Consider the following 57,671-nt stretch of genomic DNA (forward strand, 5'->3'; position numbering starts at 1 on the left):
TCTGGGTGTTTGGCAAGTGTCTCATCTGATCGCGGTCTCCTGATTGTAGATGGCACAAAGCCGCCGATTTTCCGGCGATTTTGCGGTGTCTAACTATTATCGACCTATGATGCAGATACTTTAATTATTTTTTCGTGTTTAATGGGGGGGCAGGAAAAACAGGCAGAGAAAAAAAGGCGGGGCTGAAAGCGGTATGAATCGCTTACGGCCCCTGTTTTTTTTGTCGTCTTTCTTCCAGGTACATGTCGACTGCCAGAAGAAATACTCCGACGCAGATGGCCGAGTCGGCCACGTTGAAGGCGGGCCAGTGGTGGCGGTACCAGTGGACGTCGAGGAAGTCGATTACCTCTCCCAGCCTGACCCGGTCGATCAGGTTGCCCAGTGCTCCGGCAAAAATCAGTGCCAGCGACACGACAGCGAATTTCTGGTCCTGACGCAGCCGGTAGACGACGCTGAGAATGACCAGAATGGCCACTACCGAGACAAGGATGAAAAAGGGGATGCGGTAGCTGAAGTTTGAGAGAAAGCTGAAGGCAGCTCCTTTGTTGCGCATGTAGGTGATGTTGAAAAAGTTTTCGATAACGGTGATGGAACTGTGAAGGTCCATCACCCTGTCGATATAGAGCTTGGTCAACTGATCGATGATGATCACCAGCACCGCAATGGCTGAGAAAACGATGTACTTGAAGCTCATGGTTACCTGACCTTTTGCTTTTATTTGACTGCTGAGAGGCACTTGGGACAGATGCCCGGGTGCTCGCTGTCCTTCCCGAGTTCTTCGTCGTAACACCAGCAACGCTCGCATTTTTCTCCCGGTGCGGCAGATACCTTGATCTGCAGATCGGCTATCCCCTCGGCAGAATAAAAATCCCCCCCGAGAGTGTCGACCAGTTCCGCCTTGGAAACGATGAAGATACTCTTAAGTTCGGCAGCGTAAGGCTCGATCAATGAGCGAAGCTGGGCCGGGGCACTAAGGGCAATGGCAGCATCCAGTGAATGACCGATTACCTTCTGCACCCGGGCCTGTTCCAGCGCCTTTGAGACCTCGGCCCGCACTTTGATGATGGTCTCCCATCTTTCAACCAAGGCATTATCCCTGTATTCAGGCTTCAGCTGGGGAAACTGGGACAGATGGACGCTCTCTTCGGCAGGGGCGGGCATATAGCGCCATACCTCGTCGGTGGTGAAGGAAAGCACCGGGGCGGTCAGCTTGACCAGGGCATCGAGGATCTGGTACATGGCGGTCTGGGCGCTGCGGCGCTCGACGGAGTCTTTTCTGCTGGTGTAGACGCGGTCCTTGAGGATGTCCAGGTAGAAGGCGCTCATCTCTACTGTGCAGAAGCTGTTCACAGCGTGATAGAGAACGTGAAACTCGCAGTTCTCGTAAGCCTTGAGCACCTTCTCCTTCAGAAGCTCAAGCTGGTGCAATGCCCAGCGATCTATCTCGGGCATGTCGCCGTAGTCCACGCTGTCCCGTTTCGGATCGAAATCGGCAATATTGCCGAGGATGTAGCGGCAGGTGTTGCGGATGCGGCGATAGGCCTCGGAGAGGCGAGTAAGGATCTCCTGGGAGATGCGCAGGTCGTCCCGGTAATCCTGGGCGGCGACCCACAGCCTGAGCACTTCGGCGCCATATTTCTTGATCACGTCTTCGGGCGCGACCACATTGCCTACGGACTTGCTCATCTTGCGGCCGCTGCCGTCGACGACGAAGCCATGGGTGAGAACTGCTTTATAGGGGGCAACGCCGCGGGTGCCGACACTGGCCAGGAGCGAGGAGTGGAACCAGCCGCGATGTTGATCGCTTCCCTCCAGGTACATGTCGGCCGGGGATGACAGATTGTCGCGGTGTTCGAGCACGGCGGCATGGGAGACGCCCGAATCGAACCAGACGTCGAGAATATCCATTTCCTTGTCAAATTCGGTTTTGCCACAGGCGGGGCAGGTGGTGCCGGTGGGGAGCAATTCTTTCGCCTCCCGCTCATACCAGATGTCGGAGCTTTCCTTCTCGAAGAGGTCGGCCACGTGGTGCATGATTTTACCGTCGGCCAGGGCTTCGCCGCAGGCCTTGCAGTAAAAGACGGTGATCGGCACTCCCCAGTTACGCTGGCGGGAGACACACCAGTCGGGGCGGTTTTCGATCATGCCAAAGATCCGTTCCTTGCCCCATTTGGGAATCCAGCTGACGGTGTTGATCTCGGTCAGGGCCTTCCGGCGCAGGTCGTTGCTTTCCATGGAGATGAACCACTGCTCGGTGGCGCGGAAGATGATCGGTTTCTTACAGCGCCAGCAGTGGGGATAGGAGTGGCTGATTTCACCTTTGCCCACCAGCGCCCCCACTTCCTCCAGCTTGGCGATGACGTTGGGGTTGGCATCGAATACATACTGGCCACCGAAAAATGGAATCGTCTCCAGAAAGCGCCCCCGGTTGTCCACCGGGTTGTAGATGTCCAGGCCGAACTTCAGCCCCAGCTCATAGTCCTCCTGGCCGTGGCCGGGAGCGGTGTGGACGCAGCCGGTGCCTGCTTCCAGGGTGACATGGTCGCCAAGAAGAATGATGGAGTCCCGGTCGTAGAAGGGGTGGCGACAGAGTTTCTTTTCCAGAGCCGCGGCTTTGAAGGTGGCGATGACTACGCCGTTGACGCCGGTGGCCTTGAAGAAGGCCTCCTTGAGACCCTCGGCAACGATCAGCACTTCAGCTCCGGTATCCACGGCAACGTAATCGAATTCGGGATGCATGGCGATGGCCAGGTTGGCGGGGATGGTCCAGGGAGTGGTGGTCCAGATAACAGGGGAGACTTTCTTTCCGGAAAGGGCAGGCAGTTCTTTGGAGATATCGTCTTTTAGCTGGAACTTGACGAAGACGGACGGCGATTTATGGTCGGCATATTCAACCTCGGCTTCGGCCAGGGCTGTGCCGCAGGATGAACACCAGTGAACCGGCTTTTTACCCTTGTATAGGCCGCCGTTTTCGGCAAATCTGGCCAGCTCATGGGCGGTGATCCCTTCATAGCTGTAGTTCATGGTCAGGTAAGGATTATCCCACTCACCCAGGACTCCCAGCCGTTCGAATTCCTGCTTCTGGATATCGACGAACTTCTTTGCATATTCCCGGCACTGCTTGCGCATCTCCAGCTTGGTGATCTCATGCTTTTTCGAGCCGAGATTTTTCTCCACCTGCAGTTCGATGGGGAGGCCATGGCAGTCCCAGCCGGGGATGTATGGGGCGTCGAAGCCGCTCATCCGCTTGCTTTTTAGAACAATGTCCTTAAGGATTTTATTTAAAGCATGGCCGATATGGATGTGCCCGTTGGCGTATGGAGGACCGTCGTGGAGGATATATTTGGGTTTGCCCTTGCCTGTATCTTCCATCTTTTTGTAAAGCCGGTTTTTCTCCCATGTTTCGAGCATTTCCGGCTCCCTCTGGGCCAGGTTGGCCTTCATGGGGAAGTCGGTGACGGGCAGATTGAGGGTATCTTTGTAGTCCATTTAAATCTCCTCCGGAATAGATCCGCTGACTCGCGGACAAGCGTCATAAAATACAAGGAACATATTGAAATGTCAAGGGTAAAGGGGGAATTTAGTTGTATTCGACAGGGTGAAGTGGTATAAGTCTGGCAGTTTGCGGAAGGGATATTTTTTAATGAGAGATGATCACAGCGAATCCTTCTGGGGTGGAATAGTCAAAGCCATGGGGCTCGTCTTCGGCGATGTCGGCACCAGCCCCATTTATACCCTGACCGTTGTCTTTGCCTTGACCCCTGCTACCCGCAGCAACGTCTTCGGCATACTTTCACTGGTTTTCTGGACGATGACCATCCTTGTAACCGTTGAATACGCCTGGCTGGCCATGGGACTGGGAAGGAAGGGGCAGGGGGGGGAAATAGTCCTGCGGGAGATCATTCTCAAGCTGGTCAAATCAAGCCGGTTGGTGGCGTTTGCCGGATTCCTCTCTTTTCTTGGTGTTTCCCTGCTTCTGGGTGACGGTGTCATTACCCCGGCCATCAGTATCCTGTCCGCCGTGGAAGGGCTTCTGCTCATCCCATCGTTCAGCGGGCTTTCCCAAAGCATACTTGTCGCCATTGCCGCGGCAATTGCCATCGGTCTGTTCCTGATCCAGCACAAGGGAACAGACAAGGTAGCCGGGGCCTTCGGTCCGATCATGGTCGTCTGGTTCGGCTCCCTTGCTTTGTCCGGACTTATTTCCATCTCGGCAATGCCGGAGATCGTCTCGGCGGTCAGTCCTCACCATGCGTTCCTGTTTTTCCGCGAAAACGGCTTTTCAGGGTTTTTCGTCCTTTCGGAAGTCATCCTCTGCTCCACCGGTGGCGAGGCACTCTATGCCGACATGGGGCATCTTGGGCGCCGGCCCATTGTCCGCGCCTGGTATTTTGTCTTTGTCGCCCTTTTCCTCAACTATCTGGGGCAGGGGGTATTCGCCCTGCACCATCCCGGGGCCAAAAACCTCCTCTTTTCCATGGTACAGGACCAGGCGCCGATACTCTACGTCCCGTTCCTGCTCCTGACGATCATGGCAACCATCATTGCTTCCCAGGCGATTATCAGCGGCGTCTTCTCCATTGTCTACCAGGGGATAACCACGCGTCTCATGCCGCTGATGAAGGTCGATTACACCTCCAGCCATCTTAAATCCCAGATTTATATCGGGGCAGTCAATTGGGGGCTGATGGTGGCCGTCATCATCGTCATGATGGTCTTCAAGGCGTCCAGCAATCTGGCAGCCGCCTATGGCATGGCAGTAACCGGTTCAATGACCATCACCGGCATCATGATGATCATTGTTTTCTCCCATACACTCAAGAAGTGGAAGGTGCCCATTGCCGTTCTGGTGACCCTGCTCGATGTGATCTACCTTAGTTCGACCTTTTCCAAGATTCCACATGGCGCCTACTGGTCGATAATACTGGCCTCTGTTCCGTTCATCACCATCATGATCTGGACCAAGGGGCAGCGGGCGCTGTACCGGGCCTTGAAACCCCTCGATATCGATACCTTTCTCGTCTCATTCGAACAGATCTACGCCAAGGGGAAAAACATTCCCGGTACGGGCCTCTTCTTCACCAAGGACTGGCAGACCATCCCGCCGTATGTGGTGCACTGCATGATCCGCAGCAACATCATCTATGAGCGGAACGTGATGATCTCCATCGTCCGCACCGATGAACCCTTCGGTCTGGCCATCAACCACAAGACCGACATTACTGCAGGGTTTGAGGGATTCGAGGTCGTCCTCGGCTACATGGAGATTATCGATATCGAATCCATTCTCAAGGAGCACGGCATCAGGGAGAAGGTAATTTTCTACGGCATTGAGGACATTGCCACGGCAAACCCGGTGTGGAGACTTTTTGCCCTGCTGAAAAAGCTGACACCCACCTTTGTCCAGTTCAACAAGCTGCCGGCAAGTCGGTTGCAAGGGGTGGTGACGAGAGTGGAGATGTAACCGTTTGCGCTGAAAAATACCCATCTGCGGCGTTGCTCTCGTCCTTCATCGCTCGACGTACTGGTGTACGCCTCCCTCTTCAGTCTTTCGAGCGCCTTGCACCTGGGCATTTTTGAGCGCAAACGTGGTGGATCCGCTGAAAAATACCCATCCTGCGCGGGCAAAGTTTCGGGACTAATCGCTGGTGAGGGTGGTCTCCTTGGCAGGTTCAGGGCTGTTGCGGGAGAACCTTCTTGCCAGGTCGGTGTCGATTACGTAGAGACAAACCTCCCTAGCGCCGTTTTTCGTATAGCGGAACTTGCTGCAGAGATTGTTGATGAGAAAGGTGACGTCGTTGCGGATCTTCTTGTCGTAGGTTTTGAATTCAGGCCGGCCATAATCCTTGATAGCCCGCCGGAAGTTGGCGTTTTCCAGGAAGGGATCCAGTGCCTTCTCCTTCAGGTTGAAAATGTAACGCTCCCGCAGCTCCTGAAAAAGACTGGTCCTGGTTACGTCCTTACCTTCGGCCAATATCTCCTGGGTCAGGGTTCTCGCCGTATATTCTTTCTGGGTTTGGCCGCGGAACGTCAGTCGCGTTTCCCGCTCCACCTTCGGCCCCAAAAGCCGGTTCTCGATCCCTTCAAAGAAACTCTCGCTGATCTCCAGCCTGTCGCCGGTGAAGCGGCAGGTCTCGGTTCTTCCCGGCTCAAAGTTGATGGAAAAGAGGTAATTGCGAATTTCCCGTGAAATCTGCTCCTCGTTGTAGTAGTAGAGGGATTCCTTCACCTCCTGGAGAACGGTATAGGCATAAAGGCGCAGCAGAGAGTCGATGAAGCCCTCGGGCACCAGGTGCCCCAGGTCGGGACGAACCTTGGTGAAATAGTTGCTCAGTACCGACATGTTGATCAGTGCGTCCTTGCGGGCATAGGTGGAATAGAAGTCATTGAAGATATTTATGGCATCCCGGCCTGAAAAGCCACTCTCCCCTTCGATCTCCGACTCGGCGATGATCTTGCGCCGCCGTTTTGCCATCAGCCTTTTCCGGTCTTCTTCATCCAGCCACGGCGGGATGTAGCCTGTATAGATTTCCATCTTCAGCAGTTGCAGGTTCTCATCGCAGAACATGGCATATTTTGCCGGATCGGGGATCCACTCCTGCATTGCATCCGAATGCCGCTGCATGCGGGTGGAGATGATGATCCGGGCAAAGTTGTGCAGGACACGGGGGAGGAAGCTGTCGTCGATCTGCTTGCCGAAGATGTTGCGGTAGATTTCCACCTCCGTGTTCAGATCCAGCACATAGGGTATCTTTATGTACTGGATGCGGTCCGAGAAGGAGGGGAAATTTTCAATGTTCTTCTTGTCCTCCGGATTCATCAGGGCGATGAAGAGGGAGTTGACGTTTTCCTCCAGGTCCTCGACCTTGTGCACCCCCTCACTGATGATGTTGTGCAGTTCAATGAGCCGGTCGGTGTTGTGGGACTTGATGTCCATGAGGGCATAGATGCCATTGTTGGTCTTGGCATATTGGGAGAAGATGTAGTTGACCTGATTGCTGTCGCGCAGCAGGCTGTTGAGGCGATTCTGTAGCATGTCATTGGTGAAGACCATATGTTTCATCGGCTTGTCGCCGGGACTGAAGACGCTGATTCCCTCTCCAAGCCGCCGGTTGAAGCGGTATGGATATGCATAGACCATCTTCAGCACCTCGGCAGGGTCCTTGAGCTTTCTCAGGAGTGCCAGATACAATGAGCTGCAGATGGTGCAGGGCTGGTTTCGAAATACCCATTCATAGGCCTTCTCATCGAGAAGGTGCAGCTTGGACTCGTCATTACCGAACAGGTTCTGGAAAAACTGCCTGCGGAAATCCTTGGGAATCATCAGGATCGGACTGTCGTGGCTGGGGCAGACCACCTCAACAAAGTCATCCCTTTCCTGCATGGAAGACTGGGCTTCGATGATCTGGTTCTGATCGAACTCATACTCGTCGATGAGCTTTGACAGCCTGTCGAGAAAATGCGACGTCTCATGGCGGGGAATGCCGCCGAATTTTTGCCGATCCAGTCGCCACACGGTCTCGAAACGTAGCCCCTCGTCACTATTGGCGTACTCCTCGAACTTTATCAAGAGCCTGTTGAGAAAGGTGCTCTTGCCGCTCCCCGGCGGGCCTTCAAAGATGTAGATCTTGTTCTGCTGGGCGCCGCGTCGCCAGGCCTCCACCAGATTGATCAGCCGATTGGCAAAGAGCCGGTCGGCGAAAAACGGGTGGTCGGCATTTTCCACGAAGAGCTTGGAGCAGTCGTAGGAGACATAGTGGATGGATTCGGGATCTTCAGGATATTCGTCTGCTTTTTCAGTCACCTGGCTGACGACCATGTCGTGAAAGACCTGAAAGACATTGCGCACCAATTGCTCGGGGCGGGCGGCCAGTAGCTGCAGGAATTCCTCGAAGGGCAGCGGTTCCCGCTGCTCCCAACCGCTGACGCTTCCCTTTATATGCTGTAACGCCTGATGTAGGTCAGTCATGGCCGCTTTCCGTACCGATAGTGGTTTTCGTCAGTTTCTTTTTTTCCATCCTATAGAGTACCCGTTGCCAGTTGATCCGGTGAGCTTCCCCGGGGGCGTGTAATTGCCGCTCCATTTCAGGCGGAGAGGGCATTACTTCGCTTGTTTCAAGCTGCACCGGCCCGCCCCACAGGTACTCGATGCCCATCATGGTGTTGCCGATGAATTCCCTGACCAGCGGTTTTTCCTCGAAGCGATGGGTCAGGTACAGACTGCCATCACTTGTATCTTTGCCTATTTCCATGTGTGGCGGATGGTAGAGGGTGTCGAGAATCATCCGGCGGTAGTCCTCAGCTTTTCGACTTTTCACGTAATACTGCCAGACCATCTTCTGGTGGTCGAGCCTTCTGTCCACCACAAACAGCTTATGCCTGTTGAGGAAGTCCTGATCGATAAAGGTGTTGATGAAGGTGAAGTCGCAGAAATCCTCCCGCACCTTGAATATATAGTCCACTCCCTCGCCGGTCCGCTTGTCATATTTTTCCCTGGTGTGGATATCCCGCAGCATCTGAAATTCGAGACTTCTTTTGCCTTTGTCAGCCATTTCGTCGATGGTTGCAAAGACTCGCATGCCCAGGGCATAGGGGTTGAGCCCGACCCTTGGCAGCGAGGTCACCCCGGCGTGGACCCGGGCAAAATCCACCTCATGCTCGCGGATCCGGTCGTCCAGGAGGAAGAGCTTTTCATGCCAGTAGCTGGCCCACCCCTCGTTCATGATCTTGGTGCGGATCTGGGGCTGAAAATAGACTGAGGTATTGCGCACGATCTCAAGCACCGACTTCATCCATTTGTTCTCATCCCGGTTGAGGAATGGCGAGTATTCCATCAGGTGCTGGAGCAGGTCAAGCCGAGGCTTGCCTTTTTCGGGCGCCTGTCTGGAGAACACCGCCTCCAGTTCCGGATGCTTCTTCAGCGTGTCGGCAAAGAAGGTCTTCTCCCCCAGTTCCCCGTATTGGGCCATGGCCTGGTTATAGCGTTCCACTTCTTTAACATATTCCTGGATCCGCACCTTTTTCACCGACTGAAGAAAGGTGTCGAAGTAATAGTCCACGTTGCTGGAAAGGGACGGGACCAGGGCGCGGCTGGCCCGCGACAACTCGTCGAAATATCCTACCAGGTTGTCGACGGCACGACCGAACTCGATGACATAATCCACCCAGCGCCCCTTTTCAGACCGCAGGCGGGCAATCAGCCTCTTGTCTGCCAGCGCCTGGCCGTTCAGGTCGTAATCCCAGGTGAGACGGTAGAAGAGGTTGTTCTGGAAAAAATCGATGTGGGCCAGCACATGGTAGAAGATCATCACATTGAGCCAGTCCGGATTGTTATCGTTATAAAAAGAGATGGGGGGGCGGGTGTTGATCACCGTTTCGTAGGGATTGTAGGGGTAAAGCTCGTATTTCCGCAGCCCTTTCAATACCTCCACGTCATGGACCCAGTAATCATACAGGGTTGGAATCATTGCCTTGGGGGAGAGTTCCAGCATGTCCCGGTTGGTAACGATATACTCCAGGGTTTCGTCCTGAAAGCGCAGGCCGGCATCCTTCGCCCGCTCCTTGCAACCTTCCATGATCTGTTTTGCATGCTGGCTGATCAGTTCCATAGGTTTCCCAGTTTCCGCTTCAGGAGATGAGCTTCTTGATTCCCTCGATGAGACGGGGTTCCTCCGCCTCCTCGTCGAGGACATCCAGGCGCAGCACGTCTGCCCGCTCCTTGAGCAGGCCGGAAGTGGTGAGGTATTGTTCCACCTCTGAATGCCTGCCTGCAGCGTAGGCGTGTTCGGCAATGGTTATGCCCATCCTGTTGGTGTAGGTGAGCATCTGCTTGATTTCCGGGATCGCCTCCACCCCTTCCGTGTCCCAATCGTCGCCGTCGGTGCCATGGAAAATATAAATATTGTAGTCCTTTGCCAGGCTTTCCTTCTCGACGATCTCATTTACCAGTCGATAGGCTGAAGCAACCTTGGTGCCGCCGGCAACCCGGAGGCGATAGTAGCTTTCGAAATCCGGCACTTCTCGCGCTTCGTTGTCGTGGAGTATGAAACGGGACTCCACCTGGCGGGCAAACTGGTAAAGTAACCAGCAGTAGATCATCACGTGCTGGGACACTACCAGCTCCGTTGCTTTACCCTCCATGGAACCGGAATAATCACGGATAAAGAAGACCAGGGCCTGGGATTCGTAGTCGATGTCCCGGGACAGGATGCGATAGATCTTGTCCTTGGGGGAGATGAGAAAACGGGTCGTGTCGATATCGGTGACATTGGGGACATTACCCAGGCTGATATTGGTTTCCAGGATCTTACGCATGGTCGCTTTCTTGTCCAGAAGCTGGCCAAAGCCGCGGTTCCTGTCCGTAAGGTCATAGGTATAGCGGGTGAGGGAGCTTTTTTTCCCTTTTTCTTTCAGATTGGGGAGTTCGAAGGTTTCAGTGAGGATCTTTCCCAGGTCGTAAGCGGTTGATTCCAGTTCGTGGCTCTCTCCCTCCCCCTGGCCCGCTTCCCCTTCTCCCGCTCCTTCTTCGGGACGGACCGGCCGCTCTCCCAGGATGTCTCCTTCCTCTTCCTTGCCGGTGCCGCCGGTTGCATTCTCCTCATCTGTCGGAGACGGAACCCGGTCGTGATAGAATTTTTCTTCGACGGTGGTGGGGATGACGACGAATTTTTCCTTGCCGCCACGCGTGGGCTTGACCAGCTTGCCGATGCGGATTTTGCGCGGAAATCCGTCCTTTTCCCGCATCTTGTCCCTCTCCAGCAATTCATGGATGGAGCGAATCCGCGTCGTGTAGGTCCCTTCCGCCGTTGGCAGCTCCAGGGACGCAAAGGGATTTTTGTCTGGGGCGAAGTCAGGCACTAGATCTCATCCTCTTGGCTGCAGAAGTACTCGATGGTCTTCTGGGCGCAGGTTCTGCAGTAATGGAGCTTGTCCAGCATGGTAGTGATCATCCTGTCATACAGTTTCTGGTTTTCCTCGTTGGTACGATTGGCCAAAGCGCCGATCAGGCTGCCGGCGCCGGCGATATCCGACTTCAGCCGTACATCGGTCACCGCCTTGACCAGCTCCAGGTTGTCCATGAAGTCATAGTTGGGCTCGACGGAGATTTTCTGGCCGTAGATCTTGCGGATGGAGGTGCGGAAAGATTCACGCTGTTCCTCTGTCTTCAGGCCGATGCGCTCCTCGATATTGCGCACGTAGCGTTCGTCGATCCTGACGGCCTTAAGTTGGCCTGTTTGCGGGTCCTTGTATTTCCACATCTTGTCCGGCCCAAGGTTCTCCGCATCGATGCCTATGATCATGTTGACGTAGTTGAGCACGTCCTTGCGGATGGCGAAGGGCTCATCCATGTAGGCATTGAACATCTCGGTCATGATCCGCTCCCGGTAGAGGGACTTGGCGATCTTCAGATCTTCCAGGTATTTGGCCCGGTCGTTGGCATCGGAAACATAGTCCAGCACCACCCTTTCCAGGGTCTTGAAGATATCTACGGCGATCATGCAGCGCCCTTCATTGGTTTCCGAACTTTCCACCATCAGCTGCACCGCCCTTCCCAGGTTCCTCTGACCAAGTCCTTTCTGGCCGAAACGCTTGGTGATATCCGGCTCCTGGCTGAGCATATCGACTACTTCGGCAAGGGTTTTCAGGCTCTTCTCGCCTGCCACTTCGCCGGCCGCAAGTTTCAGGGTTTCAATGGGTGTCAGTTTTTCCGAGCGGGGAAGTCTAGTCATTACCGTGGCCACCGATGCTGAATAATTCAGGTTCGGGTCCTGGTGCAATTCCTCCTTGGTCAGTGTCGTCTTTGTTTCAGTGCCTATGGCATAGGTGGTCAGAGCCTCTTGCATGCGGTAGTTGGTGTTGTGGGAGACATAGCAGACCCGGCAGCGGTCGATGATGGGCGCCTCCTCGCGCTCGGCGAGGAAGTGATTGAACTCGGAGTTGTTGCTGGTGGCAATGATCAGAGTGTCGATGGGCCAGCGATAGCCATCGATCTCAATGAGCCGGTTCTGAATCACCCCCAGGTAGACCTGGACCAGGTCCTTCTTGTTCTTGTAAATTTCGTCGCTGAAATGGATACCGCCGCCGGCAACCCTTGCCAGGGCACCGCGGCGGAGATCAAAGCGGTAAGGATTATTGACGTCGGTGATGTGCAAAAGCCGCTGGATCGACTCGTCACCCAGGAGATCCACCGCCGAAGAGGTGATCTTGTCCTTGGCAGCATATTTGCCGGTAATGGTGCCGAGAGTTTCGGTCAATGGAACCGGCACTACCTCTACAAATTTGAGCATCTCTTCCAAATTGCCACCGGTATATTTGCGCAGGTCGTTCCAGATGTAGCCGCTGTCGGCGCCCAGGGGGCGGTAGTTCTCGAAGAGTTTAGCGATCTCCTTATCACTGAAACCGACTGTCCTGGCGAGAAATTCCCTGCTTTCATCCAGGTTGTCGAAGAGGTTCATGGCCAGGATCATGGGGTCTTCGTAAGTCTGTGATTCGATGGTGGCAATGCGGCCGTAACTGCCCAGCTTGTCCATGTTCACCAATTGAAAGGTGTAGCGGCGGTTTTCCGGGCGGCTGAGAAATTCCCGGTACTTGGCGCAGAGGTATTCGACAAAAAAGGTCTTGCCGTTGCCCGGTTCGCCGACGAGGACGAAGGCCATCTCCTTGGAGGACCCTCCTTCTGCCGCATCCTTGACAAAGGAGACGAAGCTGTTGATCTCATCGTACATTCCCACGGGGTGCTTTTTCCCGGTGCGGAAGATCATGAAGTCATAGGTGGTCTTGCCGTTGACGACGATTTTTTCGATCTTCCCCTCGAGAATCATCCTCGCTACGCCCTGGAAGGCATTTTCAAAGCATCGCTTCCCTTCCTTGACCTCAGTAAGGTGCTGATCGAGAGTGCAGGTATGGCTGCTGTTCATGGGTCCCTCCAGAGCGTGTGTAATATCAACTTGATTATCCCACAGAATTTTCATTCTCCAAGCTCATGAAGGAAATTTTCCCGGCGGAAAGATGCTTTGGAGGGGCTGACGACATGTAAAGGAAAGGAGAAGTGCAGACAAAAAAAGGGAGCGGACCATTGTCCACTCCCTTTTTTCCTTTAGTCGATGAGGATTTTTCGACCTGGCAAGGAAGTCAAGCGATGGGGCGGAGGCGTAGCCCAGCTACGCCGCACAACTCATCGTGATGACTGACACCGCCAGGGCGGAAAAGCATCGTCGATGATTACATCATGCCGCCCATGCCGCCCATGCCGCCCATGCCACCCATTCCGCCAGGCATTGCAGGCATTGCACCTTCTTCCTTGGGTTTGTCGGCAATCATCGCTTCGGTGGTCAGCATCAGACCGGCGATGGAGGATGCGTTCTGCAGTGCGCTACGGGAAACCTTGGTCGGATCGATGATGCCGGCCTGGATCATGTCCACGTACTCGTCATCTGCAGCGTTATAGCCGAATGCATCCTTGCCGTTCTTAACCTTGTCGACAACTATGGAGCCGTCAACACCGGCATTCTGGGCGATCTGACGGATCGGCTCTTCCAGGGCACGTTTGATGACGTTAACGCCGAACTGCTGCTCTGTAGGGAGATTAAGGGCATCCAGGGTAGACATGGCGCGCAGGTAAGCCACGCCGCCTCCGGGGACGATGCCTTCGTCAACTGCAGCGCGGGTTGCGTGCAGTGCATCTTCAACGCGGGCTTTCTTCTCTTTCATCTCAACTTCGGTGGCAGCACCGACCTTGATCACTGCAACGCCGCCAACAAGCTTGGCCAGACGCTCCTGAAGTTTTTCACGGTCGTAATCGCTGCTGGTTTCTTCGATCTGGGCACGGATCATCTTCACCCGTCCGGCAATATCACCTTCTGCACCGGCACCGTCAATGATGGTGGTGTTGTCCTTGTCGATGGTGATCTTTTTTGCCTGACCAAGCATGTCCATGGTGGTGTTTTCCAGCTTGAAGCCGACCTCTTCGGAGATTACCTTGCCACCGGTAAGGACGGCGATATCTTCCAGCATGGCTTTGCGACGGTCACCGAAGCCGGGTGCCTTGACGGCGCAGATGTTGAGCACGCCGCGCAGTTTGTTGACAACGAGAGTGGCGAGAGCTTCGCCTTCGATGTCTTCGGCAATGATAACCAGCGGACGACCGGACTTGGCGGTCTGCTCCAGAACCGGCAGAAGATCTTTCATGTTGGAGATCTTCTTGTCGTGGATAAGAATGTTGGCGTTTTCCAGGTTCGCTTCCATGCGCTCGGGATCGGTGACGAAGTAAGGGGAGAGGTAGCCTCGGTCAAACTGCATCCCTTCCACGGTTTCAAGGGAAGTTTCCATTGCCTTTGCTTCCTCGACGGTGATGACCCCTTCCTTGCCTACTTTTTCCATGGCCTCGGCAATGATGTCACCGATGGTCTTGTCATTGTTGGCGGAAATGGTGCCGACCTGGGCAATTTCCTTGTGGTCCTTGATTGGCTTCGAGATGCTTTTCAGCTCGGCGACCAAGGTCTCGACAGCCTTGTCGATACCGCGCTTGATTTCCATGGGATTGTGGCCTGCGGCAACCAGCTTGGCGCCCTGACGGTAGATCGCCTGGGCAAGCACAGTAGCAGTGGTGGTGCCGTCACCGGCTACGTCGGAGGTCTTGGAGGCAACCTCTTTCACCAATTGTGCTCCCATGTTTTCGAATTTGTCTTCCAGTTCGATCTCTTTTGCTACAGTAACGCCGTCCTTAGTGATGAGAGGAGCGCCGAAAGATTTTTCGATAACTACATTGCGGCCTTTGGGGCCGAGTGTGACCTTAACTGCGTCTGCAAGAGTATTTACACCTTTCAGGAATGCATTTCTGCCTTCCTGGTCAAATTTTATAACTTTTGCCATGTTGAATTATCCTCCTTGGATTAGTCAGTTATTTAAATGTTGTTCTTTATTTCTCGATAACACCCAGAATGTCGTCTTCTCTCATGATCAGGTAATCCTGGCCTTCAACTTTAACTTCGGTACCGGAATATTTGCCAAAGAGTACCTTGTCGCCGACCTTGACATCAAGTGGGAGGATCTTGCCGTCTTCAGTCCTCTTGCCGTTGCCCACTGCCACGACTTCACCTTCCTGCGGCTTTTCCTTGGCCGTCTCGGGGATGTAGATCCCGCCTGCGGTCTTGGTCTCTTCCTCAACCCTTTTCACAATGATACGGTCCTGCATTGGTCTCAGCTTCATGCGTTACTTCTCCTTTCCTTGGGAATAAACAAAAATTTACGATTGGAAAAAATATTAGCACTCCTTGTAGCTGAGTGCTAATCATGGGGTAAATATAAACACGGTATGGGCAAAAATCAAGTCATTAATGGAAAAAAAATTAACGGGCGATAGGGCTGTCGCTGGCGGGGTGGAAAATCAATGGGACTGGTGCGATTTGCGGCGGGCAAAAATATCGGTTATGGCGTCAGCCATCTCGGTGGCCAACCGCTTTGCCATCCGCTGCCGCTCATTGGACAAGGTTGAACGGTCATGCTCAAAGAAGGCTTCCACGGGGAACTGCATTTCCAGTGTTGCATCCCGCTGTTCCATTTCGAAAAGGTTCAGACGGGCTTTTGCTCTGAGTTCGGTGGAGCAGCATCCGGCATTCTCGACATAGCCCCACAACTCACCACTGATGTAGACCTGCCTGGTCAACCACGCCGGATCGATGTCCTTCAGGTCTTCCTTGAGAATATAGTACCACTGCACATCGGTGCGGGAGCGGTTTTTGTTCAGGTTGTCTACGAACTCGTTGAAAACGGTGTCGCTGAAGTCATTCGGGACAAGGCTTTGGCTGAACGGCACCAGGTAGACGATATTGTCTTCCGGGGCCGGGTTGAAGGCTGGAGACATGGTAACCCGAGGCCCCGATGCACAGCCGAAAAGGAGCAGCATGGCAATAAGCAGCAACAGGTACGATGCTTTGACTGTCGCAGAAGTATTGCCCATCACCATTTCCTTTTCGCCAGCTCTTCGGCGTAATGCTTCTGGTAGAGTACTTCCCATTCCCTGCTGCCCGGCACCTTCGCCTGGGAATATGAAGCGAGTTTCTTTCTCACAGCCTGGTCGATGTCTTCTGCAACGGAAAAGAAAGCGGCGATGGAGTCCTTAATGGCGTTCAAGGAACGTGCTTCATCGGGAAAATCGGCCAAGTCGTCCCGCCAGAGTTTGTCGTAAATCTTGTGGGCAATATGTGAAATTCTATCTTCTGAAATCTGCATGGGCACCCCCCAGTGACAAAATGTTTATTGCTGAGACTAAAGAACGATTTTCCGTTCCTTCGCCAGCTTTTCCTTGATCATGCGCAGCATCTTGTGCTGATCGATGCCGGTCGCTCCGCTTCCCATGCCGCGCAGGGTCTGGTCCAGAAGCTGTGCGGCATCCTTTTCCAAAGCTTCTTCTGCCTTGATGTCAGCAGTGATGGCGCTTTTGATGGCATTGAGGGCGGCAACACGATCCTGCTTGAGCTCTATAAGCCCAGCTGCCGAGAGATCGCCAAGTACTTTCTCCGCCATCCTGCCGATCTGGTCTTCCTTGAGTCGCATCAGTACCTCTCTTTTGTTCTTCCTTGTCCACAGTAAGGGCTTATTTTACGATATCCTAATAAAAAAGCAACACATTACATCCGCACAAATCAGGTGCGAGCTTGATTCATCGTTGACCTGGCAGTTGCGGCCTGTTATCTTAGACGGAATTAACGTCATGCGGACAGGAGGAGCCAGGGCCATGCTGATAGTAATGAGTTATACTGCCGGGCAGGCTGAGATCGATGCCGTTGTCAATGCAGTTGAAGGAATGGGATACAAGGCGAGACCGATCCCGGGCAGCGAGAGAACAGCCATCGGCGTTCTCGGTAACACCGGCTATGTGGACGATGTGGTTATTCGCGATCTTCCCGGCGTTCAGGAAGTAATACACGTTTCCAAGCCGTACAAGCTGGTTTCTCGTGCCTTTCACCCCCAGAGCAGCATCATCGAAGTCTGCGGGGTCCGGATAGGTGAGGGCTGTCCTCCGGTAGTCGCCGCCGGCCCGTGTGCTGTAGAAGGGAAAGAGCAGATAATAAAGACGGCTCTGGCGGTCAAGGCTGCAGGCGCAGTAATGCTGCGGGGAGGTGCCTTCAAACCCAGGACCGGCCCCCATACTTTTCAGGGGCTCAGGGAAGAGGGGCTTAAATTGCTTGCGGCTGCCGGAAAAGAAAGTGGATTGCCCATCGTCACCGAGGTGATGAGTCCGGAAAATGTCAGCGTGGTGGCCGAATATGCCGACTTGCTCCAGGTAGGGGCGCGCAATATGCAGAATTTTGATCTGCTGCGGGAATTGGGGCGGATCAGAAAGCCGGTGCTGCTCAAGCGGGGCATGAGTGCCACCATTGAAGAATTCCTTGCCGCGGCAGAATATATCCTGGCGGAAGGAAATCCCAACGTCATCCTCTGCGAGCGGGGCATCCGCACCTTCGAGACCGCCACCCGAAATACCTTGGATCTGTCGGTGGTACCTCTGATCAAGGAGATGTCCCACCTGCCCATAATGGTCGATCCTTCCCATGCCACCGGCAAGCGCACCCTGGTTTCTCCCATGGCAAAGGCTGCACTGGTCGCAGGTGCCCACGGCGTATTGGTGGAGGTACACCCCGAGCCGGAGAAGGCATTATCGGACGGGCCCCAGTCCCTGACCTTTCAGGGCTTCGATAAATTAATGGAAGAGATCGTCAAGCTCAGGCAGTTTCTCGGTTTTGCCGGTTAAAAACACCCTTGATTTATTCCCTGGGGCGGGATAAGATTGCTCAACGATAAAATTTCTCTCTGCCCTGTTCGTGAGGTATTAAAGCCCCTGCGGAATAATCATTGAACGGGCGCCTTTTTAAGCTGTGGTGTGCTGCCCCTTTGCGGGAATTGCCTGAAGCAGCATTAAAGGAGCCCACCTGTTAGGGAACTCGCTGTGAGGCCCCGACCAACGGCATGGTGGAGAGATAGTAAACGGGAAGTTCCGTCAGACGGAGCTTCCCGTTTTTTTGTTCCTTAGGCAGGTCATCGATTGCCGGATGGCTTTTTCATGGTAAACATGATACGTTTCCTTCTCACTCAACTTGAGGCTGGTGCCCATCGTGAACGATCACGCCTTTAACCGCAATTACTCCCGTTACGCCCTCTCGCTTCTGCTGGCGGTCAACCTGCTCAATTACATCGACCGTCAGGTGCTCTATGCCGTCTTCCCCCTGATAAAAGCAGACATGAACCTCTCCGACACGGAGTTGGGTTTCCTCGGCAGTTCCTTCATGATCTGTTACATGATTTCGGCTCCTTTTTTCGGCAGGATCGGCGACCGTGGCAACAGGATCAACCTTGCCTCATTCGGTCTGATTACCTGGAGTCTTGCAACCGGCCTTGCCGGTTTCGCTCCCGGCTATCGCGCGCTCCTTGCGGCCAGGACCGTGGTCGGGGTGGGCGAAGCCAGTTTCGGTACGGTCTCTCCCGGACTTTTGTCGGATTTTTTCCCCAAAGAAAAACGGGGACGGGTGCTTTCCTACTTCTATCTGGCCATTCCGGTTGGCAGCGCCCTGGGTTACCTGCTTGGAGGGGTGATAGGCCAGCGCCTGGGCTGGCACGCGGCCTTTTTGCTTGTCGGTTTGCCGGGGCTGCTCCTTGCTGTGCCGGTCTACTTTCTGCGTGACCCGCGGCGCGAGCATGGCCGAACAGAGGTGGAGACTGGTCGGACAGGAGAGAACGCCTTTGTCGCCCTGCTGCGGAACCGCTCTTTCGTCATTGCCACCATGGCCATGGCAGCCATGACCTTTGCCCTTGGCGGGCTTTCCCAATGGATGCCCTCCTTCTTCAATCGGGTGCACGGTCTGGATGTGGAGCGGGGCAACACCCTGTTCGGCGCCATCACTGTGGTGGCAGGAATAACAGGCACACTGGCCGGGGGCTGGCTGGGGGACCGGTTGCAGCAAAAGAGCAGCAAAGGCTACCTGTTAGTCTCGGGCTGGGGCTTCGTCATCGGCGCACCGGTGGCAGCAGTGGCTATCCTGGCTCCATCCCTCACCACCTCCCTGGCGGCGATTTTTATTGCCGAGTTTTTCCTTTTCTTCAATACCGGTCCGCTCAACACCGTTCTTGTCAATGTGACGGCGCCGTCTCTGCGGGCTACTGCCTTTGCCGTCAATATCTTTTTCATCCACGCCCTGGGAGATGCCTTTTCTCCTACCATTCTCGGTTTCTGTTCCGATCTGTGGGGCATCCGTTCGGCACTGCTCATAGCGCCTACGGCCATTGTCGTTGCAGCCGTTTTCTGCTTTTTCTGCACCCCCTATATCGAAGCCGATATGCAGAAGGCAGGTGACTGAAGTTGGTTTATCGCCTGCTCCGACTGGTATTTTCCCTCTACCTGCGCTCCTTTCACCTGCTACGTATCAAGGGAATGCACCAAATACCGCTTAACGGGCCGCTGATCCTGTGCGCCAACCATAGCAGCTACTTCGATTCCATGCTGCTGGCTCTCTGCACCACCCGTCAAATACATTTCCTGATCTATCGATCTTTTTACCACCATCCTCTGCTGGGCTGGTTTGTCAGGAAATGCGGGGCCATTGCCGTGACCCAGAACGGCAATGACAAGGAAGCCCTGGACAGGTCGCTGGCAATACTCAGGCAGGGGGGTGTAATTGGGGTTTTTCCTGAAGGGAGATTGAGTGTGACCGGCATTCCCGACGAAGCAAAATCAGGTGCTGCACTCCTTGCAGTGGCAAGCGGCGCACCGATCATTCCCGTTACCATTTCGGGTGCCCATGCAGTGTTTGCCAAGGGGCGAAAAAGACCATCTCCGGGAACAATCATTGTAGAGGTCCATGCGCCAGTGCATCCGGACCGGTCGAAAAGAAAAGACAAGGCATATCTGAGAGCCCTTACTGACTGGGTAATGGGCCGGATTGAAAGAAGATTGGCTGCCCATCGGCGTAGAAAGGCCTATTTTGCAAAGAAGAGGCTTAGTGAAAGAAAAGGATAAATCAGTTATGGAAGCTAATCCGCAACAAACCCTGCTCAAGGTCTTTGGTTACAAATCTTTTCGTCAGCCGCAGCAGGAGATAGTAGAGGGACTGATCCGCGGCGAGGATGCCTTTGTCATCATGCCCACCGGCGGCGGCAAGTCGCTCTGCTACCAGATTCCTGCCCTGCACAGGCCGGGTGTGGCGATTGTGGTGTCACCGCTCATTTCCCTGATGAAGGACCAGGTAGATGCCCTGCAGGCCAACGGTGTGAAGGCGGCCTTCTACAACTCTTCCCTGTCCGAGGCTAAGGCCAGGCAGGTGCTGGCGCAGATGCATGATGATGCTCTCGACCTGCTTTACGTGGCACCGGAACGGCTGATGTCCGAGCCGTTTCTGGAGCGGCTTGAGGATGTAAAAGTTGCCCTTTTTGCCATTGATGAAGCCCACTGTGTTTCCCAATGGGGGCATGACTTTCGCCCGGAATATGTGCAGTTGGGGCGATTGCGCCAGCTTTTTCCGCAGGTTCCCCTGATTGCCCTTACTGCAACTGCCGATCCCCAGACGAGAAACGACATCATCGAACGACTCGGCCTGGGGACGGCGGCTTGCTATGTTGCGGGATTCGACAGGCCGAACATCCGCTATCTGGTGACGGAAAAGCACAAACCATTTGATCAGCTGCGCTCGTTCCTCTCCAGCCGCCAACCGGGGGAACCGGGTATCGTCTATGCCCTGAGCAGGAAGCGGGTTGAAGAGGTGGCGGCGCGCCTCGTCCAGTCCGGAGTGGCCGCAGCTCCCTATCATGCCGGGCTTCCCGAACGTGAACGGTCGCGGGTGCAGGAGGCTTTCCAGCGAGACGAACTGCAGGTGGTGGTGGCAACGGTCGCCTTCGGTATGGGAATCGATAAGTCCAATATCCGCTTCGTTGTCCATTACGATTTGCCTAAAAATATCGAAAGTTACTATCAGGAGACTGGCCGCGCCGGGCGTGATGGGCTTCCGGCGGAGGCGCTGCTCCTTTTCGGCTACGGCGACATCGCTGTTGCCCGTGGTCTGATCGAAAATGGCACCAATGCTGAACAGAAAAGAATCGAGCTGCACAAGCTGAATGCCATGGTCGGTTTTGCCGAGGCAGTGACGTGCCGGCGCAGGGTTCTTCTCGGCTATTTCGGGGCGGCATTAAACCACGATTGCGGCAACTGCGATGTCTGCATCGATCCGCCACAGCGCTACGACGCAACGGTGGAGGCGCAAAAGGCGCTCTCTTGCGTTTTTCGCGTTGGGCAGCGTTTCGGCATGGGTCACGTGATAGATGTGTTGCGCGGCGCCGGGAACCAGCGCATCCAGTCACTGGGCCATGACCGGCTGTCGACCTACGGCATCGGCAAGGATATATCTGTGGACATGTGGGGGAGTATTATTCGCCAACTGGTACACCTGGGTTACCTGGAGCAGGATCTGGCTTCCTATTCTGTATTGAAACTGACGCCAGCCGCACGCGTCCTGTTGCGCGGCGAAGAGCGGCTGGTTCTGGCGCGACCGCGCCATAAAACGGCCAGTGCCCAAAAGGCACCGCGCAACAAAGGCGAAGTGCCCTGCGATGATGCTCTCTTTCAGACGTTGCGCGCTTTGCGCAAGCGTTTGGCCGACGAGGCAGGGGTACCCCCATTCGTTGTCTTCAGCGATGCCACCCTCACGGAAATGGCTGCAATGAGACCGGTGGATGCGGAGGGCCTGCTTTCGGTGAGCGGCGTGGGGATACACAAGCTGGGGCGGTACGGAGAGGAATTCCTTACGGTGCTGCGCGAATACACAGCCAACAACGCTCCTGCCTCAACCTAAGGGAGAGGGGCAGGCTGCCGTGACTTCGTCCGTTCGTTCCGTCGCCACATCTGCGGACCATGCACTGTCTCCGTCCTGTCCGGCGGAAGAAACAAAAAGCCCCCTCTCCCTGACGGGAATGGGGGCTTTTTGTTTTCAGTATCAATGACTGATGGCCCGCTAATCGACACGGAAGGCGACAAAGAGGGACATGTCGCCTCTGCGCAGCAGCATGCGCATGACTGTACCCTTCTTGTGCCCGTTAACCGCCTTTTCGTAGTCGCCGACGCTGTTGATCTTGCTGCCGTTTATTTCGCGGATGATGTCACCCTTGGCAATGCCGGTCTGTTCCGCGCTGCTCTCAGGCTTGACGTCTGTTATGACGACTCCCTTTTGTTCCTTGATGCCAAGTTTGGCGGCCAGATCCTTGCTGAGTTCCCTGACAGTTATGCCAAGCTTTTCCTGGCTGACTCCGGCCTGGTCCCCATCTTCTCCGTCTTTCAGCCGCTCCACATTAATCGATAGATCCACAGGCTTGCCTTCCCGCAGTATCTTGACATTGACCTGCTTGTCAACCGGAGTGGCAGCGACCATGCGGGGAAGTTCATTCATCTCGTGAATGGCCCGGCCATTGAATTCCAGGATGATGTCTCCCGACTTCAGGCCCGCTTTTTCAGCTGGGCCGTCCTTTACCACCTCGGCGATAAGGGCTCCCTTCTCTCCCTTCAGTTCGAAAGACTGCGCCAGTTCAGGGGTGATGGGCTGAATGGAGACGCCGATCCAGCCCCGTGTCACTTTTCCCTTTTCCTTGAGCATGGGGATGATGTTCTTGGCCATATTTACCGGGATAGCAAAGCCGATTCCCTGTCCGCCGGCAACAATGGCGGTATTGATGCCGATCACTTCTCCCTGGGCGTTGAACAACGGGCCGCCGGAGTTGCCTGGGTTGATGGAGGCATCGGTCTGAATGAAGTCGTCATAGGGACCGCTGCCGATAACCCTCCCCTGGGCACTGATAATTCCAGCGGTTACAGTTTGTGACAAGCCGAACGGGTTGCCGATGGCCATTACCCATTCGCCGATCTCGATCTTGTCGCTATCACCAAGGGCAGCAACCGGCAGATGGTCCTTGGTAGAAATCTTCAGCAGCGCCAGATCGAGTTTTTCATCTGTCCCCTTGATTTCCCCCTTGAACTCTCGTCCGTCGGAGAGCTTGACCTTGATTTCATCGGCTTCGGCAACCACATGGTTGTTGGTAATGATATAGCCTTCATCGCTGATGATGAAACCTGAACCGAGGCTTTTCTGCTTGTACGGATGCTGCTGCGACTCATCGAAGAAACGGTCGAAGAAATCCTGAAATGGGTCATTGCCGAAAGGGCTGTTGAATGGACGCTGAAAGCGGCGCTGGGGTTTTATTGTTTTGGCGGTACTGATATTGACGACGGTAGGTTTCAGCTTTTTTGCCAGTTCGACAAAATCGGGGAGAACCGGTTTTGCCATGGCCACACCGCAGAGCATGACCGACAAGGCAAGGGAACAGGTGAAAAGTGCGAATAGTCTCGATGGTCGACAGTACATGGATTCCTCCTGAAGAATATTCAAACCCTGCTAAAGATAGTGAGCCCCAAGGCTGTTGTCAACCTCGGGATGTCTTTTTAGGAAGTGGTCAAAGGTTCGTTCAGTGATGGGAGAGGGGAAGGAAGACGGTGAAGGTGCAGCCGCTGCCAGGGAGGGAAAAAATCTCAACTCTGCCGCCATGGGCTTCGCTGAAGGCGCGTACCATGGATAGGCCAAGTCCGCTGCCGCCGTCATTGCGGTTTCTTGCCTTGTCTACGCGGTAGAACTGTTCAAAAATATGGGGAAGATCTGCTTCCGGAATGCCCGGTCCCGTGTCGGTGACTGAGACCTTTGCCCAACCCGGTTCGGAATCGACGGCAAGGGAAACCTTGCCATCGCAGGGGGTGTACTTTATGGCGTTGTCAATGAGGTTGAGAAAGATCTGCTGCAACCGCGCCGGGTCCCCGGCTACATGAAGAGACGCGGCATTGGGCAGGTCAAGGATGATCCGCTTTTCTCTTGCGTCAGGGGCGGCTTTGGTACAGATATCCTGCAGCAGTTCGTGCAGTTCCACCGGTACCGGGTCAAGGACCAGTTTTCCTTCTTCTGCACGGGACAGTTCCAGGAGATCGCCGATGATATCAGACATCCTGTTAATTTCTTCCATGTTGCTTCTGAGAATTTTCTTCAACTCATCCGCATCTCCCCCCCAGCGAAGTCCCACCTCGGTTTCTCCTCGCAGGATGGTCAGCGGGGTGCGTAATTCGTGTGAGACATCCATGGAAAACTGCCTGGTGCGGTTGAAGGCGTTTTCCAGGCGGTCGAGGGTTATATTGAAGGTCTTTGCCAACCGGCCAATCTCGTCACTGGGATTTATAATCTCCAGCCGGTGCCCAAGGTTTTCTGCGCTTATTTTGCGGGCGCTGGTGGTGATAAGCTCTACCGGCTTCAGGGCACGACCGGCCAGAAACCAGCCTGCATACCAGAGCATGATGAGGGCGAGGGGAATGGAAACGGCAAAAATAACAAGCAGCTTTTCCAGAATGTCGCTGGTGTAGTCGAGAAGCATCCCCACCTGGACAACCTGGACCATGCGCCCGTTTTCCATTATCGGCATGGTTATGGAGCGAATCGGGTAGCGCAACGAATTGCTGTGGGTATGGTAAGTGCTGTTGCCTATGCCTGATATAATGAGGGAGGTCTTGTCCAGGGGAAGGGAGATATTCTGTAGATTGGTGGAACTGGAAAAAACCTTTCCGCTAGCGTCGGCGATCTGCACGAATTTGTTGGCAACGCTTGGGCCGATGAAATCTTCCAGAATTTGATCGAGAACCGTCGGTGCGGATCTGCGGAACGGTTCCAGAGTGGGGCTGGCCACTGCTTCCGCAATGGCCAGCAGCTCCCGGTCGACTTCTGCATAGAGCCTTTTACTGATGGTCAGATAAATGAACGTGCTGAACAGGAGGAGGATTAACGCTAATGTTACCAGATACCACAGTGTCAGTCTGAAGCGGATTGATCTGAAAAAAAACAACTGATCAATCCTCCTCTTTAAGGATATATCCGACGCCTCTTACAGTATGAATAAGTTTTTTGTCGGCATCTCTGTCGATCTTTTTGCGCAGGTAGTTGACATAAACATCGATGATGTTGGTAAAGCTGTCGAAGGTGTAATCCCAGACATGCTCGGCAATCATGGTTCGGGTCAGCACTTCGTGGGGGTTGCGCATGAAGTACTCGAGGAGACCATACTCCTTGGCTGTCAGGTCGATCTCCTTGTCCTTGCGCCAGACCTTGTGGGTCACCGGGTCAAGACGCAGGTCGCTGAATCGAATCTCTGCACCACGGTCCTGCTCGCTTCGGCGCAGCAGTGCTCTGACCCTGGCCAGGAGTTCGGCAAAGGCAAAAGGCTTGGTCAGATAATCGTCCGATCCCGAATCGAGGCCGGCAACGATGTCTTCTACCGAGTCTTTGGCGGTAAGCATGAGGACCGGAGTGGTATTTTTCTGGCTCTTCAGCTCCTTGAGTACACTGAGCCCATCCATCTTGGGGAGCATCCAGTCGAGGATTAGCAGGTCGAAGTTCTTTTCCATGGCCATTTTCAGCCCTTCCTCGCCGTCTCCTGCAGTCACAACCTCATACTGCTCCTCTTCCAGCCCCCGCTTAATGAAGCTAAGTACTTTTTTTTCATCTTCCACTACCAGAATTCTCATGATTGCTCCCTCTCTATGATGTTTTTTTTTGCGTTCACTGCAATTCTGCAAAAAAGCCTAGTCTTTGATACCGGTCTCAAACCTTCTCAGGATCTCTGCGGCGGACTCCTCCACCGATTTATTTGTCACGTCGATAACCTGCCACTGGGGATGCTTGCGGTAAATCCTGCGGCAGAAATCCAGTTCTTCTTCAACCCTCTGGTAATCTGCATAGCTGCCGCGTGGATTTTGCCTCATATTGCGCAGCCGGGCGGTGCGTATATCGACAAGCCTTTGTGCATCGATCATCAGCCCGACTACTCGGCTGTTGTCGACCTGATAAAGTTCCGACGGAGGCTCTATTCCCATTACCAGCGGGACATTTGCCACCTTGTAGCCTTTATGGGCAAGGTACATGGAAAGTGGGGTCTTGGATGTCCTTGAAACTCCCACGAGTACAATGTCCGCCTTGTGAAGGTTCCTCGGCTCCTGACCGTCGTCCTGTTTGACGGTAAAATCCACCGCCTCCATCCTCTTGTAATATTCGCTGTTTAGCTGGTAGAGCAGCCCCGGTTCCTTCTGGGGCTGGATGCCCAGCAGGCTTGCCAGTCTATACAAAAGCGGCGTGATCAGGTCGATTGCTTCCAGCTGTCGGAGGTTTGCCTCATTGTAAAGGTATTGTGCAAGTTCGTTATCCACCAGGGTATAGAAGATGACCCCCGGTTGCTTAGCCGCTTCATCAAGAGAGATGCTGATATCTTCACGGGTGCGCAGCCGGCTCATGCGGTGGAGTTTTACGTCCACGTTCCTGAACTGGGTCAGTGCCGCTCTAACGACCCGTTCTACGGTTTCCCCTGTTGCATCGGAAAAGAGATAAATTCTCTGCATGTGATTGTTCCGCCGAGCCTTTTTATTATCTATCGGCACGGTTTTGAAATTCATTAGATATATACCATGATTTTAACGATAATCAAAAAAATAATTAAAGGGACCTAAATTCATTCTTGATTTTTTCTTGTATCTCCGGTGAGAGTGCCAGTTCGGCAGCGGTCATAGCCAGTGTTTTAGCCCCTTCAATAACGGCTTCCTTTCCTTTTTGGGAAACAGTTGCCCTGGCAAACTCATCACTGTGGATATGCAAGCCGTTGCCAATGGGCACGTGAGGATGGATAGTCGGCACCACCTGGGACACATTGCCGATATCAGAGGAGCCCTTGTTCTTGTCTGCAGGAGCGTTGGCTTCCTCAAGGCCCAGGTAGGCCAACTGGGAGGAGTAAAGAGCCGAGAAAGCCCGGTTGATTTTCATTGGTGCCAGGACCCGCTCATCGGCATCGATTTCCAAGCTGCAGCCTGTGGCTTCTGCAGCTCCATGGGCACACCACTTGACTCGCTCCAGACAACGGCTTAATTCTTCGCCATCGTCGGCCCTCACATAAAAATAACAGGCAGCCCTTTCGGGAATTATATTGGGGGCGGTTCCCCCATCGGTGATGATACCGTGAACCCTTACGTCCTGACGCAGTTGCTGGCGCAGTGCATTGATGCCGTTGAAAGTCAGGATTACAGCATCAAGGGCATTTATCCCTTCTTCGGGATAAGCAGCTGCGTGGGCAGAGCGGCCGAAGAAGGTGAAGCGGATTCTGGCGAGGCCCAGAAACATTTTGATCACCTGGCGCCTGGAGGATGGGTGGACCATCATGGCGAAGTCGATGTGGTCGAATGCTCCATGCTTAACCAGTTCAAATTTGCCGATGCCCAGTTCTTCGGCGGGTGTTCCGAGTACAACAATTCGGGCCAATTTCTCCGGCAGGGATTGGCGAAGGGCAAGGGCCGCGCCGATGGCGGCTGCGGCAATTATGTTGTGACCGCAGGCATGCCCCATGGCAGGGAGGGCGTCCATTTCGGCCAGAATAGCAATGGAGGGGCCACTGGTCCCCCAGGTGGCACGGAAGGCTGTTTCCAGACCGGCAATGCCACGCTCGATCTTGAAGCCGTTTTCTGCCAGTTTTTCAATGAGCAGAGCCGAAGTCCTGAATTCCCTGAGGCCGGTTTCCGGATCATGGTAGAGCTGATCGGCGATTGCCGTCAATTCTTGGCGACGGTCATCGACAGCATCAACTATAGATTTTTTGACGGCGGTCATGGAGGAACTCCAAGTTTATTCTAATGAAAGCTACACCTTTGCCTCTTTGTTTGTCAAGGTTTTTATTGCTATTGGTTCTGCTATTCTGCTAGGTTAGCTTTTTTGTTGTAACTGGTTGCGGTATATGGCGCCAGAGTAAAGTTAAAGGGAGTAAAGACAGTGAACATGGTCTGGACAGAAATTTCATGCGAGGTGCCTGCAGCAATGGTCGACCTCCTTGCCGACTTCCTGGTGGAACTTTCCGGGAACGGCGTCAGTATAGAGAATCTCTCACTCGATACGTTTTCCCTGGACACAATCGAAGATTCGCCGTTGAAGACAGTGAAGGCGTACTTTGCTGTCGACAATGCCCTGGAGGCGCACCTGGATGCTGTCGGGGCCTTTTTATCGGCCAATGGTCCCGATTTTGCCGGCTTTGTGTTTAAAAATCCGGCGGTCAACGCAATTGATGCCGAAGATTGGGCAAACAACTGGAAAAAGTATTTCAAGCCGGTGCGGATCGGCTCCCGGCTGGTGATTAAACCTACCTGGGAGGAATATTCCGCAAGCCCAGGCGATCTGATCCTGAAGCTCGATCCTGGTATGGCATTCGGCACCGGCGGTCATCCGACGACAAAGATGTGCCTGGAGGCGCTGGAACATATCTTCCTGGCAGAGGGGGCGTTTAAGGGAGTGGCGCCTGTAGCTCCTGTCACTGTCCTCGATGTGGGTACAGGTTCCGGAGTTTTGAGTATTGGCGCGGCCAAGCTGGGGGCGGAGCGCATAACTGCCATTGATATTGATGCCGATGCGGTCGTCGTCGCCGGGGAAAATGTGGCACTCAATGAGTGTTCCGATGTTGTTGAGTTATCTACTACGCCCCTTCAGGAACTGACCGGTAACTTCGATCTGGTATTGGCCAACATTCTGGCTGAAGAACTGGTGCGCCTTGCTGCGGAACTGGCGGTCAAAGTGGCGCCGGCAGGATTTCTCGTTCTTTCCGGCATTCTCAGCGAAAAGGAAAACTTTGTCCTCGACGGCTTTTCACCCTATGGCCTGAAGTTGATCGAAATCCGTCGTGAAGGGGAATGGAGCTGCATTTCACTTTACCTGGAGCCGCGTTAATGCGCAGGTTCATTGTGGATAAAAGGGATATTGACGACGCTGAAGCCGTCATTACCGGATATCTTTACAGACATATGGCAAAAGTACTGCGTCTGAAGCAAGGGACAGCGGTAATGCTGACCGATGGAGAGGGAGGGGAGTACGAAGGAGTCATTGAATCCATCGATTCAACCAGCCTGCGTGTAAGGGTTGTCAGGCGGGAAACACTGATGGTGGATGATGGCGGGCCTCAAATTACCATTTACCAGGGACTGCCCAAAGGGGACAAACTGGAATATATCCTGCAAAAGTGCACCGAGCTAGGCGCCGCAGGGATAGTCCCCTTTGCCGCAAGCCGTTCCATTGCCAGGATCAGCCCACAACGGAGTGCCGGGCGTGTCGACCGCTGGCAAAAGATAGCTGCCGAGGCAGCCAGGCAGTCCCGGCGGGCGACTGTGCCCCGAGTTTCCTTGGCTGATGATCTTTCGCAGGTATTGCAGCTTGCCCAACATTCTGTTAAGCTGCTGCTCTGGGAGGAAGAGAAGGCAAACCTTCTCAGGGAGACACTGTCGGGACTGTCTGCCCCGAATGATATAGGTGTCCTCATCGGCCCTGAAGGAGGATTTTCCCCTGAGGAAGCTGCAGCAGCATCCTCTGCCGGATTCATTCCCATTTCCATGGGTAGGCGTATCGTCAGAACGGAGACCGCCAGCCTGATAATCCTTTCAATTCTCCAGTACCATTGGGGCGATCTTGGCTGAATGAAGAAGACATGAGATTGAGAATCCACGTCCCTTTCCGGGGCTTATTAGAGGAGTATAAAAGTAATGAAGTGTCCCAAATGCGGCTACAACAGCTTCGAGTTTCTGGATCAGTGCAAAAAGTGCAGTAATGATCTGGTTCTTTTCAAGAAGAGTAATGGCATTCGCTCGGTGCTCATGCCTATCATGGAAAGAGGGGATGGGGTACCTGCAGCAGGGATTGCTTCTTCTGGCTTGCAGCCGGACCAGGCTGTAGGACAGCATGACGATGAGACCTTCAGCTGGGATGAGCCAGTTGCTGAAATTACTCCGGCGCCTGCAGGGGACAAGGCAGGGATGGCAGATTTCCCATTCGGTGAAACTGCCACAGGCAATGAGGCAAGCCTTGATGATCTGCTTGAAACGAGCGCTACACTGGAAAGAGCAACGGTTGCCGATGGGGCTGATAAGAACAAGGCTCCAGCCAATGGCCCAGCCGCCGGATTTGAAACCTCATCCGGTGAATTCGAGATGGCAGACTTCTTCAGCGAGGACAAACAGGAGAAAAAGGCCGAGACCATTCCCCAGCAGGGTAAGCCGGCACAGGACGGGCTGGATGGAGATTTTGATTTTCTTTTCAGCAGTGACGAGAACGAGAAGAAATAGTTAACAGCGCTGCCTCTACTGGATAATATCCAGCAGTTCTGCGGCAAATTCCTTCCTTTGCCAACATTTTATAAATGGTATTTCCGCCAACGCCTCCGGGCTGCTGGGAGCTGTATCAGCGAGAGCTTCCAGCAGGCTGTTGTTGGCGATGATGCCCACACCAAGTCCCAGCTCCACTGCCTTTGCTTCTCGCCACTCCTTCAGCCGTTTCAGGCGCGCTTCCTGGTCGCGATCCCTTATCATGCGCGCTGTTGAAGGGAAATGCGGCAGTCTGGCCACCGGGATTGCCGCTCCCTTTGCCACCACCTTGAGAATTTCCCTTCCGAATGTTTCGATCAGTTTTTGCGTCAGCCCCGGTATGCCATTCAGATCCGCCAGAGTCCGCGGCTGCAGTTCGGCCAGCTCCCGTAATGGCTCGTTGCCGAGGATGCGAAAAGGGGGGACATCCTTTTTTCGTGCCTTTTCGTCCCGCATCCGCAGTAGTTCCTCCAGCACCGCCAAGGCGCGTGGTTTCAGCTTTGCCGCCCCCTTGAAGCGGATAAAGAGCGGCTCATGATCCCTTGAAGCCGCTCTAACGCAGGAAACCAGCTCTGACTCTTCCTCGACCCATTCCAGGCGCCCCTTGGCGCGCAACTCTTCTTCAAGTTGCAGATAAAGCCTGATGAGAAGTGCCGTGTCCATTTTCGCATATTCGATCATTTCCGCGGAAAAGGGGCGTTTGCTCCAATCCGCCTTCTGATACTTCTTGTTCAACTCCACGCCGAATCTCTTCTTCAATGCAGCCGCCAGGCCGACCTCTTTCTCTCCCAGGAACTGGCAGGCGATCATGGTGTCGAACATGTTGCACACTTCCAACCCGAAGTCGCGATAAAGGGAACGCATGTCGTAGTCGGCGCCGTGAAAGACTTTGCGTATGCCACGGTCGGCGAGCACCGGGGCCAGAGGCGAGAGGTCAACCGGGGCTAATGGATCGATGAGAGCAGTCTGTGAAAGGTTTGATACCTGGATCAGGCATACCTTTTCCGTGTAGTGATGGAGCGAATCTGCTTCCAGGTCGAAGGCCAGGATATTTTCCCTGCTAAGTTGTTCCACCAGCAGGTTCAAGTCCTTCTGGGTTTCGATAATGCCTTTTGCAGGAGAATTGGTGCTATCTGATTGCTTTTGCAAGAAAGTCCGCCGTTTCTGCATCTAAAAAATGCTGCTGAGTTTGAAAGTGTTGTTTTATCAGCCGATCTCCACCAGTGCCACAATTGTTTTTTCCATTTCTGCCTGGGTGCCGATGGAAATACGCAGCCCGTGAGCCAGGTTCGGGTCGGAAAAATGTCGCACCAGGATTTTCCTGTCGAAAAGCCCCTGGTAGATCCGTTCGCCGTTCCGGTCAGGTGGAGTGGCAAAAACGTAATTGCCATGGGATGGGATAACGGTGTACCCCAGCTTGCCCAGCTGATCGCAGAACCACTGCCGGGTCTCCTGAATCTTGCCCACCGTTTCGCGGAGATACTCCTGGTCGTGCAAGGCCGCCACCGCCGCAGCCTGGGCGAGCCGGTCAAGGTTGTAGTGATCCCTGATCTTGTCCAGGGCCGAGATTACCTCCGGCCTCGCCACCGCCAGCCCCAGGCGCATGCCGGCCAAGGAGTAGCTCTTGGAAAAGGTGCGCGTTACTACCACATTATCATATTTGCGTACCAGCTCCAGAGAAGTAACTTCGGCAAAATCGGCATAAGTCTCATCGATTACCAGCGTTCCCGAAACACGCCCGGCCAGTTCTTCTATGTAGGTCTGACTGAAGGTGAAGCCTAACGGCGCATTAGGATTGGTAAGAAAAAAGATCCGGCCCTCGTATATCTTGGGGAAATCCTTCAGCTTCCAGTCCTCGGTCAGGCCGAAGGTCTTCACCCGGGCGCCCTGAACCTCTGCCAGTGTTGCGTAGTAGGAATAGGACGGGTAGACAAAGGCGATCTCATCCCCTTCGTCGGCAAAGGCTCGGATCAGGTTGTTGAGCACTTCGTCGGAACCGTTGGCCATGATGACCCATTCGGGTGGGAAGCCGTAAAGTTCCGCCGCCGCTTCACGTGCCGCACGGCTGGCAGCATCGGGGTAGCGCTTTAATCCTTCACCCACCTCGGCAATGATTGCCTCTATCACCTTCGGCGATGGCGGGTAGGAATTTTCGTTGGTATTGAGCTTGATGTAGGCTGCCGGGTCCTCGGGCTGGTAGCCGGGTACATAGCCGGCCATGTTGGCAATATTCTTACGCAGCTTGATCATGTGAACTCCAGTCTTCCTATCGATCAATATTCGTCAAGGATTTCATAAGTGGTGGTGCGCCGGGCCGGGATGAAGCCCGCGCCACGGATGAGGTCGATCATTTCCTCACGGGACATGCGGAAGCTGCAACCGGCTGCAGCAACGACATTCTCTTCCAGCATTGTTCCCCCCAGGTCATTGGCGCCGAAATACAGTGCGATCTGGGCGATTTTTGCCCCTTGGGTGACCCAGCTGCCCTGAATGTTGGCGATGTTGTCGAGGACAATCCGTGACAGGGAAAGAACCTTCAGATACTCCACACCGGTTGCTGTCGTTCCACCCAGTTCCGTGTTTCCCGGCTGGTAGGTCCAGGGAATGAAAGCGGTGAATGTGCCGCCGCTGGCCTGGAGCTCGCGAACCCGGAACAGGTGCTCGACGATATCTTCGGCCTGTTCACAGCTGCCGAACATCATCGTTGCCGTGGTCGGCATTCCGAGCAGGGCCGCTTCCCTCATTACCGCCGCCCATTGCTGCCAGCCGATCTTTTTCGGCGAAATCTGCTGCCGAACACTGTCCACCAGGATCTCGGCTCCTCCTCCGGGGATGGAGTCAAGTCCTGCCCTGTGTAGCCGCTCCAGGGTCTGGCGAATGGTAAGCCCGGACTGGGAGGCGATGTGGGTTACTTCCGCCGGGGACAGGGAATGGTTCTGCACCTGGGGAAAGCGGCTCTTGATGCCGGCAAAGAGCTTTTCGAAAAATTCAATTCCCAGGTCCGGATGGAGCCCGCCCTGCATGAGCAGTTGCGTCCCCCCCTGTTGGACCAGTTCGGCAATCTTGGCAAAGATTGCCTCCTCCTCGAGCATGTAGGCATCGTCGGCGTCTTTAGTCCGGTAAAAGGCGCAGAAGCGGCATTGAGACTCGCAGATGTTGGTGTAATTGACATTCCTGTCAACAACGAAAGTGACGCGGTTGTCGGGATGGAGACGGCGGCGGATATGGTCGGCAAGCCTTCCCAACTCCAGCAGCGTCCCGTCATTCAAGAGCCAGAGGGCTTCCTCTCTGCTGAGCTGCTCGTTTACCTCTATTTTAGTTGCGATCTTTTTCAACATATAACCAGTCCTGACAGCCTATGGCCACTAAGTCTCATTCAATAGGTCCGCAGTTCGTTGTAAAGAGTATCGCGCTCAACCGGCTCACGGCCGGCTTTGCGGATGAGAGCGATGATGCCGTCGCGGCTCATGGCCTGGGGTGATGCAGCTCCGGCGTCATGGCCGATCTTCTCTTCCACCACCGTGCCGTCCAAATCGTTGACGCCGAAGGCGAGGGCTACCTGGGCGACCTTTTCTCCCAGCATTACCCAATAGGCCTTGATATTATCAAAGTTATCCAGGTAGATGCGGGCAATGGCCAAGGTTTTCAGGTCGTCTACCCCTGTTGTTCCGGTTCCCTTGGTGATGGTCAGCGGCGAGTTTTCGGGCTGGAAGGCTAAAGGGATGAATACCTGGAACCCTCCGGTGCGGTCTTGCAGTTCACGCAGCCTCCGCATGTGGTCAACCCGGTCGGCGAAGCTCTCCAGATGTCCATAGAGCATGGTGGCATTGGACTTGAGACCGGCCCGGTGCACCTCCTCCATTATGGCAAGCCACCTTTCGCCCGAAATTTTTTCCGGGCAGAGCTGTTGCCGGATGCCTTCCCTGAATATCTCTGCTCCACCGCCCGGCAACGAGCCCAGTCCGGCCTCCTTGAGCTTGACCAGGGTATCACTGATGGAGCAGTCGCAAAGCTTTGCCAGATAATCGATCTCCACCGCTGTGAATGCCTTGATGTGCAGTGATGGAGAGACCTCCCGGACAGTTCGCAGCATCTCCAGGTAAAAATCGAACGGCAGGTCGGGGTGCAACCCTCCGACGATGTGGATTTCCGTTGCCCCCTGCTGCAGGGCTTCGGTCGCCCGGTTCCTGATTTCATCCAGGTCGTACAGGTATGCCCCCGGTTGATCGGCGGCACGGGCGAATGCGCAGAACTTGCAGCGGTTGACGCAGATGTTGGTGTGGTTGATGTGGCGATTGACATTGAAAAAGACTTTCCGGCCATTCTTGCGTTCATTGGCCATCGCTGCAAGTTCGCCAATGGCCAGCAGATCATGGTGCCGGAAGAGAAAGAGCGCTTCATCTTCGTCAATGCGCCGCTTGTCCCGCACCTTTTCGGCTATGGCAGCCATGGTAATCATCGGTCATCCCTTTCCGGCTGGCCCCATCGGCAAAACAGATCATGTTCCACACCTGCCATGTCCAGGACTCTGCCGACGACAAAATCGACCATGTCATTGATGGACCGGGGGTGGTGGTAGAAGGCGGGCATGGCCGGTATGATGGCAGCGTGCATCCGGGCCAGCTTGAGCATGTTTTTCAGGTGAATCTCGTTGAGCGGCGTTTCGCGGGGTACCAGAATAAGCGGTTTTTTTTCCTTGAGCATGACGTCGGCGCAACGTTCGATCAGATTGCCTGAATTGCCGCCGGCGATGCGGGAAAGGCTTCCCATGCTGCATGGAGCGACGATCATCGCATGTGCGGCTGCAGAGCCGCTGGCGATGGGGGCGTAGAGATCATCTTCTGCGTGATACGCAAGCTTTACCGGATCCACGTTGAAATGACCGCATATCATGTCTCTGATTTGCGCCGGGTTGCCATGCCAATTCAGGGAGCATTCTTCTTTAAGGACTGCAAAACCTGCCCTTGTTACCAGCAGCGTTAAGTGGGCGCCGCTTTTGAGAATCTCCTCTGCGGTTCTCAGGCCGTAAAAGGCACCGGATGCGCCGGTTATGGCCAGGGTAAAGCGGCGGATGCTCATGCCGTTCTCCTCACCAGGATATCGAACAGCGTAAAGAGGAAGATGACGACACTGATGTAGCCGTTCATGTTGAAAAATGCGGCATCCAGTTTGGTCAGATCCCCCTTGCGCAGCAGCCAGTGCTCATAGCCTGCCAGTATTGCTGTTATTATCAGTCCGATAAGGAAGAGGATGCCCAGCTGCATGATTAAATAGATACTGGTCAGGAGGGCGATCATCAGGAGGTGCAGAAGACGGGCCATCCAGAGTGAGCCGTTGACGCCAAGGCTGACCGGGATGGAGTGCAGGCCGCTTGTGCGGTCGAATTCCAGGTCCTGCAGTGCATATAGGATGTCAAATCCCGCCACCCAGACCAGCACCGCCAGAGCCAGCAGTACTGCCGGAAGGCTGAAGTTGCCGGTGATGGCGATCCATGCACCAAGGGGGGCGGCGGCAAGACAGAGTCCAAGGACCACATGGGCCAGGGCCGTAAAACGCTTGCAATAGGAATAGAGCACAAGAAAGAAAAGGGCAATTGGGGACAGGTAGAAGCACAAAGGATTGAGCATCCGGGCAGCCCAGAGCATGAGCGCCACCGAAAGGCAGATGAAGAGAGCAACCATCCCCTTGCTGAGGAGCCCTGCCGGAATAGCACGCCCCTTGGTGCGGGGGTTTCTGCCGTCGATATCGGCATCGATAAGCCGGTTCAGGCTCATGGCGGCAGTGCGGGCGCCAACCATAGCCATGAGAATCCAGAAGGTCTGGTAGATGGAGGGAAGTCCTCCCGCAGCCAGCACCGCCCCGGTGAAAGCAAAGGGGAGGGCAAAGATGGTGTGGGAGAATTTTATCATCTCCAGAAAGATGGTGACTCTCCTCCAGATGCTACCCTGCTGCAGTTTTATCTCCATTGATTCATTCCCAGCCATAGTGCCGCCATTTTTTCAACGAGTCTTGACAACGGTCGGTTATCTCCGCGATCTCCAGCATGGGGGTCGTTTCCACCGCTATCCGGTGCAGTTCGCCAGTTTCTTCCAGTTTGTCAGGAAGTGCTGCAGACAGCGGGAGGCCATGGGCATTTCAAAAGTGGAGATTGAAGGACAAGTGGTAATTTTTAGCACTTCACCATGAATATGACAATGTTTTTCTTGGTTTTTGCGGCAGAAACAGCTGATCCCTCGAATGAAATATTCAACGTCTAATGTGGGCAGGGGAGGTCTTTAGCAGAGGAGCATGTGTAGAAATGAAAAAAGGACGTTACATGGCCAGTCCAGCCACGTCGATTGCGTCGGTAGTGATGGCAAGACCTGCCACGGGCGGTCCAAGGGAGAGCGCCGCTGTCATGACCACCCCCGCTGCGGAAATCCCTGTGAGAGAGAGGTTGGTGGCGGCGCCATCGTAGTAATTTGAATTGGGGGTGCTCGTCGGGGTCCAGGAAGCATTGTTGGTGGAATAAAAAAGGGTTTTTGCGTTACCGCGACAGGTTGAACCCACAGGGTCTCTGCTTGGCCGGGTGGACAATGGCTTACCGAACAGAGCAAGATCTGTACCGCACATATTGAAGGTCTTGCAGCAAATTGTGTTGCAGAAGCCATGGGGAGAGAGGTGCAAGGGTTGATACGGGGGGCGCCGCCGGCTGTTTTTCAGTTGACAAACCGCTTCTAACACGATAAAAAGACAGACTTGTCGGGATGTAGCGCAGCCTGGTAGCGCACCTGCTTCGGGAGCAGGGGGCCGCTGGTTCGAATCCAGTCATCCCGACCATCTCTTTACTCAATCCGCTGAAGTCAGCAGAGTTAAACCTCCTTTTGATGCCTAGAGCCCAGGCACATTCAGGAGGTTTTTCGTTATCAGGGCACTTTTAATTCAGTTCCGATGGGTTAGAACCAAACAGCCTGGCAGGGTCGCATCATTTCCTCTGCAAGGCGATGCACTCTGTTATACTGGTTAAAAGCAAATGAGTTTCCATCCGGAAAGGGTTCTTTTCTGCCCTGGCGGCGTCAATCTGCGGGCTTACTTGTGCGACGTACCGATGTACGTCTCCGCGCAAGCCCTTGATTTCCTTGCTAAAACAAAAAATCCCCTCTTTCCGAATCGGAAACCACTAGTTTCTCATCCGGAGTTTCCGGATGGAAACTAAAGAGCCTGAGGTATAAATGAAGCTGCTGAAGACTTACGGTTTCTCCCTGCTTCTGATCCTGTCAATCAGCGCCGGGCTTTTGCTCGGCTCCTTCCATCCCGGCGCAGCCCGTGCCATCCGCCCTTTGGGAGACTTGTTCCTCAATCTGCTCTTCATGATCATCGTGCCGCTGGTATTCTTTACCGTTTCCTCCAGCATTGCCGTTAGTGCCGACAGTAGAAGGCTAACCAGAACTTCATCGGCCATGGTCATAGTCTTTCTGGCGACAAGTCTTGTTGCAGCCGTCGGTGCGCTGCTGTTCATGCTCATTGTCCAGCCTTCGCCTGGTGCCGGCGTGGTCCTCAAGGGACAGCCGGTGCAGGAGGTCCCTTCCCTGCTGGCCCAGCTGGTCAAGGCCTTTACCGCCAGCGATTTTCCCGAGTTGATCTCACGCAGGTCAATGCTGCCGTTGATTGTCTTTTCAATCGGCGTGGGATTGGCGACACGCTCCAGTAAAGAGGCAGGTGCTTCATTTGGCCGCTTCCTGGCCGGCGGTGCACAGGTCTTCATCCGTATGGTGGATTACGTCATGTATGCGGCACCCATAGGACTACTGGCCTGGTTTGCCGCCACCGTAGTCGATACCGGCGAGGCCCTTGCCGCGGCATATTTCAACGTCTTCATCGTCTACTATACCTTCTCTGCCTTTTATTTTGTGGCTGGCTTTTCACTCTACGCCTTCCTGGCCGGAGGCGTTGTTGCCGTACGCCGCTTCTGGGCCCACATGCTCGAGCCTTCCCTTACCGCGCTCGGCACCTGTTCCAGCATGGCCACCATGCCGGTGAATCTGGAGGCGGCGCCGAAAATGGGGGTGCCACAAGGCATCAGTGACGTGGTGATCCCGGTGGGGGCTGCCCTGCACAAGGATGGATCGGTGATCGGCGGCGTGCTCAAGATACTTTTTGCCATGAGTCTCTTCCACCAGGAACTTACCTTCAGCCGTCTGATTGTGGTGGTGGGTGTCGCCATTCTTGTCGGGGTGGTGATGGGTGCCATTCCCAGCGGCGGCATGATCGGTGAAATGCTGATACTGTCGGTGTTCGGTTTTCCACCGGAAACCCTGCCGCTTCTTGCTGCCATCAGTGTCATTATCGATCCCCTTGCCACGCTCCTCAATGCCACCGGTGACAACGTGGCTGCCATGCTGGTGACGCGGTTGACTGACGGAGTCGCCTGGGAAGAAAAAGAGGGGGGGCAGCCATGGGCAAGAAAAGCTTAGCTCTTTTTCTCCTTTTTAGCCTGTTCATGTTGACCGGCTGCCGGCATCAGCGGCCATGGCAGTCTTCTCAAGACTGTCTGCTCAGGCTCCCCATGGAGAGCCGGCAGGCAGTAGTGGTGACAACTGATGGGCTATCGTCTTCCGGGGCGGCAATTCATCTCTTTGAACGGGAGAATGGCACTTGGCGGCCCGTTGATGGGCCGATTGCGGCAGTGGTCGGAAGAAACGGGCTGGCTCAACCGGGTGAGAAGCGGGAAGGGGATGGCAGAACGCCAATGGGCACATTTCTTCTGGAGAGAGGTTTCGGCTACGAGCCTCTGCAGACGAAAATACCTTATATCGTCCTCACACCGGATATGATCTGGATTGATGATCCCAGCTCTCCGCTCTATAACACTCTGACCATGAAAGGAGAGGGGCTGGGGTTATCTCACGAGATCATGAGACGGACCGATGACCTCTACAAGTACGGCATTGTCATCGAATACAACACCAAGGAGACATTGCCGGGCGCCGGAAGTGCCATCTTTTTCCACATCTGGCGCAATGATGAGGCCCCCACCTCGGGATGTGTGGCGGCTGCGGAGACCGATATCCTCCGCATACTGCACTGGCTTGACCCAAGGCAGCATCCGATGGCAGTTATCGGCGATGCCTGTCCCTAGTGCGTTTGCGGCTCCTCGGCTTAAGCCCAGCCAGACCTGCATCGCCGCCCCTTGCCAGAACCAAAATCCCTCAGAATTCTTGCGATGAACTAACCGCACGGGACACTATCCTCCAACCATAGTCTTCATTGGCCACAGTACTTTCCATCCGATTCACCAGCGACCGATCAAGCTGTTATACTTAACGTGTTACCTCGATAACTCTATGTGGAGGTCCATATGAAGATAGGTATCGTCGGATGCGGTTTTGTCGGAGCTACGGCAGCCTATGCCATGGTCATGCGCGGGGTCGGTCGGAAACTGGTCATGGTGGATGTGAACCGCGCCCGTGCAAGAGCCGAGGCAGCGGACATTTCCCATGCCGTTCCCTTTGCCCACGCACTGGAGGTGATTGCCGGGGAATATGAGGAACTGGAAGGGGCTTCAGTGGTGCTGGTTGCCGCCGGGGTGGGGCAAAAGCCCGGGGAAACACGGTTGCAGCTCCTGGAACGGAATGCGGCTATTTTCAAGGAGGTCATTCCCCAAGTGCTGCGCCATGCTGGCGACGCCGTGCTGCTGGTGGCGTCCAATCCGGTGGATGTGTTGACCCATCTTGCTGCCTCCATAGCCGGAGAGTTGGGAATACCCTCCTCCCGTGTAGTCGGTTCGGGCACCACCCTTGATACGGCCCGTTTCCGTAGTCTGCTCAGCTCATCCCTCGGTATCGATCCACGGCATGTGCATGCTTATGTCCTTGGCGAGCACGGGGATTCGGAGGTTCTGGGCTGGTCGACGGTGACGGTCGGTGGCATGCCACTCGATGCCTTTGCCCATCGCAAGGGGGCTTCCTTCCCGCCGGGGCTGATTGCGTCAATAGATCACCAGGTAAGGCATGCCGCCTACGAGATCATCAGCGGCAAGCAGGCCACTTACTACGGCATAGGCAGTGCCCTGGCCAACATCGTCGAGGTCATGGTCTATGATCGCCGTTCGATCCTCACCGTCTGCACACCTTTGCCGGAGGTGGAGGGTGTAGAGAATGTCACCATTGCCCTGCCGCATCTGGTGGGAGGGCGGGGGGTGCTGGAGACCTTTCCTCCGGCACTGGATCACATGGAGCGGGAGGCATTGCGCAACAGTGCGCGAATCGTGCGCAATGCCATCGAGAGTATTAATGTGTGACATGTGGAGTAGAATCTCCAGATCCACGAAAAAAGCCCCATGCATCCCATGGGGCTTTTTTCGTGCTTTTAACAGTCCGTCATAATGTCATGCACGCCCCAGCGGTTCTTCGCCGGTTTCCATGGTCGCTGACATCTGCTCCTTTTTTTCCCGGAACATATCCCTGCCGGTGTTATAAAAGCTCTTCATTTTTTCCTGTGCCTGGCTGCCATATCCTTTCATTTTGCTTACGGTGTCGTTACTGAGATCGGTGATCCGGCCCCGCACTTCTTTGCCGGTTTTTGGGGCGTAAAGTAGCGCCAGCCCTGTGCCTACCGCTGCCCCGGCCAAAAAAGACAACATTGCACCTGTGCCTGAACACTTTTCTGCCATGAGTTACCCCCTTTCTCATTATTTGCACGTTTTCATCTTTGTTCAATTATAGCATGCGGTTGTTCCATGTGAATGGAGAGTGGCAAAATACGTGGCATAAGCCCTGTCAAACCGGGTACATGCATCAGGAGTAAAAGGCCTTGCCTAATTTCTTAAATTCTTGTATTTATTTATTATTTGAGAAAATTAAAGATGCCTCTGATTTTTTTTGGGGTTCTCTAACCGGCGGGCAGAAAAAGTACAGGTGTTTTTTGTATAACAGCTTCCTGACAAAATCATTAACCTTGTCTTTGGTAATGGTAATAACCTTCGGATTGGCCGCACGGGGCATAAATCTGCCGATCATGCCCGGCCTTTCCGCTTCAACCGAGCGAGTAAAGCCACGCCCGCGGGCCATCATCAAAAGTCCGAGCAAAACCTGCCAGGGTACCCTTAAAAAAAGCGGCATTCCTTCCCTGTTAGCTTTCAGTAAGCCGAACCAGCTGCACCTTGCTGTAATCCGCCCCGTCTTTCTGGAGCATGCGGTTCACCGCCTCTGCTGCAGCTTCCCCAACCGTACAGACCGCGCTCCCCCCACATTGACCTGAATAGCTACAGCTTGCCGTCGTTGTTTGCCGGATTTGGTTACCTTTTACCACAACAGAGCGAGGTGCTTCCCTTGCCCTGCGTGAACCAGTCTAGGAGCTGTCATGACCAGACTCTCTGTCGTCATTCCTGTATATAATGCTGAAAAGACTATTGAATCCCTCTGTAATACCCTCTTTGATTTGTACCGCAACAGCTTCGAACTTGAAGTGGTCCTTGTCAACGACAACAGCCGGGACAGCACCCATATCATCTGTCAGCGCCTCCACGAGGCAAATCCGGAGACTGTAACATATATCAGACTGGCACGGAATTTCGGCGAGCACAGTGCCGTTATGGCCGGTCTCAACAATGCTACCGGCGATTATGCCGTCATCATGGATGATGATTTTCAGAATCCCCCGGAGGAAATCAGCCGCATGGTGGCTGAGATTGAAAAAGGATACGATGTCGTCTATACCCATTATCCAGTGAAGAGGGACAGCATTTTCCGCAACCTGGGCAGTGCCTTCAATGACAAGATGGCTAACGTCATCCTGCAGAAGCCTGCCGATCTCTACCTGTCCAGCTTCAAGATCATGAACCGTTTCTTGATCAATGAAGTGATAATATATACGGGCCCCGACCCGTACATCGATGCCATCATATTCCGTTCGACCTCCAATATAGGCAGGGTGGAGGTGCGCCATGACAAAAGAAGGCATGGCCGGTCCAATTATACCATCGGCAAGCTGATTTCGCTCTGGGGCAACATGGTGGTCAGCTACTCGCTTATCCCCCTCCGGATACTGGGTCTGGCGGGCTTTATCATGACCCTCATAGGGGTATACGTGGGAGGGACCTCCCTGCTTGATGCCATTCTTCCCTATCGTCAGGATCCGACCGAATATGAGACTCTTATTGCCCTTACTACTTTTTTCCGAGGCTTTCAGCTGTTGGCCGTAAGTGTCGTCGGTGAATACGTGGGCCGTATTTACCTTGCCCTCAACTGCGATCCGCAATTCGTTATCCGCGAGAAATTTTCCGCCCAGAAAAAACTGCAGTTTGCTGCTGTACATACGGGATTAAATCATGGCTACAATAAGAAAACAGGCAATTAGGGTAGACCAGGGTTCAGAGATGGCCGCTGTAAGGTCCCATGTCTTGGGCTTTGGCGGGGATGTCGCTGCAGAAATCCATTATTCGCGGACTACCAGCAAATCTATCCATTCCGACGATTATATTGAGGCCTGGATAGCCCGGCGACTGGCTTCTCCTCGACTGCAGGTAAAACCGATTCCTTTGGCGGCGATGGGTCACTGGCTCATCGAATCGGGTACAGGCAATATAATTCATGACTCCGGCATGTTTTTCACCATTACCGGGGTCAAGGCCAGACATCGAAGTCTTGGCGGCGATATGGAATGGGACCAGCCGATAATAGACCAGCCGGAAATCGGCATCCTCGGCATCCTCGTCAAGAGCATCAACGGAGTTTTGCATTTCTGCCTTCAGGCAAAGGAGGAACCGGGCAACATCAATTCGGTTCAATTGTCACCAACGGTTCAGGCAACCTACAGCAATTATACTAAAGCTCACGGCGGGGCAGTTCCGCCGCTGGTCGGTTACTTCCTGAATCCGCAACGGCAACGGGTGCTTTTTGCCAAACTGCAGACAGAAGATGGGGGCCGCTTTCTCTTTAAATCCAACCGAAACATGATTGTTCGGGTAGGGGAAGGTGAATTGGAGGAACTGCCCGATCCCTTTATCTGGCTCACACTTCGCCAGATAGCATTGCTGCTCAGGCGCGACAATCTGGTCCACGCCTGCACCCGCAGCATTATTTCCTCGCTGGTGCTCTCAAGAGCCAGCCAGACCTCTTGTGCAGAAGGAGTAATGTCGCTTGCCGAGGCAATCCAGTGGCTGGACGATGAAAAGGCGGCAAATCATATTACGGTGAAGCGCCAAGGGCTGAAGACGCTTAAGGAATGGTCACTGGACGAGGATTGCTGCTTTTCACACCGGGAGAAACGCTTCTTCAGGGTTATAGGCATTGATGTTAAATCGGTTGGCCGGGAAGTTTCGGCCTGGAGTCAGCCCATCCTCGACAATCCTGAAATGGGCATAATCGGCCTTCTTACCCAAGTACGCCAGGGGGAGCGGCATTTCCTCATGCAGGCCAAGGCTGAAGTGGGCAACAGAAGCATGGTCCAGCTAGGACCGACTGTGCAGTTCACCCCCAGCAACTATGCCGGCAATGAAAAGCTACCGAAACCATTCCTCTTCGACGATTTTTCCGCCGGCAGTCTCTTTCCGTTTTCATGGCAAAACTATCAGGCCGAGGAGGGCGCCCGTTTTTACCGTGAGGCGCATCTGCACCGTATTGCGGAGCTCCCGGAGGGGGACGAACTGCCACTCCCGCAAGGCTTTTGCTGGATGTCTGAGACCCAACTCCGTTTTTTCCTCCATTTGGGAGAAACTGTCAATTCGTGTGCGCGCAGCATCATTTCGTGCCTCCTTTAAGAAAAAGAGATGAAGAAGGGAACCTGTTTCCATTTCAAAAAGGAGTTCGGGTTGATCTTTCCCAGGGAAAAGGTGGTCACATGACCGGCTGCAGCGAAAAATTGCCCATCGGCATCCTTGGCTGTTCGGATATAGCCCGGCGCAAGTTCATTCCCGCCCTGGGAAAGACGAAGTCGGCCGTTCTGCAGGCCATTGCCAGCAGCCACCCGGTAAAGGCGGCGATAGCTCACCCTGACCTGCCGGTTGAACCGGTCAGTTACGAAGCGCTACTGGCTGATCCAGGGATACGGCTTTTGTATATTTCGCTGCCCAATCACCTTCACGAGGAGTTTGCCCTCCGCGCCCTGCAGGGGGGGAAACATGTCATCTGTGAAAAACCCCTCGGCCTTTCGACAGCTTCAGTCAAGCGAATGCTTGCCTGCGCCGAGGAGAAAGGGCTTCTGCTCTTCGAAAATCTCATGTACCTCCATCATCCCCAGCATGCTGCAGTGAAGAAGGTAATAGAAAGGGGAGAAATCGGCCGCATCAGGACCCTGCGCAGCGTCTTCTGTTTTCCCTGTCCCGGCGATGGTAATTTCAGGCTCGATCCGGCCCGGGGGGGAGGAGCATTTAACGACCTGGCACGTTATGCGGTCAGCACAGCCCGGCATTTTCTCCGGGGCCGGTGTCACTCTTTCAGAGGCTATGCTCTGGACCGCAACGGCCTCAATGTGGCCATTCATGGCACCGCCCTGACCACGGCCCAGGAAGTTTTTACATACTCCCTGGCCTTCGGCCAGTCATACGAAAGCAGCTATGAGATTGTCGGTGAGCAGGGGAAGATCAGGGTGGATCGTGCCTATACGACGCCTTCCGAAATGGCAAACCACATCCAGGTCACCAGCGGTGGCAAGGATGCTTCATTCACCATACCACCCGCCGATCACTTCCAGCTCATGATCCAGGATGCCTGCAGCATGGTCCTCAGTGGTAGGGGCTTTAAAGAGATGCACACACGGAATCTGCAACTGGCGGACATGGCAGAGCAGATGGAAAAAGGATGTCACCATGAAGAACTCCGATACTGATGTTATTCAGGTTCGCTATTGGGACTACAGGGATAATTATCAGCAGCATCGTGAAAAGATACTGGACGTGGTAGACAAGGTTTTTTCCTCGGGGCGCCTCATCCTGGGGAGCATGGTGTCCGAATTTGAGGAGGAATTCTCCGCCTTCTGCGGCGCTCAATTCGGCATTGGTGTCAATTCAGGGACCGATGCGCTGTTCCTTGCGCTGAAAGCCTTGAATATAGGGGCAGGGGCAGAGGTGATAACCGTTTCCAACACCGCAGTGCCGACTGTAGCCGCCATCAGGTCAGCCGGCGCCACCCCTGTTTTTGTCGATGTTGAAGATGATACCTTTCTCATGGATGTGACACGGCTGGAGCAGGCTGTAACCTCTGCCACCCGATGCATACTTCCTGTCCATCTCTACGGTCAGGCGGTGGATATGGCGCCGCTTCTGCAACTGGCAGCTAACAGGAATATTCATGTGGTTGAAGACTGTGCCCAGGCAGCTGGTGCCTTGTACCAGGGGAAACGGGTCGGAAGCTTCGGGGACATTGGTACCTTTTCCTTCTATCCGACCAAGATCCTTGGGGCTTACGGCGATGCCGGGATGACTGTCACCAACAGGCCGGAGCTGAAAGAACGCCTGAAAAGACTACGTTTTTACGGCATGGAAGGTGGATATTACTCCGAAGAAGAGGGTTACAACTCAAGACTGGATGAGGTTCAGGCTGCCATCCTCAAGCTGCAACTGCCAGAGCTGAATGAAGAAGTCATGGGCCGGGCAAAGCTGGCCGCAATATACAATGAAGGGCTGCGCGGTTTGGGGGACGTGACTCTGCCGGTTGTCCGCGACGGCAGAACGCACCAGTGGTATCTGTACACCATCAGGACCGGCCGACGCGATGCCCTCATGCAGCATCTGACAGCAGCGGGGATTGAAACCCGCATCAACTATCCCACACCCATTCATCTCATGCGCGGCTACCGGTTTCTCGGTTACGGGGAAGGGAGCCTTCCGGTAACGGAAAGGCTGGCAGGAGAAATCCTGTCGCTGCCCATGTACCCTCAGCTGCCCGAGAGTCATGCGGAGCGGGTAATCGAGGCTATCCGTGAATTTTTCCAGGGGCATTAGCATTATTCGATACGCGGTTCAACTGCCAGAGGCCGTGGGAAATATATGAACGAGCGGGAATATGAGCGGATGTTCAGGGTGGAAGACAGTCACTGGTGGTATGCCGGGCTGCATGAGCTGATCCTGGAAACGGTGGCAGGTGAAAAGCATGAAGAGCCCCTTGCCATTCTCGACGCCGGCTGCGGTACGGGACGTCTTTGCCAGCTTCTGCAGTCGTTCGGGACTGTGGCAGGCTGCGATGCGTCGCCGCAAGCTTTGGCTTTCAGCCGTTCCCGTGGAGTGAGCGGCCTGTTTCATGCCGACCTTAACAATGTTGATCTGGGTGAAAAACGGTACGATGTAATTACCTCCATCGATGTCCTCTACCACCAAGCGGTTACTGACGAAGAAAATATCATTTCCCGGTTTTACCGGGCACTGAAACCGGGAGGCCTTCTCGTCCTCAACCTGGTTGCCTTCGAGTTCCTCCGCAGCACCCATGATATCGCCGTTCACACCCGCAAGCGATATACTCTCGGTGGACTGTTACCATCCCTCAAGGGACAGGGATACAGCATCGAAAAAGCCACCTATCGTCTCGGGCTCCTCTTTTTCCCCATCGCTTTCTACAGATTGGCAAAGAAATTACTTCCCCGTTCGTCGCAACGTGAGCAGGTTGATTCTGATGTTTACCTGCCGCCATCGGTGATCAATTCCTTGCTTCTGCAGCTTGTTCGTGCAGAAAATAGTTTTCTGCACCATTGCAGTCTCCCCTTTGGCACTTCAGTATATATAGCGGCACGCCGACCGTTAATATGAAGCTGACAGCTACCGATGCTCCTTCGGCAGAATACATGTTTTAGGTTATACTTTATCCATAGGGCATCAATAACGCAGTATGACCTCGGCTTGAAAGCAGCAAAAGGCCGAAAGGAGGACCGTATGCTATGGACAATCGTAGTGGTCCTGCTGATTCTATGGTTGCTGGGACTCGTTACCAGCTATACTCTGGGAGGGTTGGTCCATCTTCTGCTGATCATAGCCATCATCATGGTCATTGTTAATCTTATCTCAGGGCGGCGGCCATTGTAGGGGCAGTAGCCGCTCACGGAGAGTCGTCAGGGCCCGGCATCAAGCCAGGCCCTTTTTTATCCTGCCAAGTCGTGCCACCTTCCCGATCCTGCACCTCTCACTGAAAAGTATCCCCGGTGTATTTACCATCACATGCAACTATTTCCGATTATATTAACCTGTGGGCATATTGCCCTTCCATGGAAGGAATAAAAGCGTCTTGTGAGGTAATGATGAGTTCAAAGCAGATTCGTCTGATAAAAATATTAGTGCTGTTACTGATCTTCACCGCCGTTGCCTTTGGGGCGTCGACCTGGAAGGAGCGGCGCGACGAGGAAAAAAACCGCATCAGCTACACAGCCTTTGTCGACAAGGTAAATGCCGGTGAAATTTCGAAGGTGAGGAGCGAAGGGGACGCAATTACCGCCCATGGCCAGTCTGGGGCCAGGTTCATCCTCCATAGACCCATGGATGCCGAGCTGTCGAAGCTGCTTTTGGCCCGGCACATCGATTTTGCCGCAACACCCCCGGCAGCGCCTTCCCATTGGGTGGAGCTGTGCCTGCTTCTGGTGGTGCTGGTGCCGATATTCCTGATCATGAAGAAGCTGGCTCTTTTCGGGAGGAGCAAGGCGAAGCTTTCCGATCGATCCAGCACCGATACCTGTTTTACAGACGTGGCCGGAGCCGATGAGGCGAAAAGCGACCTGCTGGAGACGGTGGAATTCCTGCGGGATCCGGGAAAATTCTCCCGGCTGGGTGGTAAAATGCTGACCGGCATTCTGCTTGTCGGTCCCCCGGGGACAGGGAAAACCCTTCTTGCACGTGCTGTTGCCGGAGAAGCAGGAGTACCCTTTTTTTCCATGTCAGGATCGGAGTTTGTCGAGATGTACGTGGGAGTGGGGTCGTCCAGGGTCCGGGACCTGTTTGCCCAGGGGCATAAAGCGGCGCCCTGCATAATTTTCATTGACGAACTTGACGCCGTCGGCCGCAAGCGTGACGCCGGCGGCAACGGGGCCAATGATGAGCGGGATCAAACACTCAACCAGCTGTTGGTGGAGATGGATGGCTTCTGTGTCAACAAGGGTGTTGTCGTCATAGCTGCCACCAACCGGCCGGAGGTGCTGGATCCGGCACTGTTGAGACCGGGACGCTTCGACCGGCAGGTGACCGTTGGGACTCCCGATATCAAGGGCCGCGAAGACATACTCAAGGTGCATACCAGAGATGTGCCTCTGGATGAGGGTGTGGATCTGCGTCTTGTTGCTCGGGGTACGCCCGGCTTCTCCGGTGCCGATTTGGCCAATCTGATCAATGAAGCTGCGATAATTGCCGCAAAGGGAGGCAAGCCGACCGTGGAGATGGCCGACCTGGACATGGCGCGGGACAAGGTGCTGATGGGAGCAGAGAGGAAATCAATGGTCCTTTCAGACCAGGTGAAGCTGAGCACTGCCTGGCATGAGGCGGGCCATGTCATGGTGGCCAAGCTGGTGCCTGGCTGCGACCCGGTGCACAAGGTATCGATCATTCCTCGTGGGCGAGCCCTGGGTGTAACGGTGCAGATCCCTGAAGAAGACATTTACAGCTATACGAAGGAGATGCTGCTGGCACACATCAAGGTGCTGATGGGGGGGAGGGCTGCCGAGGATCTTGTCTTCAATACCACTACCACCGGTGCCGGCAATGACCTGGCCCGGGCAACGGATGTGGCACGGAAGATGGTCTGCGAATGGGGTATGTCAGAAGCGTTCGGTCCTGTGGCCTTTGGTAGTCATGAAAGCACAAAGACCGGAGATGGTGCTGCAGTCAAGGGTTTCAGCGATGCCACGGCAGTGGAGATCGATACCGAGATCCGGTCCATAGTAACCACGTCCTACGATCAGGTGCGTCGGCTGCTTCAGGCCAATATGGAGACGATGGAGGCTCTGACCCGCGAGCTTGTTGCCAGGGAGACCCTGGGAAGCGCCGACATAGACACCATATTCAGCCGGCAATGACATTCCTCCAATAGGTTTGGAATTAGCCTGAAAACGCGCCCATCAATTCATCGAAATCACTGCAGATTTCCAACACCTTTGCAATATTTTTTGTTGAAATTGCCGGTCTGGTGATGTACAAAGATCAGGTTCTCATTAGAAAATAGGTCGCTACCTTTGTCCTTTTTGCTCTTCCTCCTCGGGCAGGAACACGACTTGAAGGAAGTCCTGCAGTATGAATAGAGCCTTGTTCAAGGCAACCAACCATGATCTGGAGCGGTTGTCGGCTGAGGAACTCCGGATTTATCTGGAGATAGTGGATTTGATGGTTGCTGACGGCATGACGCAAGTGGAAGCGGAAGATCAGGCGTATCTTAGCTTCTTCACCAAATAAAACTGACGGAGAATTACTGCCGCATGCGAAAAATACTTCTCGTCAGCGATTCACCCAGCTTCCGGGAAAGGAACAAGTCTCTGCTGGAGAAAGCACGTTTCCGGCTCTTTACGGCGGCTTCTGCCTTGGAAGCACTTCAGCTGCAGCGGGAAATCGGCGCTGATCTGATCATTGCCATGCTGGACCTGCCGGACATGGGGGGAGACATGCTCTGTTCAATGATCCGCCAGGGCAAAGATACCTGCCTGGTTCCAATAATGCTGGTCTGCTACCATTCTCCCGAGGCAATGGCCCGCGCAGAACGATGCGGAGCCAATGCATGGATCATCAAACCGGTACACCCTCATCTGCTCCTCAGGGAAGTGTGCAATCTTTTGACTACCCAGAAACCCCGTGAGCATCGGGTAAAGCTGAAAACCCACGTCAACGGCATTTATGAGAGCATGAAGTTTTCCGGTATCTCGCACAATATCAGTGTTTCGGGGGTCCTCTGTGAGACGGCCCTGGAACTTGCCCCCGATGATCTGATAAAAAACATGTCCATCAAGGTCAATGCCGGTGAAGTAATGACAGATGGCAAGGTGGTGAGAAAGGTGGCGTTGTCCGACGGCAGGTTCAATTATGGTGTCCAGTTTTTGAATCCTTCCAATGCCTGTCGCCAGCAGATCGGAAAATTCGTTGCAGCCAGCCTTGTAGCGCATGCTCCATTGTCTAAAGGACGTGGTTGACAAGATTATCTCCTGCCCGAAATTTCCGCCGCACCAAAAGTGCCCTGCCGTTCCTCTGAGTACCCCCGCTTCCTTCTGAATGCCCCTAAAAAGAATCTGCCCAACTATGCAGCCTCACCTGTCTTAACTTTCCGGTATCTGAAAAATGCCTTCCTTTTCGTGCTGGAAAATTCTGTCCGGCAGGGCTTTATCCCTTGAATTTGTTTCGCGTCAGGTATAGAAAAAAGAGAACTATATCTGGAAATGAGCTGTTTTCCGACTTGCGGCCTAAACGCAATGGAGCAGGAAATTCCTTCTGGCAATGGAGTACCAAATGAGAAAAGCTTCCCAGCTCTCCGGAAAAAAGCCGGAATCGGCCAATAAAGGTATTTCTTCGTCAAGTGCCGACCTGGACCAGATCAACCTTTGGCATGAGCCGTTCGTTCATGTCATGCTCATTGTTGTCGCCGGCTTCGTTGTCTATTTCAACACCATCACCACCCCCTTCCTGTTTGACGACATAACCTACCTCGTCACGAACCCGGCGATTAGGGAATTCAGCTTTTTCACCGACAGTGATCGGTTGTTCAGTCTGGGCATTCTTCCCGATGTTAAAAACAATTTTCTCCTGAGGCCGGTTTCCTATTTTACCTACGCCTTGAACTACGCAGTCCATGGCCTCGATGTAAGGGGCTACCATCTCACCAATCTGATCATTCACATTGGCAACGGGCTACTGGTCTATCTGATGGTTTCATTAGCCTTACACACCCCGGCAATGCTGACAGATGACGAGAAGGAAAATTCTGCACAAGCCGTGTCTCATACGTGGTTTCCACTTTTCAGCGCCTTGTTCTTTGTCTGCCATCCCCTGCAAACTCAGGCTGTAACCTATATCATTCAAAGATTTACGTCACTTGTAGTCCTTTTTTATCTGGGATCTCTGGTGCTGTATGCGAAAAGCAGGTTAGCCAAGACCGCGACATCTCAAAGGGTGTGGTATGTTCTTGCACTTTTCTCCGCGGTCATTGCAATGAATACCAAGGAAAATGCCTTCACCCTCCCCTTGGCGATCATTCTCTTCGAACTGATGTTTTTCTCGGGCCACATGGGCAGGAGGCTTGTCCGCTTGATTCCTTTCCTGCTGACAATGTTGATTATACCTATCCGTCTCGCCCAACTGTCTTCCATGGCAAAACCTGTGGAGGCAGATGTCCTTGTCGACTCCATAAACCTGGTCAACTTCAGCGGGGTTTCTTCATGGCATTATCTGATAACCCAGTTCGGTGTCATCGCCACTTACCTGCGGCTGCTTGTTCTGCCCATCGGCCAGAATTTCGATTACGACTACCATCTGCAGACACAATTCTTCAGCCTAGGGGTGATGCTTCCTCTCTTCCTGCTTCTTCTCATCATGGGCACAGGCGTCTATCTTTACTGTCGGTCATGGGGTCCCGATCGTCCGCAAGCTCCTTTGTACAAGCTGGCTGCCTTCGGTATCTTCTGGTTTTTTCTTACCCTGTCAGTGGAATCAAGTATCGTTCCCATAGATGACCTGATCTTCGAGCACCGGGTATACCTCCCCTCAATAGGGTTTTTCCTCTCTGCATTGGCACTGGCAGCCATTATCTACCGCCGCCTGGCCAACCGATTCATCTTTACAAGCACGATGGCGAATGGCTTACTTGCTGTCATCCTGATAAGTTTGTCAATCGCAGGTGTTGTCAGAAATTCGGTCTGGCAGGATGAGGTGAGCTTTTGGCGGGATATCACCGACAAGAGCCCCAACAAGGCCAGGGCTCACTATGGATTAGGAGCCGCCCTGGTGCAGCAGGCAGCCCTTGAGAACAAGATCGATTCCGGCACGTCCAAAAACGGCGGCCGGGAAAAAATGGAAGCAGGGCTCAAAGAGTTACGCACGGCGATAAAGCTCCGGCCCGATTATCTGCTGGCCCATGTCTGCCTTGGGAAAACCCTCTCCGATCTAAAGCAGTTCGATGAGGCAACCACCGAGCTGTTGACAGCAGCGCGATTGAATCCGAACAGCCCCCTGCCACATATCTTTCTCGGGGAATCATATGAAAACAGGGGAGAGTTTACTAATGCCAGAAATGAGTATACCACTGCTATAGCGGCTGATCCGACCCATCCCGAGGCTCACTTGCGCCTGGGAAAGCTTCATGCCAAGGAAGGAAACCTGCCAGATGCCATTGCTGAACTGGAAAAATCATATCTTGTGTACCCGAACGAGACGACGCAAAAGCAGATTGATGACCTGAAAGCAAAACTGACGCTGGCTGGAAAGTAAAATCCCTCCCTCGTTCTTCGCTTGTTCACAGTTGCCTTATGGAAAGCTGCCTTTTTCGCCCGAGTCTTCATTTAACCATTGCCGACGGCAGGACAAGATGTTATTTTGAAACAGTTTCTGCACCACAGGGACCCCCTGTGGTTTTTTTTTTGCCGCCGCATCAAGGCGGTCAGTTCATGAATAAAAAGGGAGTTTTGTAACAGATGATAACGGCGACAAATATCACACTGGGTTACGGCAAACGCATCCTCTTCAAGGATGTGAACATCAAGTTTACCCCCGGTAATTGCTATGGACTGATCGGCGCAAACGGTGCCGGCAAATCCACCTTTCTCAAGATACTTTCCGGTGAGATCTCCCCGGATAAGGGCGAGGTCAGCATCGGCCCCCGCGAGCGGATGGCAGTGCTGCGTCAGGACCAGTTCGCCTTCGATGAGGAAACGGTGTTCAACACGGTCATCATGGGGCATGGGCAGCTTTACAAGGTAATGGCCGAGCGGGAGGCTATCTATGCCAAACCTGATTTCAGTGAGGCTGACGGGGTTCGTTCGGCTGAACTGGAGGCGGAATTTGCCGAGATGAATGGCTATGAGGCCGAATCAGAAGCGGCGGTGCTGCTCAATGGTCTTGGCATACCGGAAGAACTGCGACAGAAACGGATGAAGGAGCTGGAGGGTGGTGACAAGGTGCGGGTGCTGCTGGCCCAGGCCCTGTTCGGCAACCCGGATGTGCTGTTGCTGGACGAACCGACCAACAACCTGGATCTCAAGTCCATCACCTGGCTGGAGGACTTCCTTTCCCGCTTTGCCAACACGGTGATCGTCGTTTCTCACGACCGCCACTTCCTGAATCAAGTCTGTACCCACACTGCCGATATCGACTTCAGCCGCATCCAGGTATATGTGGGCAATTACGATTTCTGGTACCATGCCAGCCAGCTCAATCTGAAGCAGAAGCAGAACGAGAACCGCAAGGTCTCGGAGAAGGCCGAAGAATTGAAGGCATTCATCCAGCGCTTTTCTTCCAATGCCTCTAAGGCAAAGCAGGCCACCTCCAGAAAGAAACTCCTGGACAAGCTGACCCTGGAGGATATGCCGGTATCGAGCCGAAAGTATCCGCACATCATGTTCAAGCCCGAGCGCCCGTGCGGTGACATCATTCTCGAGGTCAAGGGGCTGACCAAGGTGGTGGACGGGGTGAAGGTGCTGGACAACTTTGACCTGATTGTGCGCAAAGGGGACAAGATTGCCTTTGTCGGCGGCAATGGCCTGGCTCGCACCACGCTGTTCCAGATCCTGGCCGGTGAAATGGAACCTGACAGCGGCTCTTTCCGCTGGGGGGTGACGATCAATCATGCCTATTTCCCCAAGGAGCACAGCGCCTATTTCGACAACGACCTCACCCTCATCCAATGGCTCGGTCAGTATTCACCCCCTACCGAGGGAGAGACCTTTGCCAGGGGCTTTTTGGGCAGGATGCTCTTCTCCGGTGATGAAGCGACCAAAAAGACCAGTGTCCTTTCCGGAGGCGAAAAGGTCCGCTGCATGCTGGCCCGCATGATGCTGACCGGGGCCAACGTCCTGATCCTGGATGAACCGACCAACCACCTGGACCTGGAATCGATTACCGCCCTCAACGATGGTCTCATTGCCTATGGCGACGTCATACTTTTTGCCTCCCACGACCATGAGTTCGTCTCTACCGTGGCTAACCGCATTATAGAGCTCACTCCCTGCGGTGTCATCGATCGTGTCATGGGCTTTGACGACTATCTTGAGAGCGCAGAGGTGGCGGCGGAGCGGGACAGGCTTTATCACGGCCATGCGGACCTTACCCTGTGAGCAATGAAGAACGAAAGGAAAGAACAATGAATGAGCTGGATCAGGCGCTGGAAGCATTGCGCCAGAACATGGATGACCCCAAAAGCCAATCGAAATTTTATGATCTCTTCCTCAACGCCAGCTTTCATGTGCCGACGTTGAAGGAGGAGATTAAAGGTGCCGATGAGGGGGGTGCCGAAGGGCAAGCACTGCCGCTGGTGATGGAGTCTGAGGGTAATGACTATCTCATGCTCTTCGATAGCAAAGAGAGGCTACTTGCCTGGACCGGGGAGGACGTGGCCAGCGTCCAGGTGCCGGGGCATGTGCTGGCAGCCACTTCCCAGCCACCCCTGCACTGGGCACTGAACGTAGGCACCGAGTTCTCCAAGCAATTTCTACCCGATGAAATCGCCTGGCTGCGGGAGGTGGTGGAGCGATGCAATGCCGCAGCTGCCGAGGAAGCAGAAGGTCAGGGGACTGAAAATCCTGACACTTGATCTCCGGCTGTTTCCCTTTATTAAATGTTAAAAAGCCCCGGCTACAAGCCGAGGCTTTTTTTTGCCATTTTGGGTCCAGCCAAACAACTACTGCTGGGGGCGTTCGGGCAGGTACTGTTCGAATTGTTTCTTATCGGCGGAGCATCGATAGGCCTCTTCGGGGGAGACCTTCTTCGTCTTCAACAGGTCGAGGATGTGCTGGTCCATGAGCTGCATGCCGTCTTTCTTTGCCGTTTGCATGATGGAAGGTATCTGGAAGGTCTTTCCTTCGCGGATCAAGTTGCCGATGGCTGGCGTTCCCATCATGATTTCCAGGGCCGCCGATCTACCCTTGCCGTCGGCATTGCGCAGGAGCTGCTGGCTGATGACCCCCTTGAGCGACTCTGACAGCATGGCCCGTACCTGCTCCTGGGCGTCCTTGGGGAAGACGTCGATGATCCGGTCAACAGTCTTGGCCGCGGAACTGGTGTGGAGGGTGCCGAAGACCAGGTGACCGGTCTCGGCGGCGCTCATGGCCAGGCTGATGGTTTCAAGGTCGCGCATCTCGCCCACCAGGATCACATCCGGGTCTTCGCGCAGGGCGGCGCGCAGGGCGGCGGCAAAACTTTCCGAATGTTCACCGATCTGCCGCTGGTTGAACAGGGACATTTTGTTCTCGTGAATGAATTCCAGCGGGTCTTCCAGGGTAAGGATATGCTCGCGCCGGGTGGAGTTTATCAGATCGATCATGGCTGCCAGGGTGGTGGATTTCCCGGAGCCGGTGGGGCCGGTGACGAGGACAAGCCCCTTTTTCAAAGCGGTCAGCTTCCGTACCCCTTCGGGAAGATTCAACTGGTCTGCCGTCAGAATCTTGCTGGGGATGATGCGGAAGACGGCGGCTATGCCCCGATGCTGCATGAGCATGTTGCCGCGGAAGCGGGCTATGCCGGGTACCGAATAGGCGAAGTCCAGATCCTTGCGCTTTTCGAAGTCGGCAATCTGGGTCTCGGAGAGGATCTCATAGAGGATGGACCTAAGATCTTCGTGCCCGAGGCTTTTGAAGTTGAGACGCTCCATTTCGCCATTGAGGCGGAAAATTGGAGGGGAGCCGGTGGACAAATGAAGGTCCGATGCCCCCTGCTCGTTCATCATCTTGAAAAGTGCGTCAATACGTGCCATAGGTCATGCTCCATCCATCTTAATATATTATCGAGACCGCATATTCCTCAGGGGAAATCTCGCCGGCAACCAACAATTCAAGAGCTTCTTCACCGATGCCACGATAGCCCCTGCCGCTCAGGTGCTTGACAATCTCAGTACTGTCCCTGGCGTTTTCAAAAGCTTCGAGCATCGAACTGTCAAAGGCAATCAGCCCCATCAGATATTTTCGTCCGGCGTAGCCGGTATGTTCGCAGGCCGGGCAACCTTTGGCTCTATAGCAGTCGGCAATGGGGACTTCGATGCGCAATGCGGCAGTTTCCTCACGTGAGGGAGCGTAACTTTCCTTGCAGTGAGGACAAAGTGTGATGAGTCCTTTGAGGGATACGACACCTTTGAGAAAGGTGGGAATAAAGTAATTCTTCTGCCAGTAGTGGATGAGGTTTTTGAAGGTGACCGGGACATCGCCGAAGGAAACACCGGCCATGACCAGTTTGCCGTGCATGGCTGCCTTGCCGGCGGCAATGAAAGCATAGGCGTCGGTGGCATCTTCGATGACGATGATATCGGGGTCATGGTCGAAGGTGGCCATGATTACGGCGCTGAGCTCGGTAATGTTCCTCGATACAGGAATGCGGGGAAACTTTTTCTTTCCCCTGCCCACGTTGTTGCCGAGGATAAGTACTGTTTGCCCTTGGGTATTCCTTTCATCAAGGTAAAGGTCCATCAGGCGGCACCTTTCATCTGCATCCCGCATGGAGAAAAGAAGCAGGCCCTTGTCAATGGCGGCGAGATTGCGGTACTCGGCTTCCTTTTCACTACTGAGACCAATTTCGGATAGGGTGCTGGGGAAGGTGGATGAGAGATGCAGCTTGATGGTTACATAATCTCCTCCCTCGCCCCTGAGCATGCACACTTGGTAGTGGAGGGTCCTTCCCTTGAGACGGAAGGCGAGCACCCCTCTGGCGGAGGTTTCGTGAAGACCGTTCATCTTTGCCATCCGACGTATATGAAGAATCAGTTCAGGGTAGTAACCAGGCTCGAATGCTCCTAGTTCCTTGGTCACGCCTGTCGCCCGCCCGGTGACGAGGACGGAATCTCCTACCGGCTGCAGCGAAACTGACGATAGTCTGTTCTTGACTATGGACAGCAGCAGGTAGTCGAGCAGCTTTGCCCCACTTAGATCAGCATTGATATTGTCGATGATTTTGGGGGGGAAAAGACTGGAAGAAAACCCAAATGAGGCCGGGACGATTTCAGCGCCATAAAACAGCTCCTGCATTTCCCTGATTTCCCTGATCAGGCCAACGGAGACAGTGACCAGGCAACCGGTTGTGCTCTCCACGGCCCTAATGGCGTCCTTGTTTAAAGGATCGGCAATGGCAATGCTCAGATCGTCGCCACTCAGGAAGAGCGGCATCAGGTTGTAGCGGCGGGCAAGTTCGGCCGGTACGCACTCAACCGCTTCCCGCCCAATGTTTTCCTTCTTCAGTCGCACGTAAGGGATGTTCAACTGATTGGACAATGCCCAGTCTATGTCTTCCTGAGTGACGATGCCGAGCTTTATCAGCGCCTCGCCGATGCGGATGCCGGAGGTTTGCTGTTCTTCAAGCGCCGCCTGCAACTCCTGTTCGGTGATGATCTGGGAG

50 protein-coding genes, 1 tRNA gene, 1 other RNA gene and 1 pseudogene (2 of these 53 running past the window's edge) are annotated in these 57,671 nt (G+C 54.2%); 26 read left to right on the top strand and 27 right to left on the bottom strand.

All coding sequences use genetic code 11. The annotated features are described in order from the left end of the window. From GEOB_RS01930 to ileS, 3 genes are all read right to left on the bottom strand, one after another. Positions 1 to 25 carry the 5' end (the start) of a hypothetical protein gene (locus tag GEOB_RS01930; RefSeq protein ID WP_012645488.1) on the bottom strand. The gene continues 176 nt to the left of window position 1, outside the view, so the window shows 25 of its 201 coding nt (coding positions 1–25); it begins with the start codon at positions 23 to 25; the stop codon falls past the left edge of the window. A gap of 177 nt (positions 26 to 202) precedes the next feature. Next, positions 203 to 694 (bottom strand): signal peptidase II, encoded by a 492-nt coding sequence (gene lspA / locus GEOB_RS01935; protein WP_012645489.1) that lies wholly within the window; start codon positions 692 to 694, stop codon positions 203 to 205. 20 nt (positions 695 to 714) lie between these two features. Further along, positions 715 to 3,489: an isoleucine--tRNA ligase gene (gene ileS / locus GEOB_RS01940; protein WP_012645490.1), complete on the bottom strand. Its 2,775-nt coding sequence runs from the start codon at positions 3,487 to 3,489 to the stop codon at positions 715 to 717. A gap of 154 nt (positions 3,490 to 3,643) precedes the next feature. Between ileS and GEOB_RS01945 the strand changes: the two genes are divergently transcribed. Beyond that, complete coding sequence (locus GEOB_RS01945) at positions 3,644 to 5,464, top strand: KUP/HAK/KT family potassium transporter (protein WP_012645491.1); 1,821 nt, start codon at positions 3,644 to 3,646, stop codon at positions 5,462 to 5,464. A gap of 174 nt (positions 5,465 to 5,638) precedes the next feature. Here GEOB_RS01945 and GEOB_RS01950 read toward each other — a convergent pair whose 3' ends face one another. From GEOB_RS01950 to GEOB_RS20385, 8 genes and pseudogenes are all read right to left on the bottom strand, one after another. Continuing rightward, positions 5,639 to 7,969, bottom strand: a complete 2,331-nt coding sequence (locus GEOB_RS01950; RefSeq protein ID WP_012645492.1) for a serine protein kinase PrkA — start codon at positions 7,967 to 7,969, stop codon at positions 5,639 to 5,641. Beyond that, on the bottom strand, positions 7,962 to 9,608 hold the full coding sequence (locus GEOB_RS01955) for a SpoVR family protein (RefSeq protein WP_012645493.1): 1,647 nt from the start codon (positions 9,606 to 9,608) through the stop codon (positions 7,962 to 7,964). Before GEOB_RS01955 ends, GEOB_RS01950 begins: the two co-directional genes overlap by 8 nt. A gap of 19 nt (positions 9,609 to 9,627) precedes the next feature. After that, positions 9,628 to 10,857 (bottom strand): DUF444 family protein, encoded by a 1,230-nt coding sequence (locus GEOB_RS01960; RefSeq protein WP_012645494.1) that lies wholly within the window; start codon positions 10,855 to 10,857, stop codon positions 9,628 to 9,630. Then, positions 10,857 to 12,917: a serine protein kinase PrkA gene (locus tag GEOB_RS01965; protein WP_012645495.1), complete on the bottom strand. Its 2,061-nt coding sequence runs from the start codon at positions 12,915 to 12,917 to the stop codon at positions 10,857 to 10,859. The genes GEOB_RS01960 and GEOB_RS01965 overlap by 1 nt, the downstream gene beginning before the upstream one ends. Positions 12,918 to 13,221: 304 nt before the next feature. After that, positions 13,222 to 14,871, bottom strand: a complete 1,650-nt coding sequence (gene groL, locus GEOB_RS01970) for a chaperonin GroEL (protein WP_012645496.1) — start codon at positions 14,869 to 14,871, stop codon at positions 13,222 to 13,224. A 46-nt stretch (positions 14,872 to 14,917) separates the two neighbouring features. Further along, positions 14,918 to 15,208 carry a co-chaperone GroES gene (groES, locus tag GEOB_RS01975; RefSeq protein ID WP_012645497.1) on the bottom strand — a complete coding sequence of 97 codons (291 nt, stop codon included), beginning with the start codon at positions 15,206 to 15,208 and terminating at the stop codon, positions 14,918 to 14,920. Between the two features lie 177 nt (positions 15,209 to 15,385). Continuing rightward, the gene (locus GEOB_RS01980; protein WP_012645498.1) at positions 15,386 to 15,958 is read right to left on the bottom strand and encodes a hypothetical protein; all 573 of its coding nucleotides are present in this window, start codon (positions 15,956 to 15,958) and stop codon (positions 15,386 to 15,388) included. Next, positions 15,958 to 16,554: pseudogene (locus tag GEOB_RS20385) on the bottom strand (DUF507 family protein). The gene GEOB_RS01980 and the pseudogene GEOB_RS20385 overlap by 1 nt, the downstream one beginning before the upstream one ends. A 181-nt stretch (positions 16,555 to 16,735) precedes the next feature. On the opposite strand from GEOB_RS20385, the gene aroF reads away from it, so the two are divergent. From aroF to recQ, 5 genes are all read left to right on the top strand, one after another. Next, positions 16,736 to 17,752, top strand: coding sequence for a 3-deoxy-7-phosphoheptulonate synthase (gene aroF / locus GEOB_RS01995; RefSeq protein WP_012645501.1), 1,017 nt, complete (start codon positions 16,736 to 16,738; stop codon positions 17,750 to 17,752). Positions 17,753 to 17,805: 53 nt separating this feature from the next. Continuing rightward, positions 17,806 to 17,981, top strand: a non-coding RNA gene (gene ssrS, locus GEOB_RS19620) — 6S RNA. Between the two features lie 132 nt (positions 17,982 to 18,113). Then, positions 18,114 to 19,352 (top strand): spinster family MFS transporter, encoded by a 1,239-nt coding sequence (locus GEOB_RS02000; protein ID WP_012645502.1) that lies wholly within the window; start codon positions 18,114 to 18,116, stop codon positions 19,350 to 19,352. A 2-nt stretch (positions 19,353 to 19,354) separates the two neighbouring features. Beyond that, positions 19,355 to 20,011, top strand: a complete 657-nt coding sequence (locus GEOB_RS02005) for a lysophospholipid acyltransferase family protein (RefSeq protein ID WP_012645503.1) — start codon at positions 19,355 to 19,357, stop codon at positions 20,009 to 20,011. Positions 20,012 to 20,018: 7 nt separating this feature from the next. After that, the gene (recQ, locus tag GEOB_RS02010; RefSeq protein WP_012645504.1) at positions 20,019 to 21,836 is read left to right on the top strand and encodes a DNA helicase RecQ; all 1,818 of its coding nucleotides are present in this window, start codon (positions 20,019 to 20,021) and stop codon (positions 21,834 to 21,836) included. Between the two features lie 159 nt (positions 21,837 to 21,995). On the opposite strand, the gene GEOB_RS02015 is transcribed toward recQ, so the two are convergent. The 5 genes from GEOB_RS02015 to GEOB_RS02035 all read right to left on the bottom strand — a co-directional run bounded on the left by GEOB_RS02015 (position 21,996) and on the right by GEOB_RS02035 (position 27,710). Continuing rightward, on the bottom strand, positions 21,996 to 23,396 hold the full coding sequence (locus GEOB_RS02015) for a DegQ family serine endoprotease (RefSeq protein ID WP_012645505.1): 1,401 nt from the start codon (positions 23,394 to 23,396) through the stop codon (positions 21,996 to 21,998). A 100-nt stretch (positions 23,397 to 23,496) separates the two neighbouring features. Further along, positions 23,497 to 24,909 carry a sensor histidine kinase gene (locus tag GEOB_RS02020; protein WP_012645506.1) on the bottom strand — a complete coding sequence of 471 codons (1,413 nt, stop codon included), beginning with the start codon at positions 24,907 to 24,909 and terminating at the stop codon, positions 23,497 to 23,499. A gap of 4 nt (positions 24,910 to 24,913) precedes the next feature. Then, positions 24,914 to 25,588, bottom strand: a complete 675-nt coding sequence (locus tag GEOB_RS02025) for a response regulator transcription factor (RefSeq protein ID WP_012645507.1) — start codon at positions 25,586 to 25,588, stop codon at positions 24,914 to 24,916. 57 nt (positions 25,589 to 25,645) lie between these two features. Further along, positions 25,646 to 26,455: a pyruvate, water dikinase regulatory protein gene (locus tag GEOB_RS02030; protein WP_012645508.1), complete on the bottom strand. Its 810-nt coding sequence runs from the start codon at positions 26,453 to 26,455 to the stop codon at positions 25,646 to 25,648. A gap of 94 nt (positions 26,456 to 26,549) precedes the next feature. Next, complete coding sequence (locus tag GEOB_RS02035; RefSeq protein ID WP_012645509.1) at positions 26,550 to 27,710, bottom strand: M20 family metallopeptidase; 1,161 nt, start codon at positions 27,708 to 27,710, stop codon at positions 26,550 to 26,552. Positions 27,711 to 27,869: 159 nt separating this feature from the next. On the opposite strand from GEOB_RS02035, the gene prmA reads away from it, so the two are divergent. From prmA to GEOB_RS19185, 3 genes are all read left to right on the top strand, one after another. Continuing rightward, entirely contained in the window at positions 27,870 to 28,814 is a 945-nt protein-coding gene (prmA, locus tag GEOB_RS02040) for a 50S ribosomal protein L11 methyltransferase (RefSeq protein ID WP_012645510.1), read from the top strand. Further along, positions 28,814 to 29,554, top strand: coding sequence for a 16S rRNA (uracil(1498)-N(3))-methyltransferase (locus GEOB_RS02045; RefSeq protein ID WP_012645511.1), 741 nt, complete (start codon positions 28,814 to 28,816; stop codon positions 29,552 to 29,554). Before prmA ends, GEOB_RS02045 begins: the two co-directional genes overlap by 1 nt. A gap of 66 nt (positions 29,555 to 29,620) precedes the next feature. Further along, entirely contained in the window at positions 29,621 to 30,199 is a 579-nt protein-coding gene (locus GEOB_RS19185; RefSeq protein ID WP_012645512.1) for a hypothetical protein, read from the top strand. A gap of 15 nt (positions 30,200 to 30,214) precedes the next feature. Here the strand turns inward: GEOB_RS19185 and GEOB_RS02055 are convergent, their stop codons facing one another. The 8 genes from GEOB_RS02055 to GEOB_RS02085 all read right to left on the bottom strand — a co-directional run bounded on the left by GEOB_RS02055 (position 30,215) and on the right by GEOB_RS02085 (position 36,766). Beyond that, positions 30,215 to 31,366, bottom strand: a complete 1,152-nt coding sequence (locus tag GEOB_RS02055; protein ID WP_041267279.1) for a ribonuclease D — start codon at positions 31,364 to 31,366, stop codon at positions 30,215 to 30,217. A 57-nt stretch (positions 31,367 to 31,423) separates the two neighbouring features. Continuing rightward, on the bottom strand, positions 31,424 to 32,467 hold the full coding sequence (hisC, locus tag GEOB_RS02060; RefSeq protein WP_012645514.1) for a histidinol-phosphate transaminase: 1,044 nt from the start codon (positions 32,465 to 32,467) through the stop codon (positions 31,424 to 31,426). A 23-nt stretch (positions 32,468 to 32,490) separates the two neighbouring features. Beyond that, the gene (gene mqnC, locus GEOB_RS02065) at positions 32,491 to 33,555 is read right to left on the bottom strand and encodes a cyclic dehypoxanthinyl futalosine synthase (RefSeq protein ID WP_012645515.1); all 1,065 of its coding nucleotides are present in this window, start codon (positions 33,553 to 33,555) and stop codon (positions 32,491 to 32,493) included. A 38-nt stretch (positions 33,556 to 33,593) separates the two neighbouring features. Then, positions 33,594 to 34,676 (bottom strand): aminofutalosine synthase MqnE, encoded by a 1,083-nt coding sequence (gene mqnE, locus GEOB_RS02070; protein ID WP_012645516.1) that lies wholly within the window; start codon positions 34,674 to 34,676, stop codon positions 33,594 to 33,596. Further along, positions 34,673 to 35,296 (bottom strand): UbiX family flavin prenyltransferase, encoded by a 624-nt coding sequence (locus GEOB_RS02075; RefSeq protein WP_012645517.1) that lies wholly within the window; start codon positions 35,294 to 35,296, stop codon positions 34,673 to 34,675. The genes mqnE and GEOB_RS02075 overlap by 4 nt, the downstream gene beginning before the upstream one ends. Further along, a complete protein-coding gene (locus tag GEOB_RS02080) occupies positions 35,293 to 36,201 on the bottom strand; it encodes a 4-hydroxybenzoate octaprenyltransferase (RefSeq protein ID WP_012645518.1) in 909 nt (302 codons plus the stop codon). Before GEOB_RS02080 ends, GEOB_RS02075 begins: the two co-directional genes overlap by 4 nt. Continuing rightward, positions 36,188 to 36,277, bottom strand: a complete 90-nt coding sequence (locus tag GEOB_RS20635; RefSeq protein WP_407638374.1) for a hypothetical protein — start codon at positions 36,275 to 36,277, stop codon at positions 36,188 to 36,190. Before GEOB_RS20635 ends, GEOB_RS02080 begins: the two co-directional genes overlap by 14 nt. Positions 36,278 to 36,529: 252 nt before the next feature. Then, positions 36,530 to 36,766 (bottom strand): hypothetical protein, encoded by a 237-nt coding sequence (locus GEOB_RS02085; protein WP_012645519.1) that lies wholly within the window; start codon positions 36,764 to 36,766, stop codon positions 36,530 to 36,532. 193 nt (positions 36,767 to 36,959) lie between these two features. Between GEOB_RS02085 and GEOB_RS02090 the strand changes: the two genes are divergently transcribed. The 4 genes from GEOB_RS02090 (at position 36,960) to GEOB_RS02105 (ending at position 40,496) form a co-directional block, all read left to right on the top strand. Next, positions 36,960 to 37,036, top strand: a tRNA-Pro gene (locus GEOB_RS02090). A gap of 392 nt (positions 37,037 to 37,428) precedes the next feature. Further along, positions 37,429 to 38,670: a dicarboxylate/amino acid:cation symporter gene (locus GEOB_RS02095; protein ID WP_012645520.1), complete on the top strand. Its 1,242-nt coding sequence runs from the start codon at positions 37,429 to 37,431 to the stop codon at positions 38,668 to 38,670. Then, a complete protein-coding gene (locus GEOB_RS02100) occupies positions 38,652 to 39,335 on the top strand; it encodes a L,D-transpeptidase family protein (RefSeq protein ID WP_012645521.1) in 684 nt (227 codons plus the stop codon). The genes GEOB_RS02095 and GEOB_RS02100 overlap by 19 nt, the downstream gene beginning before the upstream one ends. A 219-nt stretch (positions 39,336 to 39,554) precedes the next feature. Next, positions 39,555 to 40,496 carry an L-lactate dehydrogenase gene (locus GEOB_RS02105; RefSeq protein WP_012645522.1) on the top strand — a complete coding sequence of 314 codons (942 nt, stop codon included), beginning with the start codon at positions 39,555 to 39,557 and terminating at the stop codon, positions 40,494 to 40,496. Positions 40,497 to 40,583: 87 nt separating this feature from the next. Here GEOB_RS02105 and GEOB_RS02110 read toward each other — a convergent pair whose 3' ends face one another. Continuing rightward, positions 40,584 to 40,868, bottom strand: coding sequence for a YtxH domain-containing protein (locus GEOB_RS02110; protein ID WP_012645523.1), 285 nt, complete (start codon positions 40,866 to 40,868; stop codon positions 40,584 to 40,586). Between the two features lie 140 nt (positions 40,869 to 41,008). Here GEOB_RS02110 and GEOB_RS20050 point away from each other — a divergent pair, with 140 nt between their 5' ends. From GEOB_RS20050 to GEOB_RS02170, 13 genes are all read left to right on the top strand, one after another. After that, entirely contained in the window at positions 41,009 to 41,455 is a 447-nt protein-coding gene (locus GEOB_RS20050) for a hypothetical protein (RefSeq protein WP_012645524.1), read from the top strand. Positions 41,456 to 41,557: 102 nt separating this feature from the next. Next, a complete protein-coding gene (locus tag GEOB_RS02125) occupies positions 41,558 to 42,553 on the top strand; it encodes a glycosyltransferase family 2 protein (protein WP_012645525.1) in 996 nt (331 codons plus the stop codon). Further along, positions 42,525 to 43,955, top strand: a complete 1,431-nt coding sequence (locus tag GEOB_RS02130) for an NDP-hexose 2,3-dehydratase family protein (RefSeq protein WP_012645526.1) — start codon at positions 42,525 to 42,527, stop codon at positions 43,953 to 43,955. The genes GEOB_RS02125 and GEOB_RS02130 overlap by 29 nt, the downstream gene beginning before the upstream one ends. An 80-nt stretch (positions 43,956 to 44,035) precedes the next feature. Continuing rightward, complete coding sequence (locus GEOB_RS02135; RefSeq protein ID WP_012645527.1) at positions 44,036 to 45,022, top strand: Gfo/Idh/MocA family protein; 987 nt, start codon at positions 44,036 to 44,038, stop codon at positions 45,020 to 45,022. Then, the gene (locus tag GEOB_RS02140) at positions 45,003 to 46,136 is read left to right on the top strand and encodes a DegT/DnrJ/EryC1/StrS family aminotransferase (protein WP_012645528.1); all 1,134 of its coding nucleotides are present in this window, start codon (positions 45,003 to 45,005) and stop codon (positions 46,134 to 46,136) included. Before GEOB_RS02135 ends, GEOB_RS02140 begins: the two co-directional genes overlap by 20 nt. A gap of 45 nt (positions 46,137 to 46,181) precedes the next feature. Further along, positions 46,182 to 46,934, top strand: coding sequence for a class I SAM-dependent methyltransferase (locus GEOB_RS02145; RefSeq protein ID WP_012645529.1), 753 nt, complete (start codon positions 46,182 to 46,184; stop codon positions 46,932 to 46,934). A gap of 123 nt (positions 46,935 to 47,057) precedes the next feature. Further along, complete coding sequence (locus GEOB_RS20055) at positions 47,058 to 47,207, top strand: lmo0937 family membrane protein (RefSeq protein ID WP_012645530.1); 150 nt, start codon at positions 47,058 to 47,060, stop codon at positions 47,205 to 47,207. A gap of 212 nt (positions 47,208 to 47,419) precedes the next feature. Next, a complete protein-coding gene (gene ftsH / locus GEOB_RS02150) occupies positions 47,420 to 49,180 on the top strand; it encodes an ATP-dependent zinc metalloprotease FtsH (RefSeq protein WP_012645531.1) in 1,761 nt (586 codons plus the stop codon). A gap of 214 nt (positions 49,181 to 49,394) precedes the next feature. After that, complete coding sequence (locus tag GEOB_RS20060; RefSeq protein WP_012645532.1) at positions 49,395 to 49,553, top strand: hypothetical protein; 159 nt, start codon at positions 49,395 to 49,397, stop codon at positions 49,551 to 49,553. A 23-nt stretch (positions 49,554 to 49,576) separates the two neighbouring features. Beyond that, positions 49,577 to 50,281, top strand: a complete 705-nt coding sequence (locus GEOB_RS02155; protein ID WP_012645533.1) for a response regulator — start codon at positions 49,577 to 49,579, stop codon at positions 50,279 to 50,281. A 313-nt stretch (positions 50,282 to 50,594) separates the two neighbouring features. Next, a complete protein-coding gene (locus GEOB_RS02160) occupies positions 50,595 to 52,568 on the top strand; it encodes a tetratricopeptide repeat protein (protein ID WP_012645534.1) in 1,974 nt (657 codons plus the stop codon). A gap of 203 nt (positions 52,569 to 52,771) precedes the next feature. Next, positions 52,772 to 54,409: an ABC-F family ATP-binding cassette domain-containing protein gene (locus GEOB_RS02165; RefSeq protein ID WP_012645535.1), complete on the top strand. Its 1,638-nt coding sequence runs from the start codon at positions 52,772 to 52,774 to the stop codon at positions 54,407 to 54,409. Between the two features lie 26 nt (positions 54,410 to 54,435). Further along, positions 54,436 to 54,885: an SseB family protein gene (locus GEOB_RS02170; protein ID WP_012645536.1), complete on the top strand. Its 450-nt coding sequence runs from the start codon at positions 54,436 to 54,438 to the stop codon at positions 54,883 to 54,885. A gap of 87 nt (positions 54,886 to 54,972) precedes the next feature. Here the strand turns inward: GEOB_RS02170 and GEOB_RS02175 are convergent, their stop codons facing one another. Next, positions 54,973 to 56,043, bottom strand: coding sequence for a type IV pilus twitching motility protein PilT (locus GEOB_RS02175; RefSeq protein ID WP_012645537.1), 1,071 nt, complete (start codon positions 56,041 to 56,043; stop codon positions 54,973 to 54,975). Between the two features lie 19 nt (positions 56,044 to 56,062). Next, positions 56,063 to 57,671, bottom strand: the 3' portion of a protein-coding gene (locus tag GEOB_RS02180; protein ID WP_012645538.1) for a GspE/PulE family protein. 47 nt of this gene lie beyond the right edge of the window; only the last 1,609 of its 1,656 coding nucleotides appear in the window; its start codon lies beyond the right edge, outside the window; the stop codon is at positions 56,063 to 56,065.

It is taken from the genome of Geotalea daltonii FRC-32, from assembly GCF_000022265.1.
GTDB classification, from domain to species: domain Bacteria; phylum Desulfobacterota; class Desulfuromonadia; order Geobacterales; family Geobacteraceae; genus Geotalea; species Geotalea daltonii.

Bases quoted from the DNA above. Each gene is read 5' to 3' on its own strand.
- lspA (WP_012645489.1), bottom strand. From the start codon at position 694: ATGAGCTTCAAGTACATCGTTTTCTCAGCCATTGCGGTGCTGGTGATC.
- ileS (WP_012645490.1), bottom strand. From the start codon at position 3,489: ATGGACTACAAAGATACCCTCAATCTGCCCGTCACCGACTTCCCCATG.
- GEOB_RS01945 (WP_012645491.1), top strand. From the start codon at position 3,644: ATGAGAGATGATCACAGCGAATCCTTCTGGGGTGGAATAGTCAAAGCC.
- GEOB_RS01950 (WP_012645492.1), bottom strand. From the start codon at position 7,969: ATGACTGACCTACATCAGGCGTTACAGCATATAAAGGGAAGCGTCAGC.
- GEOB_RS01955 (WP_012645493.1), bottom strand. From the start codon at position 9,608: ATGGAACTGATCAGCCAGCATGCAAAACAGATCATGGAAGGTTGCAAG.
- GEOB_RS01965 (WP_012645495.1), bottom strand. From the start codon at position 12,917: ATGAACAGCAGCCATACCTGCACTCTCGATCAGCACCTTACTGAGGTC.
- groL (WP_012645496.1), bottom strand. From the start codon at position 14,871: ATGGCAAAAGTTATAAAATTTGACCAGGAAGGCAGAAATGCATTCCTG.
- groES (WP_012645497.1), bottom strand. From the start codon at position 15,208: ATGAAGCTGAGACCAATGCAGGACCGTATCATTGTGAAAAGGGTTGAG.
- GEOB_RS01980 (WP_012645498.1), bottom strand. From the start codon at position 15,958: ATGGGCAATACTTCTGCGACAGTCAAAGCATCGTACCTGTTGCTGCTT.
- aroF (WP_012645501.1), top strand. From the start codon at position 16,736: ATGCTGATAGTAATGAGTTATACTGCCGGGCAGGCTGAGATCGATGCC.
- recQ (WP_012645504.1), top strand. From the start codon at position 20,019: ATGGAAGCTAATCCGCAACAAACCCTGCTCAAGGTCTTTGGTTACAAA.
- GEOB_RS02015 (WP_012645505.1), bottom strand. From the start codon at position 23,396: ATGTACTGTCGACCATCGAGACTATTCGCACTTTTCACCTGTTCCCTT.
- GEOB_RS02025 (WP_012645507.1), bottom strand. From the start codon at position 25,588: ATGAGAATTCTGGTAGTGGAAGATGAAAAAAAAGTACTTAGCTTCATT.
- GEOB_RS02030 (WP_012645508.1), bottom strand. From the start codon at position 26,455: ATGCAGAGAATTTATCTCTTTTCCGATGCAACAGGGGAAACCGTAGAA.
- GEOB_RS02035 (WP_012645509.1), bottom strand. From the start codon at position 27,710: ATGACCGCCGTCAAAAAATCTATAGTTGATGCTGTCGATGACCGTCGC.
- GEOB_RS02045 (WP_012645511.1), top strand. From the start codon at position 28,814: ATGCGCAGGTTCATTGTGGATAAAAGGGATATTGACGACGCTGAAGCC.
- GEOB_RS19185 (WP_012645512.1), top strand. From the start codon at position 29,621: ATGAAGTGTCCCAAATGCGGCTACAACAGCTTCGAGTTTCTGGATCAG.
- hisC (WP_012645514.1), bottom strand. From the start codon at position 32,467: ATGATCAAGCTGCGTAAGAATATTGCCAACATGGCCGGCTATGTACCC.
- mqnC (WP_012645515.1), bottom strand. From the start codon at position 33,555: ATGTTGAAAAAGATCGCAACTAAAATAGAGGTAAACGAGCAGCTCAGC.
- mqnE (WP_012645516.1), bottom strand. From the start codon at position 34,676: ATGATTACCATGGCTGCCATAGCCGAAAAGGTGCGGGACAAGCGGCGC.
- GEOB_RS02075 (WP_012645517.1), bottom strand. From the start codon at position 35,296: ATGAGCATCCGCCGCTTTACCCTGGCCATAACCGGCGCATCCGGTGCC.
- GEOB_RS02080 (WP_012645518.1), bottom strand. From the start codon at position 36,201: ATGGCTGGGAATGAATCAATGGAGATAAAACTGCAGCAGGGTAGCATC.
- GEOB_RS02095 (WP_012645520.1), top strand. From the start codon at position 37,429: ATGAAGCTGCTGAAGACTTACGGTTTCTCCCTGCTTCTGATCCTGTCA.
- GEOB_RS02100 (WP_012645521.1), top strand. From the start codon at position 38,652: ATGGGCAAGAAAAGCTTAGCTCTTTTTCTCCTTTTTAGCCTGTTCATG.
- GEOB_RS02105 (WP_012645522.1), top strand. From the start codon at position 39,555: ATGAAGATAGGTATCGTCGGATGCGGTTTTGTCGGAGCTACGGCAGCC.
- GEOB_RS02110 (WP_012645523.1), bottom strand. From the start codon at position 40,868: ATGGCAGAAAAGTGTTCAGGCACAGGTGCAATGTTGTCTTTTTTGGCC.
- GEOB_RS02125 (WP_012645525.1), top strand. From the start codon at position 41,558: ATGACCAGACTCTCTGTCGTCATTCCTGTATATAATGCTGAAAAGACT.
- GEOB_RS02130 (WP_012645526.1), top strand. From the start codon at position 42,525: ATGGCTACAATAAGAAAACAGGCAATTAGGGTAGACCAGGGTTCAGAG.
- GEOB_RS02135 (WP_012645527.1), top strand. From the start codon at position 44,036: ATGACCGGCTGCAGCGAAAAATTGCCCATCGGCATCCTTGGCTGTTCG.
- GEOB_RS02140 (WP_012645528.1), top strand. From the start codon at position 45,003: ATGAAGAACTCCGATACTGATGTTATTCAGGTTCGCTATTGGGACTAC.
- GEOB_RS02145 (WP_012645529.1), top strand. From the start codon at position 46,182: ATGAACGAGCGGGAATATGAGCGGATGTTCAGGGTGGAAGACAGTCAC.
- GEOB_RS20055 (WP_012645530.1), top strand. From the start codon at position 47,058: ATGCTATGGACAATCGTAGTGGTCCTGCTGATTCTATGGTTGCTGGGA.
- ftsH (WP_012645531.1), top strand. From the start codon at position 47,420: ATGAGTTCAAAGCAGATTCGTCTGATAAAAATATTAGTGCTGTTACTG.
- GEOB_RS20060 (WP_012645532.1), top strand. From the start codon at position 49,395: ATGAATAGAGCCTTGTTCAAGGCAACCAACCATGATCTGGAGCGGTTG.
- GEOB_RS02155 (WP_012645533.1), top strand. From the start codon at position 49,577: ATGCGAAAAATACTTCTCGTCAGCGATTCACCCAGCTTCCGGGAAAGG.
- GEOB_RS02160 (WP_012645534.1), top strand. From the start codon at position 50,595: ATGAGAAAAGCTTCCCAGCTCTCCGGAAAAAAGCCGGAATCGGCCAAT.
- GEOB_RS02165 (WP_012645535.1), top strand. From the start codon at position 52,772: ATGATAACGGCGACAAATATCACACTGGGTTACGGCAAACGCATCCTC.
- GEOB_RS02170 (WP_012645536.1), top strand. From the start codon at position 54,436: ATGAATGAGCTGGATCAGGCGCTGGAAGCATTGCGCCAGAACATGGAT.
- GEOB_RS02175 (WP_012645537.1), bottom strand. From the start codon at position 56,043: ATGGCACGTATTGACGCACTTTTCAAGATGATGAACGAGCAGGGGGCA.